The sequence below is a fragment of the Paenibacillus sp. Soil787 genome, assembly GCF_001429545.1.
Classification (GTDB): Bacteria; Bacillota; Bacilli; order Paenibacillales; family NBRC-103111; genus Paenibacillus_E.
This window is the reverse complement of record NZ_LMSP01000007.1, coordinates 115343-161229: the sequence shown is the minus strand read 5'-3', so window position 1 is coordinate 161229 and position 45887 is coordinate 115343. Positions and strand designations below refer to the sequence as shown.

The following is a 45887-nucleotide window of genomic DNA, read 5'->3' as shown; positions in this document are numbered from 1 at the left end:
TTAAAAAATTTTCGAAAGAAATTTTCGGGGGGTGGGTCTTTTTGTGCCAAAAACGTGCAAACCCATCATTAAACCACATTTTCGTATAAAAATTGTGCTCAAGGTCGTCAGATCTGTCGCCACCAGACGCTAGCGCACAAAAATTGTGCTCAAGGTCGTCAGATCTGCCGCGATCAGACGCTAGCTCATAAGGTAGAGCTTCTTTCAAAAAAACCTATTGTAATTTTGCTTAACTTTAAGTAAATTATCCATTTATCAGGTCGTGAAGTACACGCCGCATGCCCTGAAAATTCATTTCCGGAGCATGCGGCTATTTTTGCCATCGATAGAAAACAAAAAATGAGAAGGCAAGATTACACTTGCCCTCTCTTTTTTTTGCTTTTTCGTATAGGAAATTATGATTTTCGCAGTCTGTGGATAAGGTTTGCATAAAGTGGGGGATAAGAGGTTGCGCTTCATCACCCGAAGGTTGATTTTGTTTGACGCTCCAGAATAAGCGCGTTTTTCGCGCTTATTTGTTCTGTTTTAGGTTTTTGGTCTCAGGCTTCTAAAGCCCGGCGTTTCTTCCTTGAAATACCTTGTGCACGAAGTGTCTTGATCGATAAAAAAATGCCCGTAATCGTCAGGAAGATCATACTAATTGCCGCTATATCGACAAGCCATGTCACATTCGTACTGCCGATTTTCCCCTCATGAAGTCCCTTGATGAACCCCGTCAGGCTGTTAGCACCTTCCTGACCGGGACCGGGGCCGTTAAGAGCAGCTCTACTTCTCTGCATAGCTCCTGATGTTCCTTGATCGCCTGCGGCTGGAGAAATCATGGAATTGGAGGCTTGATTGGATGGAGCAGCACCATCACTATTTCCGGTCATACCCTGAGACATGGCCCCAGGAGGTCGCATTTCTGTTTCTGCCGAGCCTATCAGCCACTTCTCGGATAAGAGAAGCCCCGTAACCGATTGGAGCAAAATAAAAACCGAGCAAATCAGGCCAATCCATAAATGCAGTTGACGTGTTCTTTTCATGTGAACCCACCTTTTCCAAATTTGTTGGTATAGGTGTAAGTATAGAGGCTTATCCTGAAAAAAATCTGAGGCCTAGCTGAGGGATTGCTGAGTGTAATTAACGCAAAAACCTACTGATGCATGTTGCATACAGTAGGTTTTTCAATATGTTGGTTGGCAGTCTGTGTCAGCCACAGGCCTTCTTATTCAGCTGTTTTGGGTTGAACAACGACGGGAGTTGGAGCAGCAGTAGACTTCTCCGTAGGAGCCGTCTGCTTACCAATGAACAAGCTTAGCGGCAGCGCGGCTAGCACGATGAATGTAGCTAGCAAGTAAACATCATTCACACTCATTGTGAATGACTGCATCCCGATCACAACCTTATCCTTCAAACCGCTGCTGGCTAAATCCTTGGCATGGGTTGCTGTTTGAGTTGAAAGGACAGAAGTGAACAGGGCAATAGCAAAGGAACCGAACACGTTGCGTACCCAGTTGCTGATCGAAGTCGCATGACCAGACAACGTTCTCGGAATTTGCTCCATCCCCGCGTTGCTCGATGGCATAGTAGCGAAGGCGATCCCGAGGTTCCGCACGATCATCCAGAACACGATATAACCACGAGATACATCGACACTTAGCCAGCTAAGGGTTAATGTCCCGGTAGCGATTAAGGAAATACCGATGAAAATGAGAATACGCGGACCTACGATACTATATAGTTTGCCCACAATTGGCATGCTTAATGCCATCACAAGAGAGGCAGGAAGCAGGATTAAGCCGGTATCAAGCGGCGTAACGTGCTGAATATTTTGCAGGAATATAGGAGTCAAAAAAGTACCTGAGTACAAACTAATCGTAACAATACTAGAAATAATTAGTGTAAGTGTATAACGTGAATTAGATAATACGCGAATATTCAACAGCGGCGTTTCTACGCGCAGCTCTCTCCAGATGAAGAGAAGAAGAACGAGAATACCAGTCGCAAATAATCCAATCACTTTTCCTGACGTCCATCCCCAAGCATGACCTTGAGAGAAAGCGATGAGTAAGGAAAGACTGCTTACGATGACGGTTAATAAGCCAAGCAAATCAAACTTTTTCGGTACAGAAAGACGATAGTAAGGAATCAATTTAAATACGAGAAGAATCGCAATAATACCGACAGGCACGTTCATGAGGAACAACCAATGCCAGCTCCAATTTTGCAAAAGCCATCCGGCTAAGGTAGGTCCAATGGCAGGAGCCATCATGGCAGACAGGGACCAAAGGGAAATCGCAATCGGCTGTTTATCCCGTGGTATAACTTGGTACACAATGGTCATGGTCGCCGGCATGATGAGTCCGCTGAAGGCGCCTTGCGCAATACGGAAGGCAATGAGAGAAGGAGCGTCCCAAGCGACCGCGCATAAGAAGGAAAACAACGTAAAGCCCGAGAGTGCCGCGGCATACAGAAGTTTATAGCTGAACCGCTCACCCAAATAGCCTGTAATGGGGGCGATCGTACCGCTAGCGAGCATGAAGCCTGTAATCGTCCATTGAATTTTGCTTAAATCAGAATGAAAATGTTCACTTAAAATCGGTATTGCAATATTAATCGTACTCATACTCAGGATCGCAACGAACGACCCGAAGAAAATAGCAATCATGATCGGCCAAAAACGAACCTGCTGTAACTCATCTTTACTCAAAGCAATGCCTCCACTCTATCCATTGATCTTATCCGTAGTATTCTCTATAATTTGAATGAAAATTATCATACTACCAAATGAATGGATATGTCAATAATGACATAACGAAGGAGAGGCTATGAATACCCTTTCATATGGCTTACTAAGCCTTTTAACCAGAAATTCCCGAACAGGCTACGAATTAATGCAGAACATTCAGCCGTTTTGGCAAGCGAAGCATAGTCAAATCTACCCTCTCCTCGCCCAATTAGAACAGAAGGGGTACGTTGAATTTGTGCATGTTCCTCAGTCGGATAAACCGGATAAAAAGGTATATTCCTTAACAGATAATGGCAGGGAGGCACTTAAGAAATGGATTGCACAGCCTACAGATGAACCCGTCGTCAAGGATGAGTTGGCATTGAAAGTTTTCTGCATTGGCCTTGTAGATAAAGAACAAGCACGGAAGGTACTTCATGAGCGTGAAGTATATTACCAGAAGAAGAAAGAGCGGTTTGCACAATCTTTTGAACGAATTAAACAGGATAGTGCGAAACCGCTCGAGGAACTGGAGATCCATGATCCGCTATTCGGGCTCTATGTCCTGATCCAGAAAGCAACGCTGAAAGCAGATGCAGACTTGGTCTGGTGTGAATGGATGAAGTCTAAGCTGAAATAAAAGTAACGAGTTTAGATATATTTAAGGATTCATTTAGCAAGGTTTTAGACTAGTGAGTTAAGATAGCAGAAGGAGTGATGAACTTAAACGGAGGCTGCATATGAGTAAAAAGCTAGGAATTTTCTTTGTGATCATTATCATAGGCGTAGCAATTGCCGCGATATTTCCCTATATCACCTTGAATCCGGTCGATAGCCGAGTTAAGTTAAATGCGGCATTTTCCCTACACTATACGGTACTTGTTCTCCATATTGGATTCGCGTTCGTTGCGCTTTTTAGTGGTTTGTTTCAATTACATAGGCGCTTCCGGACTAACTATCCGGCATGGCATAGGGCTTTGGGCCGTGTGTATGTCGTCAGCGTGATGATTGGCGGTCTCTTGGGACTCGTTATGACCTTGTACATCGAAAGCTTTACGAAGGCCATGGCATTTCTTGTGCTGAGTCTAATTTGGTTATTTACAACATGGAAAGGCTTTCGCTACACTGTCCGAAGGCAATTTGACGAGCATCGTGTCTGGATGATTCGCAGCTACGCCGTTACACTCGTCGCCACAACAGCAAGATTGGTTGTCCCGATTTGTATTTTGCTGTATCTCGCTATGCAGGGGTTCCATCTTCCCGCGGGCGGCCGTGAGCAAATGGTCGCTGACATTTTAGAAATTAACATCTGGATCGGTTTGCTTGTTAATCTTATTGTTGTGGAATGGTTCCTGTTGAGGCCTCGGAAAGGTAAACGACCATTAAGATAACCCCCATTTTGAAGTTCGGCGTAGGCAGGTATTGTTAAGATATTTTTTCTAAAATAATACGAATAATATCTTCTGTTTGCAATTCATCCGTCCTAATATGATCCTCAAAAACAGGGTCCTTTAAGGCGGCCACACACTTGTCCACTTGCTGAAATTGCCATCCCCCCGGCTCATCGCCGCGTTTGGTTAAACGTCTATTCAGTGTATCCGCGGAAGCGCTAAGGCAGAAATGAAAGATATCCTTGTCTATTCCTTTGAATCCATCATAGATATAGTGGAAATTTTGACGTTTATAAATCGTCATCGGTACGATGAGATGCTTGTTGTACGTCGATTTCAATTCCGCGGCGGCTTTGACCGTGAGAACCTTCCACATCTCCAAATCTTGAAAATCATCCGTTCGCTCATGGACGAGCCGATCCTCAACAGGAACTAGCTTTCTAAGCATATAACCGATCTCTTCCGGGTCAAAAATCATGCTGTTTGGGACGAAAGGGAGCAGCCCATTGGCGGCTGACGTCTTTCCTGCTCCAAAAGCTCCATTAATCATGATGATCATGGTATTCCTCCTAATGGCTAGATCAACCGCCAACCTCTTGAATGACCGTTTGAATCTTTTGCAGCCGGATATACTCGGACTTTTCCAACTGAGGCCGGAAGTAGGCGTACAGATAGGCGGCGTCATGGAATTCCAGGCCAGGGTAGCAAACAACCTCTTGTACGACTTGAGGGTTATCCATAATAACCTGCCACTCGCCTTTGCGTTCTGGGTGCGATATGGCAGATAAGACATGCTTTTTCGCTGCTAAGGTAGCATTAAGTTCAGGCCAAATGCATTCCCACGAGGGGCTGAAGTTAACAGGCTCTGGGAACAGACGGCTTGCTTTGGCGATGGTCATCTCAATGCCTTCGATGTCAGCATCTCCGGCTCTTTTGATCTCCTCCGTCATGCCATCTAACAGTCGGCGGAATCCGGAGTATCCCTCGGAGAGGATTGCATTTTGAAACGCTATTTCTTCATCACTGGTGGAAAGCGTTTTGAAATCTGCATATGTAGAATTGGCCATAAAGATATGTACCCCCAAATCGTTCCTTTTCCCCAAAATGTATCACAAAAATATTTCCAATAAAAGCCCTTACATAATAAATTGCTCACTCTGGTTTAAATTCAGTTTATAAATGTCCCTTATGCTAATTTCATTCGAAAGAAATGGCAAAGGAGCGATTATCAATGAGTAGTGAACCAAAGAAAGTAACGTGGATTATAGTAGGACTAATGCTAGGGATGCTGCTGGGAGCCCTGGATCAGACGATCATTTCGACGGCGATGCCAACGGTTATTCGAGATCTAGGCGGGATAGCAATGTATAGCTGGGTGTTCTCCATCTACATGTTAACCTCGACAACGAGTATGCCCATCTTTGGGAAATTAGCAGATCTGTATGGCAGGAAGCGTATTTACCTCGTAGGGATTGGGATTTTCGTAATAGGCTCTGCGCTTTGCGGGCTGGCGACGAACATGACGGAGCTAATCATCTACCGCGGACTGCAGGGTATTGGCGCTGGTGCATTAATGCCAATTGCCATGACGATTATTGGCGATATTATGCCCGTAGAGAAACGTGGAAAAATGCAAGGTTTGTTCGGCGGAGTCATGGCTTTATCTAGCATTATTGGGCCAGCGATCGGCGGTTTTATCGTGGAACATTTGAACTGGAGCTGGATTTTCTATGTGAATCTTCCGTTTGGTATTGCAGCGATGGTGATTATCGGTTCAGCACTTAAAGAAAGCCGTACCAACGAGAAACGTTCCATAGATTGGTTAGGTGCACTCACATTAAGCGGAGCTATTGTTTCGGGTTTGCTCGGTCTGGTCCTAGGGGGCGATCCGGAGTCAGCGGGAAGCCTGCATTATGCGTGGGGTTCTCCGCAAATTATCGGTCTTTTCTCAGCGTGTGCCATACTTCTGGGGCTGTTCCTCTGGGTTGAAACCAAAGCCAAAGAGCCAATGATCCCCCTGCATTTGTTCAAAAATAAAGTCATTTCCGTCACCAGCATGATTGCTGTTTTGATGAGTGTAGGCATGTTCGGGGCAATTACTTACATTCCTTTATTCGTCCAAGGCGTCATCGGTGTTAGCCCGTCGATTGCTGGTTATATCTTGACACCTCTTATGTTATCCGTTGTGGCATCAGCCATTATTGGCGGAAGGATGTCGAGCAAAGTTTCCTATCGGACCTTAATAGGTACGGGGATGATTCTCATAGGTATTGGTTTCACCTTCATGTCGACCATGGATGCAGGTACTTCGAAACTTCTCATCATCCTCTATATGATCGTGGCAGGGCTCGGGATGGGGCTCATTATGCCAACGCTAAACATTGCGGTGCAAGGGGAAGTTGGGGCAACTAGTCGCGGTATCGTAACATCGCTCGTTCAGTTTTTCCGTTCCATCGGGGCAACGGTGGGTGTGAGCATCATGGGGGTCATGATGACGAATCGAATGGCAGAAGGCCTTGCCGGTATGGGCGAAAAGTTCCGCCAAATCCCTGCAGAGCAGCTGGGAAAGTTTGCGAATCCACAGGTGCTTTTGGATACGAATGCGCGAGCGAAGCTGCCTGCCGACATTTTGGCAGAGCTGCAGCAGGTGTTTGTTCATGGCTTGAGCGGCATATTCTTGGCAGGGAGTCTCATTGTTTTTGCTGGAGTTATCATCACTTTCTTCTTAGGAAAGGCAAGGATGCTGCCGCAAGAGACAAAGCCCATCGATAACGATGTGCGTCCGAATAAAGACTCAGTGCTTCAGCAATCTGAATTCGTCTAAATTAGTTTGCTGTTGTATGCTAGAAGGAATAAAGAATGGATCAAGATTTAATAAAAAGAAACAAGACTTAAGAAGTGAGGCTACAATATGGCACCCATTATGATCGTAGATGATGATCCTTATATACGCGAGTTGGTCCGCGTCTTCATGCTGAAAGAAGGCTTCGATGTCATCGAAGCCTCTGACGGCGCTGATGCGCTCAAACAACTCGAAACCGTCCAAGTCGACATGGTGATCATGGATATCATGATGCCGAATATGGACGGGTGGGAGCTGTGCAAAGAGCTGAGGGAGCATTACGATATTCCTCTGCTCATGCTCACCGCCAAAGGCGAAACCTCGCAAAAGGTCAAAGGCTTCGAGCTGGGCACTGACGACTACCTCGTCAAGCCATTCGAGCCTATGGAGCTGGCGATGCGAGTGAAGGCGCTGCTGAAGCGTTACAAAATTGCTTCATCCCAAACAGTTCAGGTCGGCGACCTGAGCATGAACCGCAAAACCTACGAAATAACCGTAGGCTCCGAAAGCGTCACCTTACCGCTCAAAGAATTTGAGCTGCTCTACAAGTTGGCGAGCTACCCAGGCAAAACCTTCTCGCGTGACCAGTTGATCGAGCAGATTTGGGGCTTCGATTACGAAGGCAACGAACGTACCGTAGATGTGCATATTAATCGGCTCCGCGAGCGGTTTCCCGAGGAGCGGCATGCTTTTCGAATCGTGACCATTCGCGGGTTAGGTTATCGGATGGAGGTGCTGCGAACATGAGAATCAAGAAACGAAAGAGGTTAGTGGAGAGTAAATTGACAAAAGCTCAGCGGGTACGTGGCTTTTTGTTTTCTGTAAGCATTTTTTTGCTTATTATTCTTTATTGGTTGGGAGCCTTTTACGGAACAGAATGGCTATATACGTCTATCAACAAGCGCCCTCCCGTGGTCTTTGTCCAATTGATCAATTCGCTTGGCGGCATGTTTCTTTGGGGATTAACCATGGCCTTCATTGGCAGATTTTTTCGCAGTAAGCAAATGCTCTTCTTTAAAACGATGATCCAGGCGATTCAAAGTATGTCTAGAGGAGATTTCAACGTATCCGTTGATAATAATCCACATGGTGGTCCTTTCGTGGAGCTGGTGGATTCGATCAATAACATGGCCGTTGAATTAGGGCAGTTAGAGAAAATGCGGCAGGAATTCATCTCCAACGTATCCCACGAAATTCAGTCGCCACTGACCTCAATTAGCGGCTTCTCTCGCGCTCTACAAAATGAACAGATTACATCTGCAGAACGTAAACATTATCTAGAAATCATTGAAGCTGAGAGTACACGGCTATCCAAGCTTAGCGATAACTTACTGAAGCTATCATCGTTAGAATCGCAGCAACACCCATTTGAGCCGAAAAGTTACCGGCTGGATAGGCAAATTCGCAATCATATTCTGGCCTGTGAACCGCAGTGGGTGGATAAAGACATAGAGATGGATGTTGAACTGGAAGAGATTACACTAGTTGCTGACGAAGACCTGCTGAGCCAGGTATGGACCAATCTGATTCATAACGCAATCAAGTTCACACCTAATGGCGGAACGATCGGCGTTCATCTCACAAGCAGCAATGAAGATGTAATTATCCGAATTTCGAATAATGGGGCGGGCATTTCGGAGGAGGATCAAGCGCATATTTTTGAACGTTTTTATAAAGCGGATAAATCCAGGAATCGAACGTCTGGCGGCAATGGACTTGGCCTGTCTATCGTGAAGAAAATTACCGAAATGCATCAGGGAACTATTTCCGTCGTCAGTGCGCCGGAAGAGAAGACCACATTTACGGTTCGACTCCCGCTGCCAAAGTAGGAGTGAACGCAAATAGAGACCCCCGCTTATCTATGATAACCGGAGGTCCCTAAGGATTAATAATGGTATTCAATTGTACCTACACAACTCCAATCAATCAACTAACGTTGCAAATTACGACTTTACTTATGAACGGATCCTTTCCTCGAATAAACGCTATTCACATTTACCGTGTTGGATTCCCACATGCCCCATGAACGTAGACCGTTCCCGCACCTTTTCTTCCGTCGTTTTGAAGTAAAAGTGGGCATGTTTCGCTAACGTGGTCCATTGGACTATCCCCTTCCTTAGTTGAGAATATCCTGGCTCCTATCAGGGTGCCGTACCGTCTGTGCGGCTTGTCCTTCAAGTGGGCCTGTTATTACTATAGCCTATTATTAAAATATTGTAAATATTCAGATTATTCGATAAATTCCTATTTTTACCGACAAATTTAGGTTATTCGTTGAATTCCTTCCGTATACTTTGTTTTTTAGGCGAAATCCTGAATTCTTGTTTATGGGCGCTAAGTTAACCGGAAAACCCGGGGTGGGACTGACTTTGTGAGGGTTGATGTCACGAGGGAACTGCTCCTGGAAAGAGTGAGGTGATGCTGGGTTAATGCTGATTTCTATTGCTTGCAGGAACTGTTCAACATAATCAGTATTCCTCTTGAGTGGGAGGTATCAACAACTACCTTCCATTAGTGCGCGACACTTTAATGGATTGCTCGAACAGCATTTGATGTATAACATGCAGTTAATTTCGCTTCAGTTAGGCTTTGCGATTCAATTTGCTGCATTTCCTGCATCAAATTTCACTGAAACAGCCCTTTTGGACCAATTTGGGGGAAATTACCTGCACATTTTGCAGTAAATCCCTCCAAACAATCGTTCAACGCGTAATTTTGATGCACAAAATGCATGTAGTCTGATTTTCCGCGCTCTGCCAAATTGTCTGCCAAAATCTATTACTCCAACCGCAATACGATCCAACTAACTTCATTCTAATTAGTCGGTGCTCTAATGTGAATTCTTCATTTCGCAAGCATGTATTTCATCGTTAAAGTCGGGCTGCTGCATGCACTTATTTCCGAGTTGCTTGCAGCTGGCTGAGGAGCTTTTTTGGAGCCGTTCGGGCATAGCCTTCCATCATCAGGTCTTCGATTTCCGTCCAAGGAACCTTGTCTGTATCTAGAATCGATACCCAACCATGCTGTCCAATGTAGGGCGTTTTGTGGTAGGGGGTATCCTCTTGCTGAAGGAGGAACTCTTGTGTTGTCAGGTTTGTTTTGATAGCTGTAGATGGTTGTCCGTCCGTCTCGCCCATCATCACGAAGGGTTTATCTTTCACACGGAAGGTGATGTGACCAAAGCCATCCACTTTTTCTTCAACTTCCGGCAGTTCCATGCAGAAAGATCTAACTTTGGCGACCAATTCTAAGCCCTTTACGCTCACAAACTGATGTGTCATATGAAGCACTCCTTATGAATTTTAAAATAGAGGACGAGAGAATTCCTTGAACCTTGTGCCTTGATATATTAGTGTTCCCTGGTCTCCCTCTGCGATATAACCAAACTTCTCCCGTCCTACCCATAACTCGAGCCTGCTTCGGTCTTCAAATTCAAAGGTGGCATAGTAGCTCGTACTTGCACTTGAATCTCCAGAACCACCGCTTACATGCATTCTTTTGGCTACGACCTTACAGTTTCGGCTTTGGATGGGGGAGGCATTATTGGATGACCATGTCAGAAGTGATTTAATAATCAAAATGATAAAAGTGCCAATGACGAGAACGAATACACTCGTAAAGATAATTAGAAAAAGATTTCCGCCGCTTCCATTAGGGAAAGGCCCCATGTTAAACCCAGATGACATGTCTTTCACTCCTTAGTGTAAACATATTCCCGATTTTCTAGAGAAATCGTTTAACGAATCGGTAACCCGTTTCATGAAAGCCTAATGATTCCTTGGCGGCCCGTGACTCGTCGTTCTTCTCTGATCCGGTGATCCACCACATACCGGAGCAGGCGTGCTTACTGGTTAACTGCTCGGCATAGCTTTTTAATTTATCTGCGGCCGCTTGGCGGCAATTCGTTTCATCAACAGAAATGACGGAGATTTCACTGAATTTCAAAATCATATCGGCACCACGGCGAATGCGAAAGCCTAATGTACCGAGAATTTCATTCTTCTCCTCATAAACATAGAGGGATTCATCCGGGTTCTCACGCATAAAATGCAGCCTATTTTCAATGTGCAATGGTGAAATAGCCTTGCCGGTACGCTCGGAAACAAAGCTGCTAATTTGTTTGGTATCTTGGGATGTAGCCTCACGAATGGTGTACGTCATAGTCGTCCTTCTTTCTATAATCCAATGATTCTGCTAATTATACCATATATTGGAACATGGGTTCTATATTTGCTTGAAGATTTCCTTTTTCAATCTCACTTCATCTACGATTTGCGAAGGAAAATAGCAATCTAGAAATACAAAAAAAGCAGTTGAGCAGGAAATACATTCTGCTCAACCACTTGGCTAAAACTTACTTAAAATGCTTAAAAATTATACGATTACGCTTGAGCGTGGATCGAATTCAATGTTGTGCGATCGCTCGCTTGCACGAGTTTGATCAGCAGTTCCTTCGCGGCGGCGTAATCATCCACGTGAAGAATGGACGCGGATGTATGAATGTAGCGCGCGCAGACGCCGATGACGGCAGAGGGAATGCCGCTGCCTTGCACGTGGACCTGTCCGGCGTCTGTCCCGCCTGCCGAGATGAAGTACTGATACGGAATCTTATGCGTCTCCGCCGTATCAAGAATGAACTCGACCATCCCACGGTGGGTGATCATCGTGGGATCAAAGATACGCAGCAGCGCACCGCGCCCTAGCTGCCCAAAGGCATTGCGGTCGCCGGTCATATCCCCGGCGGCGCTGGCATCCAGCGCGTAGAACAAGTCCGGCTGGATGAGATTCGCAGCCGTGCGTCCGCCGCGCACGCCAACCTCTTCCTGTACGGTTGCACCGGCGTACAGGATATTCGGGAGCTTCGGCCCGCCGTGAAGCTCCTTCAAGAGCTCAATCGCCAGGCCGACGCCGTAGCGATTGTCCCAAGCCTTGGCCATAATCCGCTTCGGATTGGCCAGGGGTGTGAACGGGCAGATGGGAACAATCTGCTGCCCGAGACGAACGCCGATGCGCTGCGCATCGGCTTTATCTTCAGCGCCGATGTCCACGTACATCGTCTTGATGTCTGCAGGCTTGCTGCGTGCCGCTTCGTCCAGCAAGTGCACGGGCACCGAGCCGATCACACCGATGATCGGCCCTTGATCCGTCATGATCTGCACGCGTTGCGCGGGCAGTACTTGGCTGAACCAGCCGCCGAGCGGCTGGAACTTGATTGTGCCATGCTCCGTGATGCCGCTCACAAGGAAGCCGACCTCGTCGAAATGGCCGGCCACCATGATCTTAGGGCCTGTTTCGTCGCCGCGCAGAATACCGAACAAGCTGCCGAGTCCATCCTGAACGAACTCGTCTGTATATTTCTCCAATTCACCGCGAACAAACTTGCGGATTTCTCGTTCAAAACCGGGCGCTGCTTGCATTTCAGTCAGCGTCCGAAAAAGCTCTAACGTTTCAGTATTCATGTGGGGTTCCTCACTTTATCGTAATAGGCTTATGTACAAATATGAGATCTATTTTACCATAATGGAGAAAAAAATGGATTGAAGGCAATTCCCCCTCTTTACAAAACTAATGATATTAGTTATTATACTAATATAAATAGTAAACAGGAGGCGTTTTTATGAAAATGACACGTATCGGTTCTTTGTATCAACTGGCTTTTATGCCGAGATTTTTTCCGGTAAATTGTTATTTGATGGAGGAAGAGAATGAATTAACGCTTATTGATGCAGCGCTGCCGTTCAGTGTCAAAGGCATTCTTCAAGCGGCAGAACAGATAGGGAAGCCGATCACTCGCATCGTCCTTACACATGCACATGGAGATCATATTGGGGCACTTGACGGTTTGAAAAAGGCGCTGCCAAATGTTAAAGTCTATATCTCAAGAAGAGATGCCAAGCTGCTGGCGGGCAGCAAAGAATTAGAAGTTGGCGAACCGAATTCGACGATTAAGGGAGATGTTCCTAAGTCTGTGCAGACGAAGCCGGACGTACTGCTGGAAGATGGCGACCGTGTAGGATCGCTGCAAGCTGTATCAGCTCCTGGGCATACGCCAGGGATGATGGCTTTCCTAGATGTGCGTAGTCGGGCATTGATTGCTGGGGATGCTTTTCAAGTTCGCGGCGGTGCAGCGGTCTCGGGTGTGATAAAATTCTGGTTTCCGTTCCCGGCGATGGCGACGTGGAATAAAGAAGTGTCGCTCAAGAGCGCACGCAAGCTGAGAAAGCTAGAGCCGAGCCTTCTGGCCGTCGGACACGGACGGATGATTGAGCAGCCGATTCCAACCATGGATCGCATTTTAGAAGAAGCATCCAAAAAGTTTCATACAGATGCAGCGACAATTTAGAGACAGAGAAGAGGAACTTTCATGGCCTACAGACAGGGGTTAGACGCAGAAACTGTGCTCCAAGCAGCAATTGAATTGGCAGATTTACAAGGTGTCGAGCAGCTGACACTAGCCGCATTAGCCACTAAATTAAACATAAAAACACCGTCACTATACAATCATATCAAAGGCTTGCCTGATCTCAGAAAGCAGCTTTCGCGGCGCGGTCTCGTACTCATTAAAGAAGCAATGGTCGAGGCGGTTATTGGCAAAGCCGAAGATGACGCGCTGCTGGCAGCAGGCTTCGCTTACGTCATGTTCGCTAGGAAACAACCGGGATTGTACGATGCGATCTCCTCATTGCCTGACTACGAGGATCCTGAGTTACAAGAGGCAGGCAGCCAAGTTGTCCTCTTCATACTGCGTATTTTAGCTCCTTATGGACTTAGTGAAGAAGATGCGCTGCACGTGGTACGCGGATTTCGGAGCATGGTGCATGGCTTTGCCTCACTCGAGCATAGAAACGGCTTCCGAATGGAGCTAGAAAGAGACGAGAGCTTGCGGCGTTTACTTCAAACTTATTTAAGAGGATTACGAGTAGCGGTGAAATGAACCTAGACATGCATCAATTCGGGCTGCTTTAATTTGCATCTAGCAGTTGGGCATCCCCACATGTTGGGTACCCGCCAATTGAAAATCCCCGAGTACTCGATAGTCCAAGTTATATTTTGTGTAACAATACATCTACCTCAACCTGTTGTAGCCTGCTCCAAATTAGGTTTCGTGCAAGCTTCCACCTGCAGGCCTGAATCCACATAGCCCATATCAATCGCACGCCATAAATATAACGAGGCTAAGCTGCGATAAGGCGCCCAGTTCGGTGCGATTTCGCCTAAGTAGTTACCATCCTTGCGATCGGCAAGGGAATGCAGCCATTTGGCCGCACGCTGGAGGCCGGCATCGCCAATCGACATGACATCGGTTCTGCCTAATGTGAAAATCAGGAACATTTCCGCCGTCCAGGCACCGATGCCTTTGACACTTGTGAGCTGTTTGAGCAGCTCTGCGTTGTCCAAATCTTGAAGACGGTTGAGTGTCACTTCGCCGGATATCACCTTAGTGCTGAGATCCCGGATGTAGCGGATTTTGGGATAGGAGACCCCGCATTGCCTGATGGCCTCCTCTTCTACAGCGAGCACAAGCTCAGGTGTGACGTCCGGTATAATGAGCTTTACTCTGGCTTTAATTGTTGCGGCCGCTTTTGCAGAGAGTTGTTGGGAAATAATCGACATCACGAGCGACTCAAAGGGTTTGTGGCTAGGTGTGAGTGTAAGATCACCTATCAGTTCAATGAGACTAGCTAGCTTGCTATCTGCTTGGGATAGGGTCTTTATTGCTGAGTGCTCTTTATTCAACAGAATTGTAGATACCTCAGGTTGGATAGATTGGCTTGACTCCTCGAACTCCGCAGTTTCCATGGCGAAAAACCCCTTTAGGTTCAGTATTTCCATCATAATGGTTAACAGGCAGTTAGGCCTAGTGAAATTTGTGAAATAATTTCATTCGTGATAGTCAAGTTTATCCCAATTGTACGCACTTTTAGTATAATCGAAGTATATTTTAGCCGTGCGTAAGGCATTGTCGACCTAGCTAGCTGGATGATCATTGTCATTGACATGACGTACTCGCATCAGTACAATGAAGGTAAGTTAATAACATGTGACGGAGAACAGGAGACTCACTTGGATTGCCCATTGAATATCATTGGCAATACTTGGTGAGTTTTTTTGCGTAGATAAGAAGTATAAGTTTTATAGATACAGATGTTCATTTTCAAGAAACGGGGGCGAGGTTATGTCTTTGCAAGAGCAGCGTATCTTACCGGCCATTCGCAAAATGAGAGAGCTAGAGAAGCTTTTTAAATCAAACTATACGTATATTGTTCTGTTGGACAGTCATATTGGGCAGTTGAAAAGCATTGTGGATCTGGGCAAAGCAAACGGAAAGAAGCTGCTGCTGCACGCTGACTTAATTGAAGGGCTCAAGAACGACGATTATGCGGCGGAATTTCTGTGTCAGAATATTCGTCCTGCCGGTATTATTTCGACGCGGGGGAATGTGATTACGAAGACGAAACAGAATGGCTTGATCGCCATTCAGCGGCTTTTTCTCCTAGACAGCAGTGCCTTGGATAAAAGCTACACGCTTTTGGAGAGGACAAAGCCTGATTTCATTGAGGTGCTTCCCGGTATTATTCCGCACATTATCAAGGAAGTGAAGGAGCGTTCGGGCATTCCGATTTTTGCAGGAGGGCTCATTCGTACAGTAGAGGACGTGGAGCTTGCGCTAGGAGCTGGAGCAACGGCAGTCACTTCGTCAAATACAGAGCTGTGGCAGCACTATCATCAACGATCCTGAACATTTGGAGGCAAAGCAATGGCGATTACGGGGACAAAACTTTCTTATATTCTTTCCCTCGATCAGGGAACAACCAGCTCTAGAGCTATTTTATTTAATCAAAAAGGAAGTATTGTGCATACAGCCCAGAAGGAATTTAAGCAGTATTTTCCAAAGCCGGGTTGGGTGGAGCATGATGCGAACGAAATTTGGCTGTCGATTCAGGGCGTCATTGCGGCGGTTTTATCGGAGTCTGGGGTGCAGCCTGAAGAGATCGCAGGAATTGGCATCACGAACCAACGGGAAACCGCGGTTGTCTGGGATCGGCATACAGGGATGCCTGTGTATCATGCGATTGTGTGGCAGTCGCGGCAGACGGCAGATATTTGTGAAGCGCTGAAAGAGCAGGGGCTTAGCGACCTGTTTCGGAAGCGTACGGGCCTGTTGATTGATGCGTATTTTTCGGGGACCAAAATCAAATGGATTCTCGATCACGTTGACGGTGCCAGAGAGAAAGCGGAACGTGGGGATTTGCTTTTTGGCACGATGGATACGTGGCTGATCTGGAAGCTAACGGGCGGGAAAGCGCATGTGACGGACTATTCAAACGCTTCGCGTACACTCATTTATAACATTCACGAGCTGAAGTGGGATAAAGAGCTGCTCGGGCATTTGGACATTCCAGCTTCCATGCTGCCGGAGGTCCGCTCCTCTTCTGAGGTGTATGGTTATACGCAGGAAAGCCTCTTATTCGGTTCGGCGATTCCAATTGCAGGTGCGGCAGGGGATCAGCAGGCGGCTCTGTTCGGGCAAGCTTGTTTTGAAAAAGGGATGGCCAAAAACACGTATGGCACAGGCTGTTTTATGCTGATGAATACGGGCAATCACGCGATTCCGTCGCGCAGCGGACTTTTGACTACCATTGCTTGGGGATTGAACGGGAAAGTGGAGTATGCGCTGGAAGGCAGTATTTTCGTGGCGGGATCGGCGATTCAGTGGCTGCGGGACGGTCTGCGGATGATTAAATCGGCGAAGGATAGTGAAGAATACGCGAAGCGAGTCGCTTCGACGGATGGAGTGTATGTGGTACCGGCATTTGTCGGACTAGGTACGCCTTATTGGGACAGCGACGTTCGAGGCGCGGTATTCGGGCTTACTCGGGGGACGTCGAAGGAGCATTTCATTCGGGCAACGCTCGAATCACTCGCTTATCAGACGAAGGATGTGCTGCAAGCGATGGAGGACGATTCCGGCATTCAGCTCACGAAGCTGCGAGTGGATGGTGGTGCTGTAAAGAACGACTTCCTGATGCAGTTCCAAAGCGACATGCTGGGTGTCACGGTGGAACGTCCGTTGATTAGTGAGACGACAGCGCTTGGCGCGGCTTTTCTGGCGGGTTTGGCTGTTGGTTTTTGGAAAGATCAAGCAGAGATCGCGGCGCAGTGGCAGGTGGATGAGGCTTTTGAACGAGAAATGGAAGCTGAGCTTCAAGAGAATCTGTATGCCGGTTGGAAAAAAGCTGTAAATGCCGCAATGGCTTTTAAATAAGCGTGAGCAATGGTATACTAATAACAAGTTAATATTCGGTTGGAGACTAGGAGAAGCCACAGCGGCCTATACGTGTAAACGTATTAGGTATGTTGTGGTTTTTATTTTATATCCGCAAGGGAGAGAATGAGATGACGAAGGAACATAAGCAAACCAATGGAATAGGGCAACAGGAGTTTAATGCGTTGAAAAGAACAGAAATGCTGCAAGCCATGTCGGAGCAAAAGCTTGATCTTATCGTAATTGGCGGGGGGATTACAGGAGCGGGCATTGCGCTCGATGCACAAAGCAGAGGGCTTCGCACCGCGTTGATTGATATGCAGGATTTCGCCGCTGGGACGTCAAGCCGTTCGACTAAGCTGGTTCATGGCGGGCTGCGCTATCTCAAACAGCTGGAGGTGAAGGTTGTTGCTGAGGTCGGTAAAGAGCGTGCGATTGTGTATGAAAATGGGCCGCATGTGACGACGCCGGAATGGATGCTGCTGCCTTTCTATAAAGGGGGCACGTTCGGGAAGCTGTCTACCTCGCTGGGGCTGCGGGTTTATGATTTCTTGGCAGGTGTCAAAAGATCGGAGCGCCGCAAGATGTTCCGCCCAGAGGAAACCCTCACTCATGAGCCTCTTTTGAAGAAGAAGGATCTCAAAGGCGGCGGCTACTATGTGGAATACCGAACAGATGATGCGCGTTTAACCATTGAGGTCATGAAAAAGGCTGTCGAGCTTGGTGCTTTGGCCGTGAATTACGCTAAGGTGGAAGAGCTGCTGGTGGAGAATGGCAAGCTGGTTGGTGTGCGTGTGGTAGACCAGATGGCTGGTGGTGGGGTGTCTGGCGAGACATCTGGAACAACGTCTGGAACAACGTCTGGAACAACGTCTGAGAAGAAATCATACTCGCTGTACGCAAGTAAGATTGTTAATGCGGCTGGGCCTTGGGTCGATACGCTGCGCGAGATGGATCGCTCCAAGCATGGCAAGACGTTGCACCTGACCAAAGGGGTGCATCTGGTGTTCGATCAGAGCAAGTTCCCGCTGCGGCAGGCGATTTATTTTGATACGCCGGACGGGCGGATGGTGTTTGCCATCCCGCGGGACGGCAAAACCTACATCGGGACGACGGACACGAATTACAAAGGGGATATCGCGAATCCCCGTATTACGGAAGCGGATCGCGCCTATGTGCTGCGCGCCGCGAATGAGATGTTTCCGTCCCTCGGGTTGACGGAGGCTGACGTCGAATCGAGCTGGACCGGGCTGCGCCCTCTGATCCATCAAGAGGGCAAAGATCCTTCTGAGATTTCGCGGCGCGATGAAATCTTCGTGTCGGATTCCGGCCTCATTTCGATGGCCGGGGGCAAGCTGACCGGCTACCGCAAAATGGCTGAGTCGGTCGTGGACAAGATCGCCTCCATGCTGCTGGCGGAGGGCAAGGTCTCGGCGGCGCTGCCGGCGAGCCGCACCCGGACGCTGCCGATCTCCGGCGGCGATGTGGGCGGCTCCGCGAAGCTGGCGCCGTTCTTGCGGGGCAAGGTCAGCCAAGGCCTGCGGCTGGGGCTGACCGAGGCAGAGGCAGCGCTGCTCGCGCGCAGGTACGGCTCCAACGTGGATGCCGTATTCGAGCTGCTGGAGCAGCACCGGGCAGAGGCGGCGCAACGGGGCATGCCCGCCGCTGTGCTCGCTGCGCTCGTGTACGCAATCGAGCGCGAGATGGTCGTGAAGCCAGCGGATTTCTTCATCCGCCGCACAGGCGCCCTCTTCTTCGACATCGCGTGGGCAAAGCAGTGGAAGGCGCTTGCGATCGCCTTCATGGCTGAGCGCTTCGGCTGGGACGAAGCACAAACGGCGGCCTACACCGCTGAGCTGGAGCAGCTGCTCCATGAAGCGGTGAACCCGCTGGAGGCGTAAAGCTCCAGCGGCTCTAGATGTTTCAGCGTTCCTGCCGTTCCTGCTATAGCAGTCCCGACTGTCCTAACCGTTCCTACTATATGCGCCGCGGCTACATTTCCCGCCAGTAATTATTGCTGCTGCACGAGTCAGTCCATGCCCACTATAGATATGGATGAGTATTGTTGCACTTTGTATAATAATTTGGAGCAATTCTGGCCGAATTAGGTGCATTATTGCAAAAAATACAACAATTTGGCCGTATCTCGGAGGAAACGCGTGTTTTCAGCTGAAACTGTTGTACGAAATACAACTTTGTAGGCCAAGGTAGGGGAAAGGGCGTTTATTGTAATGAATGCTAATGAAAGCAACTTTGTAGGCCATGGCAGGGAAGATGTGGAAGTATTGCTGCACGAAATAAAACTTTAGTAACCTGAGGTAGTTTCAGCCGAGGATGTACTGTTATACTGAATAAAACTGCACGATGGTTAGCCAGTGAATGCCACCAAACATACATTAGTTTTTGCTTAAGCATCCACAAGCCGAAATCCCTCATGTGTCAACTTAGTGATTTCCACTTAAAAATAAGCAACCAAGAACCTCCATGTGCTATTATGCCTATGGAGGTTCTTTTTTTAGTAGATAAGACTTCCATGCCGCGTTGCGGCACCACTGATGAATGAAAATTTTTAATTTTCAGGGCAGAAAGTATAAGTTTTATTACACTTCGCGTCATCAGTCTTGACAAACGCACTCGTCTCAGAAGGACGACGGAGTCGTTTATCCTTGAAATATAAGATTTTATATGTTCATACAATAAGCCGGCTATATTTTTTGACAAACGCACTCGTCCTAGTAGGACGGCGTAGCCGTTTATTTTAGTTAATTCGAAATTTATCCTAATCTCCAACTAAATGTTAAGCGAGTAGGTGTGCATACTTATGGGAATAACAGAACTTTTGTCCTACCTAACGGAAGAAAATTTGGCGATGATCTTGGACAAGTATCGTTCGCTTGGCCCACTGCCCGGTCTTCTTCTGCCTTTTATGAAATCGTTCATTCCGCCGCTTCCTACACTTGTCATTATTAGTGTAAATGCGGCTGTATATGGGCTATGGCTCGGCTTTCTTTACTCTTGGATAGGTATTGTTTGCGGATGTTTGGTGACTTTTGCGATTGTCAAAAAAGTAGCCGGCCATCCTTATCTAGAGCGCTGGGCACAAAAGCCCAAGGTCCAAAAAAGTCTCCTCTGGGCGCGTCGTCAGGCCTTCAACTATGTGTTTATACTCAGTCTTTTTCCGATAGGACCTTTTGTTGTGATTAATATGGCTGCCGGGCTGGTCGGCATGAGGTTTCGTTCTTTTTTGGTTGCGGTTGCGGCGGGAAAAGCCGTCATGGTGCTGTCCGTAAGCTTCATTGGACACGATCCTAAGCGATTCATTGAGAATCCGTATGAGTTGATCTATGTGGCCATATTTATTGCAGTATCCCTTGTGATTAGCAAAAAAATCGAGAAGCGTTTTATGTAGATTAAATGTACGTGTTGTATCTGTATCTGTATCTGTGTACGTATCATCTGCATCTCGGTTTATATTTTAGTAGTTTAAGCAGTTTTAAAAAGAAAGCATCACAAGAAATTTAGCCGCCGCAACAGACGCGGTCATATCTCGACGGGTCGTAATTCCGATGCTGCGGGCAGGAATGGCTTTGGCAGGCTTCAGCTCATGCAGTGTCCCTTCAGCCAATTCTTTAACGACATAAGACCGAGGGACGAAGGCAACGCCGAAGCCGAGTTTTGCAAATTCGATAAGCAGATCAATGCTGCCGAGCTCAATATCCGCTTCAATAGCGACATCTTGGGCAGCAAACCATTGCTCAATAAAGCGCCTAGTACTGCTTCCGGGAGATAGGAGCAGTAAGGGGAATTGGCTGATATCCTGCGCGGAAAGCGGGTGGCCAGCTTGATCGCGGTAGGCTTCACCACCCACGAAGCAGTCTTGGAGGGTCATAATCGTGTGGACATCGAGATGAGGATCATCGGCAGTTGGCAAATGAATAAGCCCGAAATCGATGCTGCCCTCTTTGACTCGAGCTGTAATCTCGGATGTTTTACCGTGAGAAAGCCGGATGCGGACATCAGGATATTGTTTATGATAGGTATCCAAATAAGGGAATAAGAAGTGCTTGAATAACGAATCACTCGCTCCGACACGAAGCTCGCCTCCTGTGAGGTGCTTGAGTGCGGACATTTTTTTCTCCCCAGCCTCCAAAAGCGCAAAAGATTGCTCCACATAAAGCAGTAATTGCTTCCCCTCTGTTGTTAGCTCCACACCCTTGGATTGCCGATGAAAAAGCTTCATGGATAAAGCTTGTTCCATTTGTTTAATCGCATAGCTGACGGATGGTTGGGTAATGTAAAGCTCCCCGGCTGCTTTGGTTAAATTGCCCGCTTTGGCGGCGTGCAGGAAGATTCGGTACCATTCTAAATGGATCATGATATAGAGCTCCTTTATGGGAAGGTGCTTATTTGGTGATTTCATCTATGTCTGTTTCTCCCATTATAATTGGCTTACAGGATATGCACAATCGGAGAGGGTGGATCAGATGCAGGAAACAACGATGCACGAGCCGGATCGGAGAGCTAGATCTCCATGGTCACAACATATGGAAGGGCAGGAGGTACGGCTGTCGCCGCTTCATGGAGCGGTAGATGCGACTATTTCGATACCGGGCAGCAAAAGCTTCACCAATCGCGCACTGCTTATTGCTGCACTAGCGAAGGGGACTACACGTTTGCAGGGGGTTTTACAAAGTGATGATTCCTATTGGTGCATGAAAGCGCTCGGAGAGCTGGGAATTGAAATTGAGATGGATGGAGATACGGTTACGATCACAGGAAATGAAGGGCACTGGTCAGTCACGAAAGCGGACTTGTACGTGGGAGCTGCTGGTACGGTTGCACGTTTTTTACCGGGGGCGCTTGCCGTGAGTCATGGGGAGTGGACACTTGATGGCAGTAAGCGTATGGCAGAGAGACCTCTTGCGCCTTTATTGGATGCACTATCCAGTTTGGGGGCGGATATTCGATATAAGGGCAAACCCGGATGTGTACCGCTGACGCTGCATGCGGACGGTCTAAACGGGGGTGAAGTAACGGTTTCCGGTGCGGTTTCCAGTCAGTTTATTAGTGGATTGCTGCTCGCAGCTCCATATGCCAAAGAAACTCTTATCATTCGGATCGCAGATCAAATTGTGCAGCGTGACTACGTCGAGATGACATTGGATATGATGTGGGCATTCGGTGTGAGGCCGGAGGTTCATGAGGATGGGCAAGCGATTACGATTCGGCCGAGTGTTTATGAGGCACGTACATTCATGCTGGAACCTGATGTATCCACTTGCGGTTACTTCTGGGCACTCGCTGCCCTGACGAATGGACGTGTACGTATTGAGGGTATTTCCGCACAGACACGGCAACCGGATATAGAGCTATTGTCTGTTTTGGAGAAAATGGGCTGTTCGGTGACGCATGGAGAACATTACATTGAAGTTCAGGGTACAAACCGTCTTAAAGGCGGCTTCACAGTAAGTATGCAGCGTTGGTCGGACCAGACGCTTACGATAGCTGCGCTGGCCCCCTTCGCGGATGGTCCTATTACACTGACGGATGCTGCGCACATCAGGCATCACGAGTGCGACCGCATTGCGGCGATGTGTGAGGAGCTTGGGAAGCTTGGCATTCAGGTGAAGGAGTATGCGGACGGGCTAACTGTGTACCCAGGGAAGCCACAACCCGCGCTGCTCGACCCCCACGACGACCATCGAATGGCGATGGCGCTTTCACTGATCGGCGCAAGGGCGGATGGCATCAGGATTGCGGATCCGGGTTGTGTTTCGAAAACTTGCCCAGACTTTTTTGAACGTTGGCGAAAGCTGGGTGTCGGGGTGGAAGTTATTTAAGCAGGATCATTCCATACATGAATATTCAGCTTCGGATACAAAAGGGCTAAATCCTCGGCTTGTTTCTCAAGTGTGTTTAGTTCAAATGAATTGCTAAAAATATCTTGATCCGGCAGGAAGGTAACACTCGTTCCAGTTTCCTTGGTAACACCTACGGCTTGGAGCTCGCTTTGCGGAATCCCATGCTTATAGTGCTGTTGGAACACTCGGCCGTCACGCCTGATTTCAACGGAAAGCTTAAGTGATAGCGCGTTGACAACGGGCATGCCGATACCTTTTTCGCTGCCGGGTGCTAGAAAAGTAGCACTTGCACTGAGGCGGCTCATGTCTGTAAGAACAGTTTGAACACGTGGGTGTTCACTGCCAGGAAGCGCTTGAACGGGGATGCCGCGTCCATTGTCTGCGACTGTGATGCTGCCATCCGCATGCAAAAAGAGGCTAATCTCGCTGCAAGTGCCATGAAGATGCTCCAAAATGCAATTCTCAACAACAGCCCACAGCAGCAAGTGTGGATCATAAACGTCTTGTGCTCCGCCCAAGTAAGCATGCACATTCGTTCTTGCCTCTGTCATAGCTAAATAATTACTTGTATCCATTAGATCTGAAGCCGCCGCCAGCAGCAATAAAAGTGGAAGTGCACGCGGACCTGGAATTGTATACTTGCCGCCTCTTTCTTCTTGAACAAGAAGATCCGCTCCTACTAATGCCTTGATATGATGATAGAGCTGGCCCGTTGTCCCCATGTTCAGGCGTTCCACCAGGTCCGGTCCGGTAAGTGGTTCTTGTAAGACGGCTCTTAAAATATCCAGTCGCTGCTTATGAGCAAGGGCTCCCAAGATTTTGGCTGCTTTATCGCCGTCCAATTGGATTAACTGACTGACGTGCTTTTCTTGTGGTTCCCACCGGTAACTAGCCAGATCTCCCCGGTATTGCCCGGAGTAAAAGATACTCCCGAGACCAGCTGTTGCTGAATTCTTTTTCTCAGTAAACATTTTAATATTCTCATCTTGGTTAGGAATCAATTGTCTGATAAGCTGCTGAAGATCATTCATCTGTGCCTGCAATGCATCTAGCTCAGTGCCATAATCCCGTGTTGTGGTCAAAAGGATCACCTCATCTAAATTATTATTTTACGTAAATACGTAATTAAATAATAACATAAATCGTGGTAATCGCATAGCCGTAAATTCTAAATTTAGGGATAAAATAATGCGGAAATAAACGGAAACCGTGAATGAAGCTTCGGGAATGCCGCTGCGTTAAGAGAAATTTCAAACGAACTGCGAGTACAGATCCAACGCTATCTCATTTAAAAGCCAAAAGACGAACAGACGCTATCGGGACAGCGTTTGCTCGTCTTTTTCATTGTCGTCTAAATCGGTGTATATACGTATTTGATCTTGATCATCTATGGTAGCTAATTCAACATCCTTCATATCGAGATGTGCGGCTTGAATCTGAGCTTCCAGCCATGCGTGGTCTTTGCCTAGCTGAGCAAGCAATTTATCGTCGCTGGAACCTTCAACAATGATTGGCTTCACGAGAGAGAACGACGATGTTGGTATGTTCATATCTTTAGCGGTGACAGGTTGATACGGAGGCTCAAGGAACACGGAAATGATTCCTCCCGGCTCCCACAGCGCAAGTGCGACGTTGGCTATGTCCTCAATCTGCTGTTTGCGCAGCTCTGAGAATAGGTGATCTATCGAAATTTTGGCTTTGCGCAAACTTTTCATTTGAATCTGTCCATTTTTAATTAACCTGAGAGGCGGCGGGTCTAAATAATGCTTAAGGAAATTCCATTTTAGACTTAGCCAGGAGGTTGTCGTATATAGGACTACGAGGACTATCGTGGTGATCATGGAGCCGACTAAACCTGAATGCTCATCCGAGAGCGGATGGGCAATAATATTTCCTAGAATGAGAGCAATAATGAAATCCAGAAAACGCAATTGGGAGATAGAGCGCTGCCCCATAGCTTTGGCCGTGATTAATAAGAAGAAATAGGCTGCAACAGCGCGCAAAATCCATTGGATCGTGGTTAAAGATTCTTGGCTGCGAAAAAAGTCCAATTCACGTCACACTCCGAAAATGAGGTAAATGCCCGAATAATGTTTCCTCATCTTCCAATTTTTATCCATGGTGGAAGATGGGAGTAAAGGGATTCTAGGGCGGCCAACTCCTACTAATTTGTTGCAGTTAATCCTACTTGGCGTTCGCTCCAAGTCCAAAACTGACGAGCTAACTCTTCGTCTTGGGCTCTGGCTGAGACAGGCGCGATCTTCCGCCTGTAGTAGTACTCGCCGCTGACCGCCCGTACGTCCGGGCTCGTGGCCAAATACACCGCCGTCTCGGCTCCTTGCGCCGGCGTCAAGAAGAACGGCCGCAGCACCCTATGCACGGCCTTGCCGAATCCGGTGTCACGATCGACACCGAGATTCGTGCCCACGGCCCCGGGGTGCAGCGAGTTGGCCGTGGCGGAAGTACCAGCGAGCCGCTTCGCAAGCTCGCGGGTAAACAGGATATTCGCCAGCTTCGACTGGGCGTATCCGCTCCAGACCCGATACCCTCGCGTGAGGTGAGGGTTCGTTAGATCAATGCGCCCGATTTTATGGGCGCCGGAGGAGACGTTCACGATCCGCCCCTGCGGGGAGCGGATGATGGCGTCCAGCAGCAGATTGGTCAGCAGGAAATGGCCGAGATGGTTGATGCCCATCATCGCCTCGAAGCCGTCTGCTGTAGTCTGCCGCTTCATGGTGACGACGCCCGCGTTGTTTACAAGCACATCCAGCACAATGTGCTTGGCGTGGAACTCCGCGGCCAAAGAGCGGATGCTCGCAAGGGAGCCGAGGTCGCACAGCATAAGCTCGATTCGCTCCGAGCCGCTCTGCTTCCGTGCCTCGATCAGTGCCTGCTCGCCTCTTTGGCGGCTGTGGCACAGCATGATGACGGTGGCGCCTTGGCTGGCTAGCGCCACGGTGGTGGCCAGGCCCATTCCTGAGTTAGCGCCCGTTACGATGACGGTTTGATTTTGCATAGGTTCGCCTCCTTTGGTTGGTATAGCTTATAGCGTCAAGCCTCGTGTGTCTGGTGGGTTATCATCAAATTCTGTTGTAACATATACAGTGACAGTGGTATCCGAGAGATAGAAGTTGCAGGAGCCTCTGTTGTAAAGTATACAATGGAAATTACGATTTATTGAGTAAAATTGGAGTTTTAGGAAATTTCATTGTAGAGAATACAATGGAATCGACTCTCATGCTTCAAAAAGTGCCATTCCATTGGAAATATTCCAATAGAAAGGGCATCCCGGCTGTTAAATTCCTACTTCCATTGGATTTGATCCAATGGAAGTACACTGAGGTTTCGAATTCACAAAGTGGAGCAGAGGTTTTGGGGACAGCCAAAAATATAATCCCTAAAAAGCCAAAAAGAGCACAAGGATGTGCTCTTTCATCTCTTTCAAGCTCTTTCATTTTCAATCAAACTTTTCCACAAACAAGCTCGTTCTCAACGATTTCAACTACATTCATCTACTTTAAACTCACACCAACGGCTGCATGCCGCGCTCCAACCAATCCTCGCGAGTCGGACCGTAAACGTCCGGAACTCGCAGTCCGGCTTGGCGCATCAAGACGAACATTTCACCACGATGGTGAATTTCGTGCGAAATGAGAATGCGCAATGTCAAACCATTGAGCCACTGCTCACCATACATGTTAGTGCTCTCAGCAAGCTTAGCATCTGTCCACTGAGCCTGGATAGCTTCGGCTAGTCCGGCTGAGGAGGAGCGGTAAGTGTCGGCAATGGTCTTGGCGGACGCTGGCGCGAGTTCTTCACCCTCGGGCGCATCGAATTTGATACCCATACGTGAGGTCATCTCATGAATAGTAGTTGCGATATGCCAACCTAATTGTCCTAACGAGCGGAAGTCGGGAGCAATTTGCTGTTTAAGTGAAGCGTCTGTCAAAGTATCGAGCGCACGTTGGGTAGCTTTTGCTTCATTGTTCCATTCATTTACAAAATCATCGATTGTTCTGAACATGGGTGAGCCTCCTCAGAGTTTTTCGCCAGAAAAACTGGCACCGTAAGCATAAGCTTGAGTTTTTCGCCAGAAAAACTGGCATCGTAAGCATTAATTTTATTGGTTGCGCCTACTTCATAACTTCATTATAAATAAAGAACACTGACAAGGTCCTGTCAGTGTTCTTTTGCGTAGAGTTGAACAATTTTCTCAGCTTTATCTTTGATGATGGCTGCAATATGGGCCGGCTCGAGAATACGCAGGTTAGGACCGTAGCTAAGAAGCATGCCATGAAGCCACGATTCATCCGGTTGAGTGGCGGTAATCATCAAAGTGCCGTCAGCTTGAACGGTAACTTGCTCAGGACGGAAATAATCCTCTACTTGAGCGCGAACGTTCGGCTGCGCATGCAGCACGAGTTTGATGAGCGTGGAAGGGTCTTTTTTTCCCCAGTTATGATCCAGCTTTTCCAAGGTTCCTTCTTTTCGTTCAAAGGTTCTCTGGAGCACTTCAATCTCTTTCATACGAGATAAGCGGAAGACGCGGAAATCTTGACGCAGCAGGCAATAGCCGTATAAGTACCAGCCAAAGCCTTTGACCACTATGCCCATAGGTTCTACGGTTCGCACTGACTCCTCGCTTTGAGAAGTAATATATTGAAAGGAGATCAACTTGGATTCCTTGATTGAAGTGCGGAGGGTACTCAGCTTTTCTTTGTCCTGATTGCTGCCGCGCCAAGGATTCATATCAATAATAAGTTGATTGTTTAGATTAGCTATGGTGTTCTGTTCCGATTTCGCCACGAGAGCGCCGACTTTATCAAGAAGGTTGCTGATCTCTTGGTCGCCGACGGTAGCGCGGATTCCTTTGAGGCCGACAATAATAGATTGCAGCTCATCGAGGGACAGAAATTGGCGATCCAGCCGATATTCGTCCATAATCTCATAGCCGCCGCTCATCCCAGCATAGGAAACAACAGGTATACCAGCTTGATTAATAGCCTCAACATCGCGATAAACGGTACGCAGCGACACCTCAAAACGCTCCGAAAGCTCTTTAGCGCTGATTCTTCTTCGGTTCAGAAGCAGCATGGTAATGGCAAGCAGACGATCAATTTTCAAGTAGAGCACCTCATAACCTATTATGTATATGTATAAAATTCGATTCAGGAAGAGTAATTCCTCCACAAAAAAGTTGTACAAAACCGACAAGAAAGCTACTATAATGGGGTTTGGTAAAATCTAACATGAAGGACGTGTCCCACTTGATGAAAGCTTTCATTACTCTTGTATCGATCCTATTAACAATGTCCCTTGTATGTATTGCTCCTGGAGTTATAAAGGGGAAAGAGTCACTTATTTCAGACGCAAATCTAGAGACAGCCATTCGAATGGAGCTGACCCTTCTTCAGAAACCGTTAGAAAAAGATGATTTATTGAGATTAAAATCTCTATATCCAAAAGACCCATCGCAAAAAGTTAACAGTCTCGAAGGGCTGCAGTATGCTGCAAATCTGACAAGTCTTTTCCTCCCTCAGCAAGGAATTAAAGGACTAGAGCCGCTTCAAAACCTAACCAAGCTTAGCTTCCTTGCTTTAAATGGAAACCAAATCATAAGTATTGAGCCGCTCCGCAACGATACCAACATAGCGCGTCTAGTGCTTAGCGGGAATCAAATTGAGAGTTTAGGGCCGTTGTCTAATTTAAAAAAACTAACGGATCTTCTTATCAGTAATAATCGGATTACGGATATTAGCGCATTAAGCGGACTACCGCTGCGGTGGTTGGATCTGAGTGGAAATCAAGTCGGGGATTTATCCCCATTAATCCAGGTGCCTTCGTTGGAAACCTTGTATATCGGAAACAATCGTATTCACAATGTAGATGCCCTGCTCCAGCTGCCCAATTTGAAGGATGTGCATATTGAAGACAATCCATTGGATGAGCAAGCAAGTTCTGTTTTCCAATTACTTAAAAAGAAAGGCGTAAAGATAGAATTCACCAAGATTGAAGCACCAAGCGAAGTACCGAATGATGCACCAAGTAAGGCCAATAAGAGTGATATTCGTGTCATTTTGGACGCGAATACGGTTTCCTTCAGTGTACCACCCTTTATTGCAAACTCTACAACATTGGTTCCATTCAGGCCCATTTTCAATCAGTTAGGATTAGAAATTGCGTGGGATGAGCAGACTCGGACAGTCACGGGACGAAAGCAAGACGTACAAATAGAGCTGCAGATTGATAACCCCATTGCTAAAGTAAATGGCAAATCCATAACGCTGTCTGTTGCTCCGACAATCAGAGAGGGGAATACGTTTGTGCCGCTCCGTTTTATCTCGGAGTCAGTCGAGGCAAAGGTAGAATGGGAACAAGCAAGCCGAACCGCTATCATATACAGCAAGAACGAATATATGACCCATGACACGAAGTTCCATTTCACCGCTTATGGCTTATGGAGACAAATGGCCGGTCAAAATAAAGTCGAAGCCGAGGTGGATGAAAGCGTCCAGAAATTTGCGAGTTTGGAAGATGCTGCGAATATTCAGTTGGCTATCAAATATTTCAACTATACCATGTTGTTTATTTCAGCGGAGCCCCAGAAAGACGAAACGAAAAGTCTGAATTTGGCTCAGTATGTGGAACGTGTTAAAAAGAAAGCAACAATAACTAGCGATACTACCCTCGAAGAAAAACAGACCAAATTATTTGGACATGATGCCTTACAACTGACTTATGTGAACAACAGCGACTGGGATAAGCGGATAGATACTCTCCTTGTTTTTATGACAGACTCTCATTTTTACACGATTAGGAACTCCTCCTATGAGGAAACCTATAAAAGTTCCATACAAGATTTCGTTAAGCTGCTTGAAAGCATGTCATTTCACGAAAAATAATTCATTTAATGAAAGAATCCGACCTCTCAAGCCAGTTTAGAGTCATTCCGCATACCCGATGGGAAATTTTGAAATAATAAGCCGAATTCAAATCTCAAAGCGGAGAAACTTTGAGCTACGCTCAAAGATCCCTACATTAGGAGTCGGATGACATGTTTAGAAAAAGCGTTAAAATCGCCCTACACACAGCAGTGATTAGTTTACTATTAAGCAGCTCATCCTTGTGGAGAGGAGGACTTGTGTCCGCAGAAGAGCTGCCGCCAACACCGCCGCCGCAAACTGTAGAGCAAGGCGAGCTTATACAAACGCGTGAGATTGATGTCACTGGTGACGGCAAACCGGATACGGTATCTCTGATAGGGATGAAGTCGGATGTAAGCAGTCCGTACTATAGTAAGCTATTCATTACCGTTATAGGACCGGCTCAGACCCACGTTGTCATCCCGCTTGAGGGTGGATATAACCCGCAGATGGATTTCTGTGATTTTATTCAGGACAAGCTGCCTCAAATCTATGTATCCGCCGAAACAGGGGGCAGCGGGGGGCTATCCAACTACTATATTTACTCAATGAAAAATAATGTTCCGACTGCAATCCCGCTGCCTAGTCCACTTCATGTTAAGGCCACCTTCAAGAAAAATTATGTGGTAAAGATGAAACTGGAAGAGACAGGGAAGTCTTTCAAATTTGATATCAAAGACCGTAAGGACGATTACGAGAAATTCGGTGTGTACAAAAATGGCAGGGTAGTGAAGCCTATTATTGTGGATGTTCATGGTTATGGCGCTCTGAAGCCGATGGATGTAGATCGAGATGGGTACTGTGAGCTGAAGGGTGTTCAGCGAATCACCGGTATTGCGAATGCAGATACACTTGGATACGTCATCTCCGTTTGGAAATGGCAAAAAGGGAAATGGATTTTAAAAGACTCCTCGATTGTCAAAATGCTGCCAGTCAAGTTACGTTAAAAAAAGACCGCCATCTCACGGAGTGCAATGGCTCCATGATGTGGCGGTCTTGCTATGAAATCCAGCTTGCCGTTCTTATGCCCAGTTACCTTGGCGGAACAAAGGCTCGCGGCTTCCATCTGCAAGAATGCCATCGATCTCCATGCTGGCTGCGCCGATCATAAAGTCAACGTGGATTAAACTTTTATTGTAGCCATTCTGAACTAGCTCTTCGGGGCTCATCGTCGTTCCGCCTTCAATCGTGAACGGATATGAATTACCGAGCGCTACGTGACAGGAAGCATTTTCGTCGAATAAAGTGTTGTAGTAAATGAGGCCCGACTGTGAAATGGGGGAGTCATATGGCACGAGTGCCACTTCACCCAAGTAACGAGCGCCCTCATCCATGTCCAGCATCTTATTCAGCACTTCTTGACCCACCTCAGCTGTCGCTTCGACAACTCGGCCATTTTCGAATTTCAGGCTGAAGCCATCGATTAGGGAACCTTGATAACTCAGTGGCAAGGTACTTCGAACCGTTCCGTTCGTGCCATTTCGTGCAGGCATCGTAAAGACTTCTTCTGTTGGGATGTTCGGCACGAAGAAAATGCCCCGCTCTGACTCGCTCCCTGCGGCAACCCATTGATGCTTAGGGGCTAGCTCTATGAATAAATCTGTACCAGGAGCTTTGAAATGAAGTTGCTTGTACTTTTTATTGTTCAGTAAGTTCTGTTTTTCAGTCAGCGTCTCGATATGCTGTTTCCATGCAGCAACAGGATCTGCTTTATCCACGCGTGTTAGTTTGAAAATCTGCTCCCACAGCTTCTTGATGCGTTCGGCTTCGCTTAAATCCGGGAATACTTTAGCCGACCATTCCGCAGTCGGGAAGGAGACCATCAGCCAGTTCACCTGGTTGCTGCGCAGATATTTCAAGAACCCCTCACGCGCAGTTGCCGTAGTTTTGCTGGCGATGGCGATCCGCTCGGGGTCTACATCTTTGAGTAAATCAGAATTAGGCGCGTAGATTTGGAGGAAGGCGGCACCTTCTTTCGCCATCTCTTCCAGGCCGTTTGCTCGCCACATGGGATACTCGCGCAGCGTGGATTCCGGGGCGTGCTTGATGCGCAGCGCCTTTACTTCATCGTCGTCCCAGTCGATGACGACATCTTTGGCGCCTGCGTCGTAAGCTTTTTTCGTTAGCATGCGTACGAAGTCAACACAGGCAATCGGCGTCATGATGACGACGGTTTGGTCCTTTTGTACGTTTAATCCTACACGTATGGCAAGCTCGGCATATTTATCTAGGTAATGTTCGAATGTCTCCATCTCGCTGGCTCCTTTATATTCTAGTAACATTTAGTGTATGATAGGTAATAAAACTTTATCCCGCGGGAGAAAGGCTGGTAACAAATGGAAACGAAGAGCGCGGTACTAAGTACTCCATCCAATTTCATTAAGAATATTGTAAACGAAGATCTGAAATCAGGCAAAGTTAGTCAGGTAATCACCCGATTTCCCCCGGAGCCGAACGGTTACCTTCATATAGGACATGCGAAGTCGATCTGTCTTAATTTTGAGCTTGCGGATGAATTCAAAGGGTTAACAAACCTTCGCTTCGATGATACGAATCCGGTTAAGGAAGATACGGAATATGTAGAATCCATTAAAGCTGATGTGGAATGGCTCGGTTTTCAGTGGGACGGCTTGTTCTTTGCATCGGATTATTTTGAGGAAATGTACAAACGTGCTGTGGTATTGATCAACAAAGGATTAGCTTTTGTGGACGATCAATCAGCGGATGAAATCCGTGAAACCCGCGGGACGCTTACACAACCGGGTACGAACAGCCCTTACCGCGAACGCAGTATCGAAGAGAACCTCGCTTTGTTTGAGCGTATGCGTGCCGGTGAATTCAAAGATGGAGAGCGTGTTCTTCGTGCTAAGATCGATATGTCTTCGCCGAACATCAACCTCCGCGATCCCATTATCTACCGTGTCTTGCATGCTCATCACCATAATACGGGAGATGCTTGGTGCATCTACCCGATGTACGCTTTCGCGCATCCACTGGAAGATGCAATTGAAGGTGTTACGCATTCCATCTGTACGCTCGAGTTCGAAGACCAACGCCCGTTCTACGATTGGGTTGTTCGTGAGTGTGAGATGCCGAATGTGCCTAGACAGTATGAATTTGCACGCCTTAACCTGACGAATACGGTGATGAGTAAAAGAAAGCTGAAACAGCTTGTCGACGAGAAAGCCGTTGACGGTTGGGACGATCCGCGGATGCCCACCATCTCCGGTCTGCGCCGCAGAGGCTTTACGGCTGAATCGATTCGCAATTTTGCTCGCGAAATCGGCGTAGCTCGCAGCTACAGCGTTGTCGATGCGAAGATGCTGGATCATTTCATCCGTGAGGACTTGAAATTGAAGGCGCTGCGTACGATGGGAGTTCTGAATCCGCTCAAAGTCGTGATTACGAACTATCCTGAGGATCAAGTCGAAATGCTGGATATGGAGAACAACGCAGAGAATCCGGAGATGGGCAATCGCCAAATTCCATTCTCGCGCGAGATCTACATCGAGCAAGACGATTTCATGGAAAATCCGCCGAACAAATATTTTCGGTTATTTCCCGGCAACGAAGTGCGTTTGAAAAACGCATACTTCATTAAATGCAATGATTTCATCAAAGATGAAAACGGCAAAGTGGTTGAGCTGCACTGCACCTATGACGTGGAAACGAAAAGCGGCAGCGGCTTCACCGGCCGTAAAGTCAAAGGAACGATCCACTGGGTGGATGCGAAGAGTGCTTTACCTGCGGAGTTCCGCTTGTATGAGCCGTTGATTCTCGATAACGAAGAGAACGAGGATGCTTCGTTCTTGGAGAACTTGAATCCGAACTCGCTGCAAATCGTGCAAGGTTTCGTGGAAGACAATATGAAGCAAGCGCAGCCGCATGATAAGTTCCAATTTTTCCGCCACGGCTATTTCAATGTAGATCCGAAACATACAACAAGCGACCGACTGGTGTTTAACCTGATTGTCTCGTTGAAAAGCTCTTTTGAAGTGTAAGATTGGGCTCCTTGAGTCCAAATAAAAGATGAGACAGGAAATCCTAGTGAAAACTAGGATTTTTTGTTGCGTAGATTAGACTTCCATGCCGCGTTGCGGCACCACTGATGAATGAAAATTTTTAATTTTCAGGGCAAAAAGTATAAGTTTTATACTTTTGCTTCGCATCTACCTTGACAAACGCGCTCGTCCTGAAGGACGACGGAGTCGTTTATCCTTGGTAGATATGGTAATCTCGGTATTAACTTGGACACGATAGAATAAACAATAAACGCAGGGAGCGGACAAATCAAAGGGAACTACAATGCGCTAATTTGGGAAATAAGCGCTTTAAATTGAATATGCGGAACGTGAGTGCTCTATTTGATCAATTTAACCGATTTCTAATCAAAAACACCGAAATAACGCATCATCGTTCCGCTTAGACTTGAATTAGAGCATTTTTCTCCAAATTAGCGAATCGACGTTCCCTCTCATAGATGTGAGAAGCGTAACGCTAGCGCTGCGCTCATCGATGCCGGCATGCCGGGCATGGGGGCATCAATTATATTGGAGATTTCGCAAGCGGGTTTACCGATAGAGTGGCTGCGCTCGATTATCGAAACCCATCAAGACATTGACCATTACGGGAGCGTGTCAGAATTGCTTTAAGAGGCACGTCTTTATTTTTATTAGACTACGGGGTTTCAATGTAGCTTTAGTGAAGCCGTGTATAATTTTATGCAACGCTAGTGGGAAGTTTTAAAAAAACAAATTTTTTTCACAAATATCCAGTAATATAAACGATATATCTTATTTTTTAAGGAGAGTGCCGTGTGACATCCGTATTGGTGGTAGATGATGATCTTAATATTTGCCGGATTACGAAGTTGTATTTGGAAAAAAACGGCTATAAGGTGGTAACCGCAAATGACGGTGAGCAGGCGCTGACTCAGTTTGATGAGCTGCACCCAGACTTCATTGTACTCGATATTATGATGCCCAAACGCGATGGCTGGGAGGTCTGCCAGAAAATTCGTGCGAAGAGCGATGTGCCCATCCTCATGCTGACGGCTAGAGGTCACGTGGATGAGCGAATTGAAGGTTTGCAGATGGGCGCCGATGATTATCTAGTGAAGCCTTTTGACCCGAATGAGCTGGTTGCTCGTGTGACCACGATTCTCCGTAGGACGCTGCTCCGTACTGAAGCTGCTGCGCCTGCTCATCTATATGAAGTGGGCAGTTTGCGAGTGGATAGCCTGTCCCATGACGTGACTGTAGAAGGGCAGCTCGTTGCTTTGCCCAAGAAAGAGTATGAGCTGCTGCTGTTTTTCGTACGAAACCCGAATCAAGTATTTACCCGGGAGGACCTGATCGCCAAGATATGGGGTTGGGATTTCGAGGGCGAAGACCGCGTCGTGGATTTATATATTAAACGTTTGAGGCAAAAGCTATCGGCTTTGACGCAGAGGAAAGAGGATTGGAGCATCCGTACCGTATGGGGCGTCGGGTATAAGTTTGAGGGGCCTGGAGCATGCTGAACTCCTTTTACCGCAAGCTATTATTTATTTATATTTCGATTACTGTTGTGTCGATTCTTGCGATTTCAGGAACCATTGGCTATACGATGAAACAGAAAACCTATGAACGCAGTGAGAAGCTCCTGCTAGAGAAGGTGGAGCAAGTGGGTGAACTAGCCAAGGATTTGTTCGATAACTCGACACAGCCGAAGGATTTCCGTAAGCAGATTAACGCCATCGAGAAAACGTCGAACGTTCACGTTGCCGTTATCAAGCATCCCAGAGCAAATCTGGATAAGATTCAGTCGGTGGGCGAGGCCCCAGCCCGTAAGGAATGGGTGGATAAAGTGCTGTCGGGTAATCAAGTGACGGTGCGAAGCAATTTTACTCAAAATAGTACGGTGAATATGCTCATTGTCGGGCGGCCAGTGATACAGGAGAACCGCGTTATTGGCGGGATTTTCTTATATACTCCAATTATTAATATTCAAGATACGATCAATGGTATCAATCGAGCGATATTCCTATCTGCATTAACGGTTGCGTTACTTGCGATTGCTATGCTGTATTTCGTTTCCAGACATTTTATGAAGCCGATCCAGCTCATGAGCAAAACCGCAGAGGCTTTGGCCTTGGGGGATTTCAGCGGGAGGGTACCCGTTAGAGGCAAGGACGAAATCGCCTCGCTGTCAGGATCTCTGAATCGCATGGCCGGTAAACTGCAGAAGGTAGAAGAGGGACGCAAGCGATTCCTATCCGAAATTTCCCATGAGCTGCGGACGCCGTTGACGACCATTCGAGCTTCCCTGCAAGGGATAACGGATGGCGTTGTTGAGCCTGAGGATGCGAAAGAATTCATCCAAGTTTCTCTTCAGGAGACCCTGCGGCTGAGCCATTTGGTTGATGATTTGATGGAACTGTCTTCTTTTGAGGAGAAGCAGGTCAAATTAAACCTCCAGGATGTCGATGTCCCTGACTTAATAGGGCTGGTGGTTACCCAACTCAAGATGAAAGCCAAAGCAAAGCAGATCGAATTGAGCTCAGAGGCGGAGGGGCCTTACTCGGTTTATGCGGATGCTGACCGCTTGAGGCAGGTGTTTATCAATTTGCTGGACAATGCCATCAACCATATTCCTGAGGGGTCATCGGCGGGTATTCGAGTAAAAGTAGTCAAGAATGAACGCTGGATCGAGGTGTGGGATAAGGGCCTGGGTATCGCGCCAGAGAAACTGCCGCATCTATTCGATCGTTTCTATAAAACCGACGAAAGCCGCAACCGCTCAGGCGCAGGCCTCGGTTTGACCATCAGTAAACACATCGTAGAAGCTCATGGCGGTTCGATTCGAGTGGAATCTCAACCTCAAATGGGTACGGTATTTAAAATATATTTGCAGTCCCCAATGATTCGCCGCATGACAAACTTATGACATAACTATTCGGTAAGATAGGGTTCGTAAGGTAAACATAACCATAAACGAATCGAGGAGCGATACTTATGTTGAAAAAATTAACAGGTCTTGCGTTGGTAGGAGCGATTGTATTGTCTGTTCCGATGGCTGCTTTTGCTGAGAACACGCAGGGGGCGTCTACTGCAGCGCCAACAAGCAAGTCCGCTAAGCCAGTCAAGCAGCTGCTACTGGATAAGGCGCAAATTTTTGGCATATCAACAGACGGCAAAACGACTGAGCAGATCAAAGCGGAGCTTAAAGCTTTAAGTGCAGCCAAACATACAGAGCAATTGAAAAAAGCAGCAGCGAAGCTGGGTATTAGCACAGACGGCAAAACAGCGGAACAGCTGAAAGCTGATATTGAAGCGGCTGTTCAAGTGAAGCTGAAAGAGAAGGCAACCAAGCTAGGTATAAGCACGGATGGGAAGACGAATAAGGAGCTAAGAGCTGCGCTTAAAGCGGCAGCTTTGAAGAATCTACAAGAAAAAGCGGCTAAGCTCGGTGTAACCACCGATGGAAAAACAAATAAAGAGATTAGAACAGAGCTACAAGCGGCCGCTTTGGCGAAACTGCAAGAAAAAGCAACAAAAGCGGGTATTGCCACGGAAGGCAAGACTGCCAAAGAAATACGCGCTGCTTTGAAGGCGGGTAAAGAAGGTAAAAGGGCAGAAGCAGTGAATAAAAGAGCTGCTAAATTAGGTATCTCCACAGAAGGTAAGACCACCGAGCAGGTATTTGCTGAAATAGAGAGTGCGCTGAAAGCGAAATGGGAGAAGCAGGCGCAGAAGTAGGGTGGAGTGCGGGAGAAGCGCTTAGAGTGTATGGTGAAAGAAAGGGAAGTAAGGGAATTAAGGAAAAGTAAGGGAATTAAGAAAAAAGTAAGGAAAAGTAAGGAAAAGCAGGGAAAAGTAAGGAAAATTAAGAGAAAAGTAAGGAAAATTAAGAGAAAAGTAAAGGAAAAGTAATAGAAAAGTAATAGAAAAGTAAGGGAAATTGAGGAAAAGGATAAGGATAAGGATAGGAAAAAACCTCGAGGGCGGTCTCGGGGTTTGTTTTTTTTGAGTAGATAAGACTTCCATGCCGCGTTGCGGCACAGAATTTTAACTTTGTAATTGATTTTGTTTTCAATCTGTCAGTTTTTTGGGGCTAAATAGGCTAAAGTTGTACAACGTACAACAATTTCGGGGGTTCTTTTCACCAAGCAAGTAGTTGTTGTATTTCGTGCAACAATTTAGCTTCATTTCATCAAATAGAGCCACTTTTGAGAGCAAATGCTGTATTTTGTACAACAATCGCAGGAATTACGCGGAATAGCCAGCCGATTGTTGTACAAAATACAACACTGCTAGGATCGAACATTGTTAAGTGCTATCAACCTAAAAATGACAGCGCCATCTGTATATCCAGATGGCATTACGAGGTAGCGGAAGCAAAAAGTTGGCTAGTTATATTCGGGCATTAAGGCTGGGGCTGAGACGGGGAGGCTAACTTGATTTTGTAGGGATTTCGTAAGACTTTCTTAAGAAATTTACGTTATGGTGATAGTAGAGCTTAAAAGCAAATAAGGAATGAGGTGGTTGGTATGAGAAAGATGCAAACGACTTTGAAAATTACGGCAGTTGGATTAGGTATCGTTCTGCTGGTTGTAGGATGGTGGCTTCTAAAGCCTTTGTTTATTGATAAGAAAATAAATGAAGCTCTGCCCATGGCATCCCAAATCGAGCAAGGAATCGAAATGACAGCTGATAAGGGCAAAGAAACTGGCGAGATGGAGAACAAAACTCCGGCCATGCCGGTTGCGGATAAGGAGACAGCCAAGCAGACTGCTGCCGTGTTTGAGGGAGCCTTTGTTGATGGGGAGCCAGGTCACCATGCGAAGGGGAAGGTCATTACGCTCGTGAATGGGGATACGACGATTCTTCGGCTCGAAGATCTGGATGCGACGAATGGACCGGATTTACACTTATTCTTGGCTAAGCCTGGTGGTAAAACAGGTGAAGGCATTAATCTGGGTAAACTAAAAGGCAACATTGGAAATCAGAACTATGAGCTTCCTCCGGATACAGACCTTAGCGTCTATAGTAAAGTTGTTATCTATTGCAAGCAATTTAGTGTGGACTTTGGCTATTCAGAGCTTAAGAAAAGCTAGTGGACCTCAACAAAACCATAGTTCTCTTTCAATAAAAAAAACCCGAGGGTGGCCTCGGGATTTTTTATTGAAAGAGAATATCTCGCGTATCGGCATCAGGGGCGATGAAATCAACAAGCGCTCCGCTTCCTCGGCAACCTCTGCGTGATCAACCTGGGATAAGGGCTCGAATAAGTTGATGGTCAAAACAGCCGATTTGCGCTTCTGTGTGATGGACCAACTGCCGCGAACAAAACCATCGACAATCAACGTGGCCCGGATGATGCCATTGTCCGTGAACACCAGATGCTTATCTTCATCGCGCATGGTGCGGGTGCGATCGTCGTAGGAAAGGAGCATATTATCGAACTCCTACAAGAAACGTGGCGTAGCTGGGGCTAAAGGGTCCGGCCGAGGAGCGTCCGGCAGGTCGAACAGCTCGTTTCCTTGCTTGTCGCGGAAGGAGAGCAGACTTGGGCGCAGCCGCTCGACCACCTCGCGCAGCCGAGTAAGCCCGGACCAGACCTGCATATCCTTGACGGATGCAGGTCCGAAGGCCGCCAGGTAGCGCAGCAGCATGGCTTCGGGGTCTTGCCCTTGTGGCAGCGGGCGGCCGAGCCAAGCCTCTGCTGTAGTGTGGGCGGCCTGCCCGCTGGCGCCCCAGATGCCGCGGGGCGGCACCTGGACAAGCGGTAGGCTGCAGCGCACCGCTTGAGCGAGAGCAGTGGCATCGCTCTGCGGCCACTGCTCTTGGAGGCGCTTGCCGAGCTCACTGAAGGTGAGCGGCTGCGCCTCCAAGAGCGCTCGCCCGGCGGCGGCGAGCGCGTCTAGATCCAGTTCGGCAAGCTTCTTGCCGAACGTGCCCTTTAAGGCGCGGTCCTGCACGGACTGCAGGACGGGGCGAAGTGTCAGGCAGTCTTCGGCCGTGACGAGGTGGATCGTCGAGCGCATGAGAGCGATGCGTACGATGCTTCTGTCCATGATGAGCCGAGACAGCTCCTCATGACGAAAGTTCTGCAGTCTAGTCCACAACGCCACGTAAGGTGGGTTAGGAGCTTGCGCCTGCAAGCCGACGAGGTGCTGGGCTGCCTGGTGGACAGGCATGTCCGAGCGCTTGAGGAGCAATTGCCGAGCTAGTAGTGCTCGGTTTAAGGCACGCTTACTGAGGATAGGGCTGGCACAGCTGGACATGTCGGGTTTAGCAATGTCCATTTTAGCGCAGCCCTCATCTGAAGAATTTATTAACGACATGTGTACATGCCCCCTATGGTTTGAACGATCATTTGCTATATTAATTCCACTATATAACAATTTGCTGACAACGTAATGTCAGGGAGGAATGTACGTTTTAAAACCAGACAAGTTGTTTCCGTTAGCATCAGCACGCTACAATGGGAATAACGAACGAATAGCCGAGAGGTGAAGGACATGATCAACATCGGTCTAGCCGGATGGGGCGACCATGAGTTAGGCGGCAGCAAAGGGAAGCTGCGGGAGTATGGCGCACACTTTCTGATTGTGGAAGTGGATACCTCTTTTTACGCGATCCAACCAGAGCGTAATTATATTAAATGGAACCAAGAGACGCCAGAACGCTTTGGTTTCATTATTAAGGCATACCAAGGAATGACGGGTCATCTGCGGGGAGAGAACCCTTTTGCCGGAGGGATGGAGCAAATGTTTGAGGTTTTCCTCCAGTCGATCCGACCTGTTCAAGAAGCGGGGAAGCTTAAAGCTGTTCTGTTTCAGTACCCGCCATGGTTTGATTGCAACAAGACGAATGTGGATGTGCTGCGAAATGCTAAAGAGAAGATGGGCGATGTACCCGTAGCGCTGGAATTCCGCCATCAGAGCTGGTTTACGGAGGAAATGCGCGACAAAACGCTCACCTTTATGCGGCGAGAGGGTTGGATGCACAGCATCTGTGATGAGCCGCAGGCAGGGATTGGTTCGGTGCCGACCGTGCTGGAGGTTACACATCCTGAGATGACGATGGTTCGGTTCCACGGCCGCAATGTTGGCGGTTGGGTGCAAAACAACGAGGCGAACTGGCGCGACGTACGGTACTTATACCATTACAATCAGCAGGAACTTCTGGAGTGGAAGACTTGGCTGCAAGAGCTCGAGCGGCAAACGCGAGAGGTATGTGTGATCTTCAATAACAATTCAGGCGGACATGCCGCAGGTAATGCCAAGGAATTGATGGGTCTGCTCGGTTTAGAATATGAAGGGCTCGGACCAAGGCAGTTGGATTTGTTTTAGCAATCGAAAAGGGGGTTTTCGTTGCGTACTTACAGATTTTCGGGCTATAGTAAGGGTTATAATGAATTCGGGCTAAGTATTAGCAAAAGAGGAGAGTTAGACAATGGTTGGTGCCATCATCTTAGGTATTATTGCCCTTTTGATCATCGTGGGTTTGACATTCTGGGTAACGAAGAAAGCTTACTCCCGCAAATGGGATGAAGAGGATAACGATTGAGTCACAGACTACGAAATGGAATGCTAAAGCACCAGCCTTTAAATGAAGGTTGGTCTTTTTTTACCACATAAGAAAGTATAAGTTTTCGGTTCCCGAAAACCGCTTTCTTATTGGCGATAAAACTTACATTTAAACGCGGTCGCTCATCTTCGAAAGGCCTCGATAGAGGTTTTCTCATAAATGAGTCTAGCGGTTCGGTTGTCAGGTATACGCTTTCTTGCTATGATTGAAGCAGTACATATAAAGGTGGCTGGCCAATGAACCGAATGGAGGCCGAATTTAGTAACCTGGTGAAAGCTTATCGCAAAAAGCATATGGGCAAGGGGCCGGAGCGCGTGATGACGACCTTCTGTAAGTGCTGGGCGATATGCGAAATGGCAGGAAACCTCTCTCCCGTAGAAAAGTTTATAGCGAAAACCGGCGATGGCAGGCAAATGCTCCGCACGGCTCGCACGGAAATGGTGAAAGAGATTTATAAGGATCACCCCCCTGTCGAGATGGAGGAGCTGCTTGGCGCGAAGTTCGTTAAGCTATTCGTCGATATCGATATTGAGCTGGATGAGGGGATGTCTGTGTTCGTTTTTGATCAGGATTTAGAAAAGAAGTTTTGTAGGTAGGGATGTTGGCAACCCGATAACCCGAAACCTGGCTTCGCAATGAGATGATGTGAAAAGTGCATCTATTTTCGGTTAAAATAGCGGTGAAATCGGAAAAAACTGCAAATTGTGCAGTAAAATTAGCTGCTTTTGACGTTTTTGCATGTATCGTGCTAGATTAGCTGTAGGAAATGCATCAAATTCACTGAATCTAGGAATTTAAGCCCAGTTTGCTGCACTTTATGCAGCTGCGGTTCAAGTGAAAGCCATTAAGTAAGAGAATTTCTACGAGTTTCAATAAATAACAGCTCAAATAGCAGCATATACATAGGTAAAGGTGCTTGGCACTTGGTAGCGAACCTGCCGGAGACTAACCACTGTGAGACATGACTTAGGCTTCCTCTGATGAGAGGAGGTCTGGGGATTGTTTTGCGGTGGTTTTTTGCTTGCTGGGGTGATGTTAGGGCAGCTGCTTGATGTACGGAGTAGGGAGAGGTGATAGTGATAGGTAGCTGAGCGAGAAGGAATTGTGGAAGTAGCTCGAGGACTTCTGAGCCAAAGGGATAGTGGCTATAGTGGAGTGTGAGGGGTGTTATTAGTGAGTTGTTCTTTGGTATGAAGGTGCAAGAATACATAGAGTAAGAGTAAGAGTAAGAGTAAGAGTGCGAGTGAGAACAGTAGCAGATACGAAAGCAAAAGCAAAAGAGTGGAAGAGATAAAAAGTTAAATCAAAGGAGCGTTTTTAAGATGGGGAAAACGAAGCATACAGGGCCAATCAAGCTGCCCGCTAAACCAGATCCAAAGCTGTGGGTCAGCAAGGTGCCATTCGGACTTGGGAAAATAAAGCCGCAGCATATTCGCGAAACGGCAAAAATCGCCTGGCAAAATCGCGATAATCTGCCCTATGCGTATCGCATTCTGACGCAAGGGGTGTGCGATGGCTGCGCGCTAGGCGTATCAGGGCTTTACGACCAAACGCTGGCGGGGCCGCATCTGTGTACAACGCGGCTGAATGTGCTGCGTTTGAATACGATGCCGGCGATTCGCGAGGAGCTGCTGCATGCAGACATTGAGGAGCTGAGCCGCATGAGCAGCACCGAGCTCAGACAGCTTGGGCGTATCCCTTATCCGCTCATCCGCCGCCATGGGGAGCGGAAATTCAGTCGAGCCACATGGGATGAGGCGCTGGACATGATCGCAGGAAAGATGCGTACGATTGATCCGAAGCAGATGGCTTTTTATTTGACAGCTCGGGGGATTACGAACGAGTCGTACTATGTGGCAGCGAAGGTGGCAAGGTTGCTCGGTACGAACAACATCGACAACGCCTCGCGTATTTGCCACTCCCCGTCGAAGACGGCACTTAAGCGCTCCGTTGGCGTGGGCGCGTCGACGTGCAATTACAAGGACTGGATCGGCACGGACGTCCTTGTGTTCTGGGGCAGCGTGGCCGCGAATAATCAGCCGGTCTCGACGAAGTATATGTACGCGGCCAAGCGCAAAGGGACGAAGATCATTGTCATTAACCCGTACTACGAGCCGTCCATGGAGCAGTACTGGATTCCTTCGATTCCCGAATCGGCGTTATTCGGGACAAAGCTGGCTGACGATGTGTATCAAGTGAACATCGGCGGGGATATCGGCTTCATGAACGGCGTCATGAAGGTGTGGTTCGAGATGGAGGAGCGCGAGCCTGGCTCCGCGATTGACCATGCGTTCGTGCAGGCGCACACGAACGGACTAGAGGAGCTGCGCGGCCACGTGGCGCAGCAGGAATGGACGACGCTTGAGCAGTCGTCCGGCCTGACCCGCGAACGCATGCGCGAGTTCGCGGAGCTGCTGGCGCGTGCCAAGAGCGCGGTTTTCGTGTGGAGCATGGGGCTCACACAGCACCGCTTCGGCACGGACAACATCTCGCAGGTGGCGAATCTCGCCCTCCTGCGGGGATTCCTCGGCCGCGAGCACTGTGGGCTGATGCCCATCCGCGGCCATAGCGGCGTGCAGGGATCCGGCGAAATGGGCGCCGATCCCTTCAGCCTGCCGGGCGGCGAAATCGCCAGCGCCGCCGACCGCGTAAGAATCGAGCAGCTCTGGGGGTTCGAGCTGCCGAAATGGCAGGGTGACATCGTCGGTGTCACCCTCGAGAACGCGCTCCTGCCCGAGGAGCAGGAGCGGAAGCTCCGGATGTTCTACACATCCGGCGGCAACTTCCTCGAGACGATGCCGGACCCGGCATTCGTCCGCGAAGCCCTTACAAGCATCGATGTCCGTGTCCACCAGGACATCATCCTGAACACCTCCACGCTGCTTGATGCGCGGGAGGCTGTGGTGGTGCTGCCCGCGATGACGCGCTACGAGCAGCCCGGAGGGGGCACGTCCACCTCCACGGAGCGGATGGTGTACTTCTCGCCCGAGATCGCCGGCCCCCGGATCGGCGAAGCCCGCGCGGAGTGGGCAATCTATGTCGATCTCGCCCGCCGCGTGAAGCCGGGTGCCGCCGAGCAGCTGGGCTGCGGCAGCGCAGAAGCCATCCGCGCGGAAATTGCTCTCGCCGCGCCGAACTATGACGGCACCCAGCACCTGCGTGAGCGCGGTGATGTGTTTCAATACGGCGGCGCGTGGCTGTGCGAGGACGGCGTCTGTCCGACGCCGGACGGCCGCGGCGCGCTGCTGCCGATTGAGCTTCCGGAGCTGCGGAAGCCCGAAGGGCATTTCGCGGTGACGACGCGCCGCGGCAAGCAGTTCAATTCGATGATCTACAGCGACATCGATCCATTCAATGAAGCAGATCGATATGATGTTTTGATCCACCCTCAAGACGCCAGTGCTCTATCTTTAAACGATGGTGAAGCGATCGTCATCTACAACAGCTACGGCAGCATGCACGGAAGGGTTAAGCGTGCCGACGTAAAACCAGGCAACATTGAGGTGCATTGGCCTGAAGGCAACTCCCTGATTCCCAAAGGCGTGTATGAGCAGTATGCAGGCATCCCGGAGTATAACACGGCAGTCATTGTAGAGAAGGCAGAAACCTACCACGCTCATAAGGATACACGCTACGTTGAGAAACGGATTCAAGAGCTGGAGACAGAAGTGGAGTGAAGCTTCCTTTTGTCGAAATCTGCCCCGACAGATCTGGCACTTCGCTTGGCTCAGGATCTAGGGATTACGGTTGTTGGCTTCATCCGCAGGGATCAATTATCGGTGTATTCGTAGCCCGAATACATAATGGAATGTCGACAATGTCCCCTTTTTGTGGAAAAATTTGTATTGTTTCTCTATCTTAATTGTGCTAGATTCTAGCTATTGCCATCTTTTGTTAAGAGAGGAACACAACAATGGGGAATTGGAATACATTTACGAAAAAAGGAATCACAGTTCTGCTAGCAGCCTTCTTACTTGTCTCTCTGCAGGGTCCCGCACCATCTTATGCAGCCGAAGTGAATGCTGAGGTTCCGAAGGTCATTGAGAAGACATCACCTTCTGTAGTAGCTATAATTGGGAAGCCTTCATCTGATTCGGATAAGTCCTTAGACAAGAACCGTTTTAATCTCGCGCACGGCACGGGTGTCATTGTGGAATCGAACGGTGTCATCGTGACGAATGCGCATGTGGTTAAAGATATGAAGAATATCGTCGTCGTTACGTCGAACGGTACAACTTATAATGGACGTGCAACGAATATCGATGAGGAGAGCGATTTGGCCTTGGTCAAAATCGATGCCACCGGCTTATCGCCCGC

42 protein-coding genes and 2 pseudogenes (1 of these 44 cut by a window edge) are annotated in these 45887 nt (G+C 48.0%); 26 read left to right on the top strand and 18 right to left on the bottom strand.

Going from position 1 to position 45887, the window contains the following annotated elements:
* The 3 genes from ASG93_RS36275 to ASG93_RS10130 form a co-directional block, all read right to left on the bottom strand.
* The coding region (locus ASG93_RS36275; protein WP_235550804.1) for a hypothetical protein at positions 1-208 on the bottom strand (208 nt) is incomplete at its 3' end.
* 331 nt (positions 209-539) lie between these two features.
* Entirely contained in the window at positions 540-1025 is a 486-nt protein-coding gene (locus ASG93_RS10135; protein WP_056831444.1) for a PepSY-associated TM helix domain-containing protein, read from the bottom strand.
* 182 nt (positions 1026-1207) lie between these two features.
* Positions 1208-2692 carry a DHA2 family efflux MFS transporter permease subunit gene (locus ASG93_RS10130; protein WP_235550803.1) on the bottom strand — a complete coding sequence of 495 codons (1485 nt, stop codon included), beginning with the start codon at positions 2690-2692 and terminating at the stop codon, positions 1208-1210.
* A 118-nt stretch (positions 2693-2810) separates the two neighbouring features.
* On the opposite strand from ASG93_RS10130, the gene ASG93_RS10125 reads away from it, so the two are divergent.
* Both ASG93_RS10125 and ASG93_RS10120 read left to right on the top strand, forming a co-directional pair.
* Entirely contained in the window at positions 2811-3350 is a 540-nt protein-coding gene (locus tag ASG93_RS10125; protein WP_056831443.1) for a PadR family transcriptional regulator, read from the top strand.
* A 100-nt stretch (positions 3351-3450) separates the two neighbouring features.
* Positions 3451-4101 (top strand): DUF2306 domain-containing protein, encoded by a 651-nt coding sequence (locus tag ASG93_RS10120; protein ID WP_056831439.1) that lies wholly within the window; start codon positions 3451-3453, stop codon positions 4099-4101.
* Positions 4102-4135: 34 nt separating this feature from the next.
* On the opposite strand, the gene ASG93_RS10115 is transcribed toward ASG93_RS10120, so the two are convergent.
* Positions 4136-4660: an AAA family ATPase gene (locus tag ASG93_RS10115; protein WP_056831437.1), complete on the bottom strand. Its 525-nt coding sequence runs from the start codon at positions 4658-4660 to the stop codon at positions 4136-4138.
* 22 nt (positions 4661-4682) lie between these two features.
* Positions 4683-5168: a hypothetical protein gene (locus ASG93_RS10110; RefSeq protein WP_056831434.1), complete on the bottom strand. Its 486-nt coding sequence runs from the start codon at positions 5166-5168 to the stop codon at positions 4683-4685.
* A 164-nt stretch (positions 5169-5332) separates the two neighbouring features.
* On the opposite strand from ASG93_RS10110, the gene ASG93_RS10105 reads away from it, so the two are divergent.
* From ASG93_RS10105 to ASG93_RS10095, 3 genes are all read left to right on the top strand, one after another.
* On the top strand, positions 5333-6925 hold the full coding sequence (locus tag ASG93_RS10105; protein WP_056831433.1) for an MDR family MFS transporter: 1593 nt from the start codon (positions 5333-5335) through the stop codon (positions 6923-6925).
* An 87-nt stretch (positions 6926-7012) separates the two neighbouring features.
* Entirely contained in the window at positions 7013-7690 is a 678-nt protein-coding gene (locus tag ASG93_RS10100) for a response regulator transcription factor (protein WP_056831431.1), read from the top strand.
* Between the two features lie 2 nt (positions 7691-7692).
* Entirely contained in the window at positions 7693-8772 is a 1080-nt protein-coding gene (locus tag ASG93_RS10095; RefSeq protein ID WP_235550807.1) for a sensor histidine kinase, read from the top strand.
* Between the two features lie 1065 nt (positions 8773-9837).
* Here ASG93_RS10095 and ASG93_RS10090 read toward each other — a convergent pair.
* The 4 genes from ASG93_RS10090 to ASG93_RS10075 all read right to left on the bottom strand — a co-directional run bounded on the left by ASG93_RS10090 (position 9838) and on the right by ASG93_RS10075 (position 12402).
* Positions 9838-10224 (bottom strand): MmcQ/YjbR family DNA-binding protein, encoded by a 387-nt coding sequence (locus ASG93_RS10090; protein ID WP_056831427.1) that lies wholly within the window; start codon positions 10222-10224, stop codon positions 9838-9840.
* A gap of 21 nt (positions 10225-10245) precedes the next feature.
* Positions 10246-10629 (bottom strand): DUF2500 domain-containing protein, encoded by a 384-nt coding sequence (locus tag ASG93_RS10085; RefSeq protein ID WP_235550802.1) that lies wholly within the window; start codon positions 10627-10629, stop codon positions 10246-10248.
* Between the two features lie 37 nt (positions 10630-10666).
* Entirely contained in the window at positions 10667-11104 is a 438-nt protein-coding gene (locus tag ASG93_RS10080) for a GNAT family N-acetyltransferase (RefSeq protein ID WP_056831426.1), read from the bottom strand.
* Between the two features lie 221 nt (positions 11105-11325).
* Positions 11326-12402 carry a M42 family metallopeptidase gene (locus ASG93_RS10075; protein ID WP_056831424.1) on the bottom strand — a complete coding sequence of 359 codons (1077 nt, stop codon included), beginning with the start codon at positions 12400-12402 and terminating at the stop codon, positions 11326-11328.
* Positions 12403-12560: 158 nt separating this feature from the next.
* Between ASG93_RS10075 and ASG93_RS10070 the strand changes: the two genes are divergently transcribed.
* Positions 12561-13286: an MBL fold metallo-hydrolase gene (locus ASG93_RS10070; RefSeq protein ID WP_056831422.1), complete on the top strand. Its 726-nt coding sequence runs from the start codon at positions 12561-12563 to the stop codon at positions 13284-13286.
* A 21-nt stretch (positions 13287-13307) separates the two neighbouring features.
* Positions 13308-13877 (top strand): TetR/AcrR family transcriptional regulator, encoded by a 570-nt coding sequence (locus tag ASG93_RS10065; protein WP_056831421.1) that lies wholly within the window; start codon positions 13308-13310, stop codon positions 13875-13877.
* Positions 13878-14014: 137 nt separating this feature from the next.
* Here ASG93_RS10065 and ASG93_RS10060 read toward each other — a convergent pair whose 3' ends face one another.
* Complete coding sequence (locus ASG93_RS10060; protein ID WP_082614825.1) at positions 14015-14743, bottom strand: DNA-3-methyladenine glycosylase family protein; 729 nt, start codon at positions 14741-14743, stop codon at positions 14015-14017.
* A gap of 376 nt (positions 14744-15119) precedes the next feature.
* On the opposite strand from ASG93_RS10060, the gene ASG93_RS10055 reads away from it, so the two are divergent.
* The 4 genes from ASG93_RS10055 (at position 15120) to ASG93_RS10040 (ending at position 20619) form a co-directional block, all read left to right on the top strand.
* Positions 15120-15683, top strand: coding sequence for a glycerol-3-phosphate responsive antiterminator (locus ASG93_RS10055; RefSeq protein WP_056831419.1), 564 nt, complete (start codon positions 15120-15122; stop codon positions 15681-15683).
* 18 nt (positions 15684-15701) lie between these two features.
* The gene (gene glpK, locus ASG93_RS10050; protein ID WP_056831417.1) at positions 15702-17210 is read left to right on the top strand and encodes a glycerol kinase GlpK; all 1509 of its coding nucleotides are present in this window, start codon (positions 15702-15704) and stop codon (positions 17208-17210) included.
* 131 nt (positions 17211-17341) lie between these two features.
* Complete coding sequence (locus ASG93_RS10045; RefSeq protein ID WP_056831397.1) at positions 17342-19111, top strand: glycerol-3-phosphate dehydrogenase/oxidase; 1770 nt, start codon at positions 17342-17344, stop codon at positions 19109-19111.
* A gap of 920 nt (positions 19112-20031) precedes the next feature.
* Positions 20032-20619 (top strand): TVP38/TMEM64 family protein, encoded by a 588-nt coding sequence (locus ASG93_RS10040; RefSeq protein ID WP_056831394.1) that lies wholly within the window; start codon positions 20032-20034, stop codon positions 20617-20619.
* Positions 20620-20703: 84 nt separating this feature from the next.
* On the opposite strand, the gene ASG93_RS10035 is transcribed toward ASG93_RS10040, so the two are convergent.
* Complete coding sequence (locus ASG93_RS10035; RefSeq protein WP_056831392.1) at positions 20704-21585, bottom strand: LysR family transcriptional regulator; 882 nt, start codon at positions 21583-21585, stop codon at positions 20704-20706.
* Between the two features lie 109 nt (positions 21586-21694).
* Here ASG93_RS10035 and aroA point away from each other — a divergent pair, with 109 nt between their 5' ends.
* Positions 21695-23050 carry a 3-phosphoshikimate 1-carboxyvinyltransferase gene (aroA, locus tag ASG93_RS10030; protein ID WP_235550801.1) on the top strand — a complete coding sequence of 452 codons (1356 nt, stop codon included), beginning with the start codon at positions 21695-21697 and terminating at the stop codon, positions 23048-23050.
* On the opposite strand, the gene ASG93_RS10025 is transcribed toward aroA, so the two are convergent.
* The 5 genes from ASG93_RS10025 to ASG93_RS10000 all read right to left on the bottom strand — a co-directional run bounded on the left by ASG93_RS10025 (position 23047) and on the right by ASG93_RS10000 (position 28195).
* Positions 23047-24153, bottom strand: coding sequence for an ATP-binding protein (locus ASG93_RS10025; RefSeq protein ID WP_235550800.1), 1107 nt, complete (start codon positions 24151-24153; stop codon positions 23047-23049). The genes aroA and ASG93_RS10025 overlap by 4 nt on opposite strands.
* Before the next feature lie 231 nt (positions 24154-24384).
* Positions 24385-25122 carry a DUF421 domain-containing protein gene (locus ASG93_RS10020; RefSeq protein WP_056831390.1) on the bottom strand — a complete coding sequence of 246 codons (738 nt, stop codon included), beginning with the start codon at positions 25120-25122 and terminating at the stop codon, positions 24385-24387.
* Between the two features lie 113 nt (positions 25123-25235).
* A complete protein-coding gene (locus ASG93_RS10015; RefSeq protein ID WP_056831388.1) occupies positions 25236-26087 on the bottom strand; it encodes an SDR family oxidoreductase in 852 nt (283 codons plus the stop codon).
* Positions 26088-26594: 507 nt separating this feature from the next.
* On the bottom strand, positions 26595-27095 hold the full coding sequence (locus tag ASG93_RS10005; protein ID WP_056831384.1) for a DinB family protein: 501 nt from the start codon (positions 27093-27095) through the stop codon (positions 26595-26597).
* A 155-nt stretch (positions 27096-27250) separates the two neighbouring features.
* A complete protein-coding gene (locus tag ASG93_RS10000) occupies positions 27251-28195 on the bottom strand; it encodes a helix-turn-helix transcriptional regulator (RefSeq protein ID WP_063891835.1) in 945 nt (314 codons plus the stop codon).
* Between the two features lie 146 nt (positions 28196-28341).
* On the opposite strand from ASG93_RS10000, the gene ASG93_RS34045 reads away from it, so the two are divergent.
* Complete coding sequence (locus tag ASG93_RS34045; RefSeq protein WP_235550806.1) at positions 28342-29973, top strand: stalk domain-containing protein; 1632 nt, start codon at positions 28342-28344, stop codon at positions 29971-29973.
* A 152-nt stretch (positions 29974-30125) separates the two neighbouring features.
* A complete protein-coding gene (locus tag ASG93_RS09990) occupies positions 30126-30941 on the top strand; it encodes a hypothetical protein (protein WP_063891834.1) in 816 nt (271 codons plus the stop codon).
* Between the two features lie 75 nt (positions 30942-31016).
* Here ASG93_RS09990 and ASG93_RS09985 read toward each other — a convergent pair whose 3' ends face one another.
* Positions 31017-32246, bottom strand: a complete 1230-nt coding sequence (locus ASG93_RS09985; RefSeq protein WP_056831380.1) for an aminopeptidase — start codon at positions 32244-32246, stop codon at positions 31017-31019.
* Positions 32247-32330: 84 nt separating this feature from the next.
* Between ASG93_RS09985 and ASG93_RS09980 the strand changes: the two genes are divergently transcribed.
* The 7 genes from ASG93_RS09980 (at position 32331) to ASG93_RS09960 (ending at position 39091) form a co-directional block, all read left to right on the top strand.
* Positions 32331-33995 carry a glutamine--tRNA ligase/YqeY domain fusion protein gene (locus ASG93_RS09980; RefSeq protein WP_056831378.1) on the top strand — a complete coding sequence of 555 codons (1665 nt, stop codon included), beginning with the start codon at positions 32331-32333 and terminating at the stop codon, positions 33993-33995.
* A 459-nt stretch (positions 33996-34454) separates the two neighbouring features.
* Complete coding sequence (locus ASG93_RS37145) at positions 34455-34646, top strand: MBL fold metallo-hydrolase (protein ID WP_414858856.1); 192 nt, start codon at positions 34455-34457, stop codon at positions 34644-34646.
* Positions 34647-34810: 164 nt separating this feature from the next.
* Positions 34811-35515 carry a response regulator transcription factor gene (locus tag ASG93_RS09975; protein WP_056831376.1) on the top strand — a complete coding sequence of 235 codons (705 nt, stop codon included), beginning with the start codon at positions 34811-34813 and terminating at the stop codon, positions 35513-35515.
* A complete protein-coding gene (locus tag ASG93_RS09970; RefSeq protein ID WP_056831374.1) occupies positions 35509-36921 on the top strand; it encodes a sensor histidine kinase in 1413 nt (470 codons plus the stop codon). The genes ASG93_RS09975 and ASG93_RS09970 overlap by 7 nt, the downstream gene beginning before the upstream one ends.
* A gap of 68 nt (positions 36922-36989) precedes the next feature.
* Positions 36990-37733 carry a hypothetical protein gene (locus tag ASG93_RS09965; RefSeq protein WP_056831372.1) on the top strand — a complete coding sequence of 248 codons (744 nt, stop codon included), beginning with the start codon at positions 36990-36992 and terminating at the stop codon, positions 37731-37733.
* A gap of 30 nt (positions 37734-37763) precedes the next feature.
* Entirely contained in the window at positions 37764-37907 is a 144-nt protein-coding gene (locus tag ASG93_RS34975; RefSeq protein ID WP_156410856.1) for a hypothetical protein, read from the top strand.
* 617 nt (positions 37908-38524) lie between these two features.
* Positions 38525-39091 carry a DM13 domain-containing protein gene (locus ASG93_RS09960; protein ID WP_056831370.1) on the top strand — a complete coding sequence of 189 codons (567 nt, stop codon included), beginning with the start codon at positions 38525-38527 and terminating at the stop codon, positions 39089-39091.
* 6 nt (positions 39092-39097) lie between these two features.
* Here the strand turns inward: ASG93_RS09960 and ASG93_RS09955 are convergent.
* Positions 39098-40174, bottom strand: a pseudogene (locus tag ASG93_RS09955) (winged helix DNA-binding domain-containing protein).
* Between the two features lie 324 nt (positions 40175-40498).
* Between ASG93_RS09955 and ASG93_RS09950 the strand changes: the two are divergent.
* The 5 genes and pseudogenes from ASG93_RS09950 to ASG93_RS09935 all read left to right on the top strand — a co-directional run.
* Positions 40499-41332 (top strand): DUF72 domain-containing protein, encoded by an 834-nt coding sequence (locus tag ASG93_RS09950; RefSeq protein WP_056831368.1) that lies wholly within the window; start codon positions 40499-40501, stop codon positions 41330-41332.
* 474 nt (positions 41333-41806) lie between these two features.
* Positions 41807-42166 (top strand): DUF2294 domain-containing protein, encoded by a 360-nt coding sequence (locus ASG93_RS09945; RefSeq protein WP_056831366.1) that lies wholly within the window; start codon positions 41807-41809, stop codon positions 42164-42166.
* Between the two features lie 726 nt (positions 42167-42892).
* Entirely contained in the window at positions 42893-45247 is a 2355-nt protein-coding gene (locus ASG93_RS09940; RefSeq protein ID WP_056831364.1) for an FdhF/YdeP family oxidoreductase, read from the top strand.
* Positions 45248-45253: 6 nt separating this feature from the next.
* Positions 45254-45361: pseudogene (locus tag ASG93_RS34035) on the top strand (formate dehydrogenase accessory sulfurtransferase FdhD); the annotation flags it as partial.
* Between the two features lie 122 nt (positions 45362-45483).
* A protein-coding gene (locus tag ASG93_RS09935; protein ID WP_056831361.1) for a trypsin-like peptidase domain-containing protein crosses the window boundary here: on the top strand, positions 45484-45887 show its start. It continues 2107 nt past the right edge of the window; only the first 404 of its 2511 coding nucleotides appear in the window; it begins with the start codon at positions 45484-45486; its stop codon lies off the right edge, out of view.

Excerpts from the sequence above, each read along its gene's own strand:
- ASG93_RS10135 (WP_056831444.1), bottom strand. The coding sequence starts at position 1,025 with ATGAAAAGAACACGTCAACTGCATTTATGGATTGGCCTGATTTGCTCG.
- ASG93_RS10125 (WP_056831443.1), top strand. The coding sequence starts at position 2,811 with ATGAATACCCTTTCATATGGCTTACTAAGCCTTTTAACCAGAAATTCC.
- ASG93_RS10120 (WP_056831439.1), top strand. The coding sequence starts at position 3,451 with ATGAGTAAAAAGCTAGGAATTTTCTTTGTGATCATTATCATAGGCGTA.
- ASG93_RS10115 (WP_056831437.1), bottom strand. The coding sequence starts at position 4,660 with ATGATCATCATGATTAATGGAGCTTTTGGAGCAGGAAAGACGTCAGCC.
- ASG93_RS10110 (WP_056831434.1), bottom strand. The coding sequence starts at position 5,168 with ATGGCCAATTCTACATATGCAGATTTCAAAACGCTTTCCACCAGTGAT.
- ASG93_RS10105 (WP_056831433.1), top strand. The coding sequence starts at position 5,333 with ATGAGTAGTGAACCAAAGAAAGTAACGTGGATTATAGTAGGACTAATG.
- ASG93_RS10100 (WP_056831431.1), top strand. The coding sequence starts at position 7,013 with ATGGCACCCATTATGATCGTAGATGATGATCCTTATATACGCGAGTTG.
- ASG93_RS10090 (WP_056831427.1), bottom strand. The coding sequence starts at position 10,224 with ATGACACATCAGTTTGTGAGCGTAAAGGGCTTAGAATTGGTCGCCAAA.
- ASG93_RS10085 (WP_235550802.1), bottom strand. The coding sequence starts at position 10,629 with ATGTCATCTGGGTTTAACATGGGGCCTTTCCCTAATGGAAGCGGCGGA.
- ASG93_RS10080 (WP_056831426.1), bottom strand. The coding sequence starts at position 11,104 with ATGACGTACACCATTCGTGAGGCTACATCCCAAGATACCAAACAAATT.
- ASG93_RS10075 (WP_056831424.1), bottom strand. The coding sequence starts at position 12,402 with ATGAATACTGAAACGTTAGAGCTTTTTCGGACGCTGACTGAAATGCAA.
- ASG93_RS10070 (WP_056831422.1), top strand. The coding sequence starts at position 12,561 with ATGAAAATGACACGTATCGGTTCTTTGTATCAACTGGCTTTTATGCCG.
- ASG93_RS10065 (WP_056831421.1), top strand. The coding sequence starts at position 13,308 with ATGGCCTACAGACAGGGGTTAGACGCAGAAACTGTGCTCCAAGCAGCA.
- ASG93_RS10060 (WP_082614825.1), bottom strand. The coding sequence starts at position 14,743 with ATGGAAACTGCGGAGTTCGAGGAGTCAAGCCAATCTATCCAACCTGAG.
- ASG93_RS10055 (WP_056831419.1), top strand. The coding sequence starts at position 15,120 with ATGTCTTTGCAAGAGCAGCGTATCTTACCGGCCATTCGCAAAATGAGA.
- glpK (WP_056831417.1), top strand. The coding sequence starts at position 15,702 with ATGGCGATTACGGGGACAAAACTTTCTTATATTCTTTCCCTCGATCAG.
- ASG93_RS10045 (WP_056831397.1), top strand. The coding sequence starts at position 17,342 with ATGACGAAGGAACATAAGCAAACCAATGGAATAGGGCAACAGGAGTTT.
- ASG93_RS10040 (WP_056831394.1), top strand. The coding sequence starts at position 20,032 with ATGGGAATAACAGAACTTTTGTCCTACCTAACGGAAGAAAATTTGGCG.
- ASG93_RS10035 (WP_056831392.1), bottom strand. The coding sequence starts at position 21,585 with ATGATCCATTTAGAATGGTACCGAATCTTCCTGCACGCCGCCAAAGCG.
- aroA (WP_235550801.1), top strand. The coding sequence starts at position 21,695 with ATGCAGGAAACAACGATGCACGAGCCGGATCGGAGAGCTAGATCTCCA.
- ASG93_RS10015 (WP_056831388.1), bottom strand. The coding sequence starts at position 26,087 with ATGCAAAATCAAACCGTCATCGTAACGGGCGCTAACTCAGGAATGGGC.
- ASG93_RS10005 (WP_056831384.1), bottom strand. The coding sequence starts at position 27,095 with ATGTTCAGAACAATCGATGATTTTGTAAATGAATGGAACAATGAAGCA.
- ASG93_RS34045 (WP_235550806.1), top strand. The coding sequence starts at position 28,342 with ATGAAAGCTTTCATTACTCTTGTATCGATCCTATTAACAATGTCCCTT.
- ASG93_RS09990 (WP_063891834.1), top strand. The coding sequence starts at position 30,126 with ATGTTTAGAAAAAGCGTTAAAATCGCCCTACACACAGCAGTGATTAGT.
- ASG93_RS09985 (WP_056831380.1), bottom strand. The coding sequence starts at position 32,246 with ATGGAGACATTCGAACATTACCTAGATAAATATGCCGAGCTTGCCATA.
- ASG93_RS09980 (WP_056831378.1), top strand. The coding sequence starts at position 32,331 with ATGGAAACGAAGAGCGCGGTACTAAGTACTCCATCCAATTTCATTAAG.
- ASG93_RS09970 (WP_056831374.1), top strand. The coding sequence starts at position 35,509 with ATGCTGAACTCCTTTTACCGCAAGCTATTATTTATTTATATTTCGATT.
- ASG93_RS09965 (WP_056831372.1), top strand. The coding sequence starts at position 36,990 with ATGTTGAAAAAATTAACAGGTCTTGCGTTGGTAGGAGCGATTGTATTG.
- ASG93_RS34975 (WP_156410856.1), top strand. The coding sequence starts at position 37,764 with ATGGTGAAAGAAAGGGAAGTAAGGGAATTAAGGAAAAGTAAGGGAATT.
- ASG93_RS09960 (WP_056831370.1), top strand. The coding sequence starts at position 38,525 with ATGAGAAAGATGCAAACGACTTTGAAAATTACGGCAGTTGGATTAGGT.
- ASG93_RS09950 (WP_056831368.1), top strand. The coding sequence starts at position 40,499 with ATGATCAACATCGGTCTAGCCGGATGGGGCGACCATGAGTTAGGCGGC.
- ASG93_RS09945 (WP_056831366.1), top strand. The coding sequence starts at position 41,807 with ATGAACCGAATGGAGGCCGAATTTAGTAACCTGGTGAAAGCTTATCGC.
- ASG93_RS09940 (WP_056831364.1), top strand. The coding sequence starts at position 42,893 with ATGGGGAAAACGAAGCATACAGGGCCAATCAAGCTGCCCGCTAAACCA.